This is a genomic window from Streptomyces sp. BK340, from assembly GCF_007827595.1.
GTDB lineage: Bacteria > Actinomycetota > Actinomycetes > Streptomycetales > Streptomycetaceae > Streptomyces.
In genome coordinates, this window is the sequence record NZ_VISR01000045.1 from 1 (window position 1) to 55,594 (window position 55,594).

At 69.9% G+C, this 55,594-nt stretch carries 42 protein-coding genes and 8 pseudogenes; 21 read left to right on the top strand and 29 right to left on the bottom strand.

Going from position 1 to position 55,594, the window contains the following annotated elements; translation table 11 throughout:
- Positions 1-416 precede the first annotated feature (416 nt).
- Positions 417-1,172, top strand: coding sequence for an AAA family ATPase (locus FB157_RS44520; RefSeq protein ID WP_145887181.1), 756 nt, complete (start codon positions 417-419; stop codon positions 1,170-1,172).
- Positions 1,173-1,428: 256 nt separating this feature from the next.
- Here FB157_RS44520 and FB157_RS44525 read toward each other — a convergent pair whose 3' ends face one another.
- Positions 1,429-4,119: a BTAD domain-containing putative transcriptional regulator gene (locus FB157_RS44525; protein WP_222441034.1), complete on the bottom strand. Its 2,691-nt coding sequence runs from the start codon at positions 4,117-4,119 to the stop codon at positions 1,429-1,431.
- A 650-nt stretch (positions 4,120-4,769) separates the two neighbouring features.
- Between FB157_RS44525 and FB157_RS44530 the strand changes: the two genes are divergently transcribed.
- Together FB157_RS44530 and FB157_RS44535 are read left to right on the top strand one after the other, a co-directional pair.
- Positions 4,770-5,285 carry a hypothetical protein gene (locus FB157_RS44530; protein ID WP_145887185.1) on the top strand — a complete coding sequence of 172 codons (516 nt, stop codon included), beginning with the start codon at positions 4,770-4,772 and terminating at the stop codon, positions 5,283-5,285.
- Between the two features lie 523 nt (positions 5,286-5,808).
- A complete protein-coding gene (locus tag FB157_RS44535) occupies positions 5,809-6,087 on the top strand; it encodes a hypothetical protein (RefSeq protein ID WP_145887187.1) in 279 nt (92 codons plus the stop codon).
- A gap of 120 nt (positions 6,088-6,207) precedes the next feature.
- Here FB157_RS44535 and FB157_RS49165 read toward each other — a convergent pair.
- Positions 6,208-6,492: pseudogene (locus FB157_RS49165) on the bottom strand (GNAT family N-acetyltransferase); the annotation flags it as partial.
- 233 nt (positions 6,493-6,725) lie between these two features.
- Between FB157_RS49165 and FB157_RS48115 the strand changes: the two are divergent.
- The 3 genes from FB157_RS48115 to FB157_RS44550 all read left to right on the top strand — a co-directional run bounded on the left by FB157_RS48115 (position 6,726) and on the right by FB157_RS44550 (position 8,822).
- Positions 6,726-7,553, top strand: a complete 828-nt coding sequence (locus FB157_RS48115) for an ISL3 family transposase (RefSeq protein ID WP_261386979.1) — start codon at positions 6,726-6,728, stop codon at positions 7,551-7,553.
- Between the two features lie 319 nt (positions 7,554-7,872).
- Positions 7,873-8,235 (top strand): hypothetical protein, encoded by a 363-nt coding sequence (locus tag FB157_RS48120; RefSeq protein ID WP_222441036.1) that lies wholly within the window; start codon positions 7,873-7,875, stop codon positions 8,233-8,235.
- 23 nt (positions 8,236-8,258) lie between these two features.
- A complete protein-coding gene (locus FB157_RS44550; RefSeq protein WP_261386971.1) occupies positions 8,259-8,822 on the top strand; it encodes a hypothetical protein in 564 nt (187 codons plus the stop codon).
- A 300-nt stretch (positions 8,823-9,122) separates the two neighbouring features.
- On the opposite strand, the gene FB157_RS44555 is transcribed toward FB157_RS44550, so the two are convergent.
- The gene (locus tag FB157_RS44555; RefSeq protein WP_145887189.1) at positions 9,123-9,641 is read right to left on the bottom strand and encodes a HEAT repeat domain-containing protein; all 519 of its coding nucleotides are present in this window, start codon (positions 9,639-9,641) and stop codon (positions 9,123-9,125) included.
- Between the two features lie 283 nt (positions 9,642-9,924).
- Between FB157_RS44555 and FB157_RS44560 the strand changes: the two genes are divergently transcribed.
- The 3 genes from FB157_RS44560 to FB157_RS49175 all read left to right on the top strand — a co-directional run bounded on the left by FB157_RS44560 (position 9,925) and on the right by FB157_RS49175 (position 11,398).
- Entirely contained in the window at positions 9,925-10,272 is a 348-nt protein-coding gene (locus FB157_RS44560; protein ID WP_145887191.1) for a helix-turn-helix transcriptional regulator, read from the top strand.
- A complete protein-coding gene (locus FB157_RS49170; protein WP_261386972.1) occupies positions 10,269-10,796 on the top strand; it encodes a hypothetical protein in 528 nt (175 codons plus the stop codon). Before FB157_RS44560 ends, FB157_RS49170 begins: the two co-directional genes overlap by 4 nt.
- 179 nt (positions 10,797-10,975) lie before the next feature.
- Positions 10,976-11,398: a hypothetical protein gene (locus FB157_RS49175; protein ID WP_261386974.1), complete on the top strand. Its 423-nt coding sequence runs from the start codon at positions 10,976-10,978 to the stop codon at positions 11,396-11,398.
- On the opposite strand, the gene FB157_RS44570 is transcribed toward FB157_RS49175, so the two are convergent.
- Complete coding sequence (locus FB157_RS44570) at positions 11,395-12,240, bottom strand: NAD(P)H-binding protein (protein WP_145887193.1); 846 nt, start codon at positions 12,238-12,240, stop codon at positions 11,395-11,397. The genes FB157_RS49175 and FB157_RS44570 overlap by 4 nt on opposite strands.
- Positions 12,241-12,321: 81 nt before the next feature.
- Here FB157_RS44570 and FB157_RS44575 point away from each other — a divergent pair, with 81 nt between their 5' ends.
- Positions 12,322-13,239, top strand: a complete 918-nt coding sequence (locus FB157_RS44575) for an AraC family transcriptional regulator (protein ID WP_145887195.1) — start codon at positions 12,322-12,324, stop codon at positions 13,237-13,239.
- 307 nt (positions 13,240-13,546) lie between these two features.
- On the opposite strand, the pseudogene FB157_RS47820 reads toward FB157_RS44575, so the two are convergent.
- Positions 13,547-13,855 (bottom strand): annotated as a pseudogene (locus tag FB157_RS47820) (transposase); the annotation flags it as partial.
- A gap of 216 nt (positions 13,856-14,071) precedes the next feature.
- On the opposite strand from FB157_RS47820, the gene FB157_RS44585 reads away from it, so the two are divergent.
- Positions 14,072-14,713 (top strand): GNAT family N-acetyltransferase, encoded by a 642-nt coding sequence (locus FB157_RS44585; RefSeq protein WP_145887199.1) that lies wholly within the window; start codon positions 14,072-14,074, stop codon positions 14,711-14,713.
- A 594-nt stretch (positions 14,714-15,307) separates the two neighbouring features.
- Here FB157_RS44585 and FB157_RS44595 read toward each other — a convergent pair.
- Positions 15,308-15,565 (bottom strand): hypothetical protein, encoded by a 258-nt coding sequence (locus FB157_RS44595; RefSeq protein WP_145887202.1) that lies wholly within the window; start codon positions 15,563-15,565, stop codon positions 15,308-15,310.
- A 277-nt stretch (positions 15,566-15,842) separates the two neighbouring features.
- Here FB157_RS44595 and FB157_RS44600 point away from each other — a divergent pair, with 277 nt between their 5' ends.
- A complete protein-coding gene (locus FB157_RS44600; protein WP_145887204.1) occupies positions 15,843-16,124 on the top strand; it encodes a hypothetical protein in 282 nt (93 codons plus the stop codon).
- Here the strand turns inward: FB157_RS44600 and FB157_RS44605 are convergent.
- From FB157_RS44605 to FB157_RS44625, 6 genes and pseudogenes are all read right to left on the bottom strand, one after another.
- Positions 16,104-16,859 (bottom strand): hypothetical protein, encoded by a 756-nt coding sequence (locus tag FB157_RS44605; protein ID WP_186581960.1) that lies wholly within the window; start codon positions 16,857-16,859, stop codon positions 16,104-16,106. The genes FB157_RS44600 and FB157_RS44605 overlap by 21 nt on opposite strands.
- Positions 16,856-17,008 (bottom strand): annotated as a pseudogene (locus tag FB157_RS44610) (ABC transporter ATP-binding protein); the annotation flags it as partial. The gene FB157_RS44605 and the pseudogene FB157_RS44610, both read right to left, overlap by 4 nt.
- Positions 17,009-17,221: 213 nt before the next feature.
- Complete coding sequence (locus tag FB157_RS44615) at positions 17,222-18,226, bottom strand: helix-turn-helix domain-containing protein (RefSeq protein WP_145887206.1); 1,005 nt, start codon at positions 18,224-18,226, stop codon at positions 17,222-17,224.
- A gap of 642 nt (positions 18,227-18,868) precedes the next feature.
- Positions 18,869-19,156 (bottom strand): hypothetical protein, encoded by a 288-nt coding sequence (locus tag FB157_RS49180; protein WP_261386975.1) that lies wholly within the window; start codon positions 19,154-19,156, stop codon positions 18,869-18,871.
- Positions 19,108-19,527: a hypothetical protein gene (locus tag FB157_RS49185; RefSeq protein WP_261386976.1), complete on the bottom strand. Its 420-nt coding sequence runs from the start codon at positions 19,525-19,527 to the stop codon at positions 19,108-19,110. The genes FB157_RS49180 and FB157_RS49185 overlap by 49 nt, the downstream gene beginning before the upstream one ends.
- Positions 19,528-19,640: 113 nt before the next feature.
- Positions 19,641-23,477: a S8 family peptidase gene (locus FB157_RS44625; protein WP_145887208.1), complete on the bottom strand. Its 3,837-nt coding sequence runs from the start codon at positions 23,475-23,477 to the stop codon at positions 19,641-19,643.
- Positions 23,478-24,157: 680 nt separating this feature from the next.
- Here FB157_RS44625 and FB157_RS49190 point away from each other — a divergent pair.
- Positions 24,158-24,486, top strand: a pseudogene (locus FB157_RS49190) (transposase); the annotation flags it as partial.
- A 554-nt stretch (positions 24,487-25,040) separates the two neighbouring features.
- Here FB157_RS49190 and FB157_RS44640 read toward each other — a convergent pair.
- From FB157_RS44640 to FB157_RS44655, 4 genes are all read right to left on the bottom strand, one after another.
- Positions 25,041-28,577: a tetratricopeptide repeat-containing serine protease family protein gene (locus FB157_RS44640; protein ID WP_186581961.1), complete on the bottom strand. Its 3,537-nt coding sequence runs from the start codon at positions 28,575-28,577 to the stop codon at positions 25,041-25,043.
- Entirely contained in the window at positions 28,574-28,771 is a 198-nt protein-coding gene (locus FB157_RS44645) for a hypothetical protein (protein ID WP_145887212.1), read from the bottom strand. Before FB157_RS44645 ends, FB157_RS44640 begins: the two co-directional genes overlap by 4 nt.
- Positions 28,772-28,943: 172 nt before the next feature.
- Positions 28,944-32,186 (bottom strand): tetratricopeptide repeat protein, encoded by a 3,243-nt coding sequence (locus FB157_RS44650; RefSeq protein ID WP_145887214.1) that lies wholly within the window; start codon positions 32,184-32,186, stop codon positions 28,944-28,946.
- The gene (locus tag FB157_RS44655; RefSeq protein ID WP_145887216.1) at positions 32,183-32,509 is read right to left on the bottom strand and encodes a trypco2 family protein; all 327 of its coding nucleotides are present in this window, start codon (positions 32,507-32,509) and stop codon (positions 32,183-32,185) included. The genes FB157_RS44650 and FB157_RS44655 overlap by 4 nt, the downstream gene beginning before the upstream one ends.
- 130 nt (positions 32,510-32,639) lie before the next feature.
- Between FB157_RS44655 and FB157_RS44660 the strand changes: the two genes are divergently transcribed.
- The 3 genes and pseudogenes from FB157_RS44660 to FB157_RS44670 all read left to right on the top strand — a co-directional run bounded on the left by FB157_RS44660 (position 32,640) and on the right by FB157_RS44670 (position 38,189).
- Positions 32,640-37,268 carry a tetratricopeptide repeat protein gene (locus FB157_RS44660; RefSeq protein WP_145887217.1) on the top strand — a complete coding sequence of 1,543 codons (4,629 nt, stop codon included), beginning with the start codon at positions 32,640-32,642 and terminating at the stop codon, positions 37,266-37,268.
- Positions 37,269-37,423: 155 nt separating this feature from the next.
- Positions 37,424-37,676: pseudogene (locus FB157_RS49195) on the top strand (hypothetical protein); the annotation flags it as partial.
- A 186-nt stretch (positions 37,677-37,862) separates the two neighbouring features.
- Positions 37,863-38,189 (top strand): ankyrin repeat domain-containing protein, encoded by a 327-nt coding sequence (locus tag FB157_RS44670; RefSeq protein WP_186581962.1) that lies wholly within the window; start codon positions 37,863-37,865, stop codon positions 38,187-38,189.
- Here the strand turns inward: FB157_RS44670 and FB157_RS44675 are convergent.
- Both FB157_RS44675 and FB157_RS44680 read right to left on the bottom strand, forming a co-directional pair.
- Positions 38,148-39,407: an IS110 family transposase gene (locus tag FB157_RS44675; RefSeq protein WP_145887221.1), complete on the bottom strand. Its 1,260-nt coding sequence runs from the start codon at positions 39,405-39,407 to the stop codon at positions 38,148-38,150. The genes FB157_RS44670 and FB157_RS44675 overlap by 42 nt on opposite strands.
- 324 nt (positions 39,408-39,731) lie before the next feature.
- A pseudogene (locus FB157_RS44680) lies at positions 39,732-39,956 on the bottom strand (IS3 family transposase); the annotation flags it as partial.
- Between the two features lie 120 nt (positions 39,957-40,076).
- On the opposite strand from FB157_RS44680, the gene FB157_RS44685 reads away from it, so the two are divergent.
- Complete coding sequence (locus FB157_RS44685) at positions 40,077-40,730, top strand: diguanylate cyclase (RefSeq protein ID WP_145887223.1); 654 nt, start codon at positions 40,077-40,079, stop codon at positions 40,728-40,730.
- Between the two features lie 123 nt (positions 40,731-40,853).
- Here the strand turns inward: FB157_RS44685 and FB157_RS44690 are convergent.
- The 3 genes and pseudogenes from FB157_RS44690 to FB157_RS44700 all read right to left on the bottom strand — a co-directional run.
- Positions 40,854-41,345, bottom strand: a pseudogene (locus FB157_RS44690) (iron-containing redox enzyme family protein); the annotation flags it as partial.
- A complete protein-coding gene (locus FB157_RS44695) occupies positions 41,297-41,947 on the bottom strand; it encodes a response regulator transcription factor (protein ID WP_145887225.1) in 651 nt (216 codons plus the stop codon). The pseudogene FB157_RS44690 and the gene FB157_RS44695, both read right to left, overlap by 49 nt.
- Positions 41,935-43,206, bottom strand: coding sequence for a histidine kinase (locus FB157_RS44700; protein WP_145887227.1), 1,272 nt, complete (start codon positions 43,204-43,206; stop codon positions 41,935-41,937). Before FB157_RS44700 ends, FB157_RS44695 begins: the two co-directional genes overlap by 13 nt.
- A gap of 201 nt (positions 43,207-43,407) precedes the next feature.
- On the opposite strand from FB157_RS44700, the gene FB157_RS44705 reads away from it, so the two are divergent.
- From FB157_RS44705 to FB157_RS49200, 3 genes are all read left to right on the top strand, one after another.
- Positions 43,408-43,857 carry a hypothetical protein gene (locus FB157_RS44705; protein WP_398948067.1) on the top strand — a complete coding sequence of 150 codons (450 nt, stop codon included), beginning with the start codon at positions 43,408-43,410 and terminating at the stop codon, positions 43,855-43,857.
- A gap of 53 nt (positions 43,858-43,910) precedes the next feature.
- The gene (locus FB157_RS44710; protein WP_145887231.1) at positions 43,911-44,627 is read left to right on the top strand and encodes a class I SAM-dependent methyltransferase; all 717 of its coding nucleotides are present in this window, start codon (positions 43,911-43,913) and stop codon (positions 44,625-44,627) included.
- Between the two features lie 407 nt (positions 44,628-45,034).
- Positions 45,035-45,160: a hypothetical protein gene (locus tag FB157_RS49200; RefSeq protein WP_261386980.1), complete on the top strand. Its 126-nt coding sequence runs from the start codon at positions 45,035-45,037 to the stop codon at positions 45,158-45,160.
- A gap of 97 nt (positions 45,161-45,257) precedes the next feature.
- On the opposite strand, the pseudogene FB157_RS44720 reads toward FB157_RS49200, so the two are convergent.
- The 5 genes and pseudogenes from FB157_RS44720 to FB157_RS44740 form a co-directional block, all read right to left on the bottom strand.
- Positions 45,258-46,109, bottom strand: a pseudogene (locus FB157_RS44720) (IS630 family transposase); the annotation flags it as partial.
- A 132-nt stretch (positions 46,110-46,241) separates the two neighbouring features.
- Positions 46,242-46,715 (bottom strand): nuclear transport factor 2 family protein, encoded by a 474-nt coding sequence (locus FB157_RS44725; protein ID WP_145887233.1) that lies wholly within the window; start codon positions 46,713-46,715, stop codon positions 46,242-46,244.
- 113 nt (positions 46,716-46,828) lie between these two features.
- Positions 46,829-47,593, bottom strand: coding sequence for an SDR family NAD(P)-dependent oxidoreductase (locus FB157_RS44730; RefSeq protein WP_145887235.1), 765 nt, complete (start codon positions 47,591-47,593; stop codon positions 46,829-46,831).
- A gap of 51 nt (positions 47,594-47,644) precedes the next feature.
- Entirely contained in the window at positions 47,645-48,541 is an 897-nt protein-coding gene (locus tag FB157_RS44735) for an aldo/keto reductase (protein ID WP_145887237.1), read from the bottom strand.
- A 32-nt stretch (positions 48,542-48,573) separates the two neighbouring features.
- Positions 48,574-49,599 (bottom strand): aldo/keto reductase, encoded by a 1,026-nt coding sequence (locus FB157_RS44740; RefSeq protein WP_145887239.1) that lies wholly within the window; start codon positions 49,597-49,599, stop codon positions 48,574-48,576.
- Between the two features lie 234 nt (positions 49,600-49,833).
- Here FB157_RS44740 and FB157_RS44745 point away from each other — a divergent pair, with 234 nt between their 5' ends.
- Entirely contained in the window at positions 49,834-52,611 is a 2,778-nt protein-coding gene (locus FB157_RS44745) for a LuxR family transcriptional regulator (RefSeq protein ID WP_261386978.1), read from the top strand.
- A 33-nt stretch (positions 52,612-52,644) separates the two neighbouring features.
- On the opposite strand, the gene FB157_RS44750 is transcribed toward FB157_RS44745, so the two are convergent.
- The 3 genes from FB157_RS44750 to FB157_RS49800 form a co-directional block, all read right to left on the bottom strand.
- On the bottom strand, positions 52,645-53,406 hold the full coding sequence (locus FB157_RS44750; RefSeq protein WP_186581963.1) for an SDR family NAD(P)-dependent oxidoreductase: 762 nt from the start codon (positions 53,404-53,406) through the stop codon (positions 52,645-52,647).
- Positions 53,407-53,650: 244 nt separating this feature from the next.
- Entirely contained in the window at positions 53,651-54,061 is a 411-nt protein-coding gene (locus FB157_RS44755; RefSeq protein WP_145887241.1) for a hypothetical protein, read from the bottom strand.
- Positions 54,058-54,867 (bottom strand): Mu transposase C-terminal domain-containing protein, encoded by an 810-nt coding sequence (locus tag FB157_RS49800; RefSeq protein ID WP_398948068.1) that lies wholly within the window; start codon positions 54,865-54,867, stop codon positions 54,058-54,060. The genes FB157_RS44755 and FB157_RS49800 overlap by 4 nt, the downstream gene beginning before the upstream one ends.
- Positions 54,868-55,594 lie beyond the last annotated feature (727 nt).

Here is a 55,594-nt window from a genome sequence, read left to right on the forward strand (position 1 = left end):
TCAGTCCGCCCCCTTGCGCATACCTCATGCCACCGGCGTACCGCAGGGATCATGAACCGTCAGCCCTGCCGACACCACGCTTTGAAGGTCAGTAGGCCGCCTGGGCGACTCTGACATAGTCGGCGCCGCACACACGAAATTGCGGAAACGCCGTGGCTACGTTCGAATTCTCGGTGCGCTCTGGTGCCGCCCGAAGTGCTGGACATCTGCTGTCCGACGGCACTTCATCGATGGGTTTGGGAGGCACCCCGATCCATGGTCGGGTGACGTTGGTGAATTTGGAAGGCACCAGCTCTCTTGCCGAGGCGGCATCGGGATGCTCCCCGTAGTCGGCAGGCTGTCAGCGCCGGGAGCTATGGTCAGGGCATGACTCCGAGAGACCCTGCTGCATCGGACTGGATGAGAACGGGCAGCCGATGACCCGCCACGGCCAGGGCTTTGTCCGCTATATCGCGCTCGATTCGCGCGTGGGCACCGATCGATACCCTTTCAGCCTGCCGGTGGTCGCCCGCCTCGCCGGCATGGGCAGACTCGATCTGGACCCCACGGTGACGTTCCTGGTCGGCGACAACGGCTCGGGCAAGTCCACCTTGATCGAGGCTCTGGCCACGGCCGCCGGGTTCAACGCCGAGGGCGGTTCCCGGTCCTTCCGGTTCGCCAGCCGGGCCACCGAGTCCGATCTGGGCGATCACCTGACTGTGTGCTGGAATCGTAGACCTCGCACGGGTTTCTTTCTTCGCGCGGAGAGTTTCTACAACGTGGCCACTGAGATCGAGCGGCTGGACGAAGGCTCGGGGGAACTGCTGCACGCCTACGGCGGCCGGTCCCTGCACGAACGCTCCCACGGACAGTCGTTCCTCGACCTGCTGCACCATCGTTTCGGCCCGAACGGTCTCTACGTGCTGGATGAACCGGAGGCAGCCTTGTCGGTCCAGGGATGCCTGGCGATGATGGTCCGAATCCGAGACCTTGTTCAACAAGGGTGCCAGTTCGTGGTGGCCACGCATTCGCCGATCCTGCTAGCCATGCCCGGCGCACGAATCCTGCAGATCGAAAGCGACGGCACCATTGAGCAGGTGGAATATGAGCAGGCCGAGCCCGTCGCTTTGACCCGCGCGTTCATCAATCACCCTGTCCGCTTCCTGGACCAGATGTTCGCCGAGGAGGCATAGACCAGCCCGTTCGACGGCGCTCTCTGCCCGGACATGCCGCCCGTTTTCGACATGTCCAACGGCTTGCCTTACGTGCCTGGCACCCGGATCACCGTTCTGACCTGCGCGCACAGCTCTGCGCCCCTTGATGACGGTGGCGGTGACCGGTTCGCGTCATGCGACGTCACGGTGGGCTTCGGCGGCTGCATGCCGGCTCGACGGTGCCTTCGAAGCTCTCGGGCAGCGTACGCGGCATGGTACGGCGTACCCGGCTGGGTTACGGCGATGAGGGTGGCGCTGCTGCTTTGGTCTGGTGCATGTTACCGATGGTCTGCCATAACCGCTGTGCCCGCTGGTGGTGTTGGCGTGCTAGGTGGTGGAGGCCGGCGGCGGCGTCCAGGTCGCCGATGAGTTGCCAGCATGCGGCTTCGTCTTGGCGGTCGCCGTGTCGGTGGAACAGGTCCGCGGCGCGTTCCAACGCTGGGCTTGCCTGGTCCCGGTCGTGCCGGCCGGCGTGTACGCGGCCGACTTCCAGCAGCGTGTACGCGGCGCACCGCTCGTCGGCCAGTTCCTCGAAGGTGGCCAACGCCTGCCGCAGGCAGCGCAGCGCCTCGTCCGGATTGCCTCGCCGGTCGTGTAGGCGGCTGAACCGGCGTAGCACGACTGCTACTCGATGCCCGTCGTCGAGCGCCTTGGCTTGGCGTAGGGCCTGGCCGAACCAGGATTCCGCCTCGTCGAGTTCGCCGTGCATGAGCCGCATCACGGCCATCGAGCAGGACAGCTGCGCTTCGAGGTGCCGGTCGCCCTCACCGACTGCGAGGGCCAGGGCCTGCTCGACACGATCGGCGGCTTCGTCGTAGCGGCCTTGCACCCGGCTGACTGTGCCTAGCATCGCCACCGACAACGCCTGTCCGCGTTTGTCGTTGCTGCTCTGGCACAGTTCGACGGAGGACTGCAGGGCACGGGTTGCTCCGTCGAACTCGTCTCGGTAGATGTGTAGCTGGCCAAGTCCGCGCAGGAGTACTGATGCGCCGCGCCGGTTGCCGGCGGTCTCGGCTGCTTCCAATGCGAGTCGGTGTCCGTGCTCCCAGTCCTGATACAGGCACCGGTGGTCGTAGTAGGTGACCGTGCCGGCCGTCAGCTCCCAGGCCAGCTCGTGCAGTCCCCAGTCCACGGCCAGTTTCACAGCGCCGAGCAGGGTGTCGCGTTCCACGTCGAACCAGCCGACGGGGTCGGCCATCAGCCGGTCCACGACCGCGTCGGGCAGCGACAAGCGTGGCGCCGAACCGGGCTCGCCGACCAGCAGCCCGGCCGGCAGCCGATCGGTGCCGCGCGCGGCCAGATCGAGCCAGGCGGACAGCACCCGGACAATCGCGTCCCTCTTGTCCGCCGCCGGCAGCTGGGCGGCGATCTCCACGGCACAGGTCCTGATCAGGTCGTGCAGGCGGTACCGCGGCTGGCCGATGGCGTCGGTGGCGGTGAGCCGCACCAGACTGGCGTCAACGAGGGTGTCCAGCACCTCCTCGGCGTCCGAGCGGTCCAACAGCGGGCCGAACACCCAGCCGGGCAGGGTGTAGGGGCCGAGCAGACCCAGCAGGCTCAGCGCGCGCACCGCGTCGGCCGGCAGCAGCCGCAGGCTCAGCTCGATGCTGGCACGCACGCTGAGATCCCCGATCCTCAGCTCAGCCAGCCGCCGGGACTCGTCCTCGATCCGCTCCCGCAGCACCCGCAGGGTCCAGGCCGGACGGCCGGTGAGCTTGGCGCTGGCGATCCGGATGGCCAGCGGCAGGTTGCCGCAGCAGTCGAGGATCGCGTCGGCCTCCGCCGGTTCCCGCTCGACCCGCCGCCGCCCGACGATGCCGGTGAATAACTCCCGCGCCTCTGCCGGGCTCAGCACGTCCAGGTCGATGTGCCGGGCGCCGGGAAGGTGCGTCAGCAGAGTGCGGCTGGTGATCAACACGGCACAGCCGTCGGCTCCCGGTAGCAACGGCAGCACTTGATCGGCCTGACCGGCATCGTCCAGCACCACCAGCATCCGGCGGTCCGCCAGCAACGACCGGTAGAGCGCGGCCCGTTCGGACAGGCTGTTCGGGATCGCGCTGCCGGCGATCGAGAGTGCACGCAGCGCCTCGGCCAGCATCAGTGCCGGGTCCCGCGGCTCGTCCGACGTCCCGGCGAGGTTGAGGTAGAGCTGGCCGTCGGGGAAGGCGGCGCTCGCCAGCCGCGCGGCGTGCGTCACGAGACAGGACTTGCCGACACCGGGACCGCCCACGATGACGGCCACCGGGGCCGGGTTCGGCGCCGACGCGTCGAGTAATCGGGCGACCTCGGCCAGCGCGTCGGCGCGGCCCACGAAGTCAGGCACATCGAGGGGCAGTTGGCGCACCGGCATGGCCATATCCGGTTCGGTGGCCGCCGCGCCAGGACTTTCCGGTCGTGTGTCCGAGGGACCAGCCGCCGGGGCAGAGGCCGCCAGGTCGGGATCGGCGACCAGGATGCGCCGATGCAGCGCCTGGATCGGCGCGGTGGGGTCGACGCCGAGTTCGCCTGCCAGTGTCTGGCGCAGCCGCTCGTACACCTGCAGCGCCTCGCCTTGTCGCTGGCACCGGTAGAGAGCGACCATCAAGTGTTGGGCGACGTGCTCGTCGTAGGGGTGCTCGCGTCGCAGGATGGTCAGCTCCTCGATGACCTCACGATGACGCCCCAGGTCGAGTTCGATGCTCAGACACAGCTTGTGTGTGGCAGCGCGCTTCTCGTTCAGCCGTGCCGCATCGAACTCCAGGACCCGGCTGGAGATGTCGACCAGGGCGTTCCCGCGCCAGCAGGCCAGCGCGCGCCGCAGCGCGACAGCTGTCTCGAACGGCGCCTTGTGCCGTTCGGCGAGGGACCGCTCGTGGTCGAACTTCAGTAGGTCGAGCTGATCCGGGGCCAGATGAATCTGGTAGCCGCCGCGCCGCGTGCTGATCAAGGAGCCGGGTGCTCCGCACGCGGCAAGGTTGCGGCGCAGCCCGGAGAGCGCGTCCTGGACCTGACGGACCGCGGTGGCGGGTGCTTTCCCGTCCCACATCACGGCGACGAGCCGTTCCACGGCGACGACGTTGTTGGCGTCGACCAGAAGCGCGGCCAGCATTTTGGCCTGCCGCGGTCCGTCGAGCCGGACGTCGCGCCCGGTGATCTGGGCGCGTAACGGCCCCAGCACGCCAAATCTCATGTTCCCCCCCGGCACTTCACGCTCAGCGCCGACTCCCTGACTGACCTGGCACTAGGACGAACCTAGGACGGCCGACGGACCCGTGTCCATAGCGTCACCGTGGGTCACTCGGCCATCCCGCGCAACGAAAGGAACAGCAATGAAACGTTCGGTCAAGGCAGCAGTGGTGGCCGCGACAACGGCTGTCGCCACGGCCACCTCCACCACAGTGGCCCAGACCCATGGCTGACCGATGGGTCAGTAGGACCGCAGCTTCTCACCGGCCGAGCGGCCACGCCCAGCCGAGGCAGCACGGTCGATCTGAGCCGAAGATCCTCATCCGACGCAGGAATGCGCCGGATGAGGAACGAGGCTCACGCTCACTGGTCTCGCGAACTACGCGAAAGCGTCGACAATGGAAGGTACCTATGAGTTTCAAGAAGGCACTCACCGTCTCGGCAGCCGTTGCGGCCTCCCTGGCCGGCAGCCTCCTCACGGCGTCCGGCGCCCACGCCGCCACCCCGTCGTCCAGCACCCACGTCGTCTCCCCGGCGTACAGCGCATACGCGTGCCGGTCGTGGACCACGCACAACTACGCGTACATCACCAACAACATCTCGATCGACTCCTGCTACTGGGTCGAGAACAACGGCTACACCATCTCCGCCACGATCCCGTTCCAGAACTACTCCGGCACTGGCGTGGTGTACTGCGCGCACGCGATCAACGTCAACACCGGCGGCTGGGCTCACGACTTCGGCTGCGGGTCCGGGGTCTCCACCGGACAGGGCACCACCGTCGCGGGAACCGGTGGAGGAGCACCCGGGTACAGCGAATACTGGGATGCCCCGGCGGGCACCTACGTGGTCTCCACCGGGTTCTGGCTGAACGGCAGGTACTACGGCGACGTACAGAGCCCGAGGACCACCATCGGAGCGCACTAGCCCCACCAGGGCCGAGCGGCCGCCGCTTCGAGGCACAAGGCTGGTGGCCGCCCGCCCGTTCCAGGGCCATGGCCTGAAGACGCCGTCCTGGCGCCGCTGTCGAGGCGATCGGCGAGAACCTCCACAAGGGGCTGACTCCCCGCCCCTTACGCCCTGCCCCGTGACCACCGTGCCCTATCGCCACGGCCACCGAGTCGGCGAACAGACGGGGCCGTGCTTGAGTTCTCTATCGAGCCCCGTCTGTTGTGCTCGCGCCCCTCCATGCCCAGCGTATGCCGATCGCGGACAGCCGTTGTCCGGTGGCGGTCTTTCGGTACTGGATCTGTAGCAGGTGTCGACCCACCCGGCTTCGACGGCGCGCCCGGGGCCAGGCGTTCGAGGGCGCAAAATACGAGAGCATCACCCCATGCGGCAGACATATGATCGGGCCGGTTGTCGGGGCAGAAACTGAGCCGGGCTGTCGGATTCAATTCGAAGGCCCCGGCGTTCGCGCCTGACGTTGCGTCCGAGTTGAGGAGCACAGTTGGCTCTGCGGAAGAAGGGCACCCGCCTGATCACGGTCGATGGCGTGGCGTATCGGTGGCGTGTGTCCGGCGGGGCCGGTTGCTGCACGGGGTGCGCGTCGGGGCGGTTCGACTTCGTGGTTGAGCAGGCCGACCAGAAGGGCGCGGTGTTGATGGCGGCGACGTCGGCCTTTCCCGTGGTTCCCTCCATCGTCGAGGCGGGAGTTCGTACCGCGCTCGATCACGGATGGCAGCCGGCGCGAACGGGACTGGCTTTCCGACTGAACCGGCTGGTGTAGACCATCTTCCGGCCGACGGAGGCCCGCGGTCGGAGGGCACACGTGGTGTCACTCGATCCGGCAACCCGAACGAGGAATCACCGCCCTGATCCCGGACTTGAGTCCGGCAGGCCAATCACGTCACGGCGTTGGCCCCGGAACCGGTGAAACAGCCTTGGAAACAGCGCCACCTGGAACAACGCGGGCTTCGCTGAGGCCGTGGTAGCCAATCCGACTGTCACCCGCACCGGTCCCGGTGGACAGAGTGCAGTACAGCTCACCTACGAAGTCCCAGGTCACCAAGACAAGGCGGTGATGCTGCATGTCCCGGAACGCGTCATACCGCCCCGCCTCGAACATCGCACCCCGCAGCGTCCCCTCGTACCGGAACCCGCACCGCTCCGCGATCCGGCACGACGCCCCAAGCCTGGCCTCGTGCACGAGAACGGGTTCTGGCTCAACTTCTGTGACGCGTTCACGCTGAGTGATGGATGAGCCTGTCCGGGCAGGAGGTGAAGTCACCCGAAAATGGGCCATGGTCAAGGCGGTTGGGATGACAGTTCGGGGCCGTGGAAGAGATCGTGCTCCGGTTGAAGGAGCTGTTGTTCCCATCGATCACGGACGTCGCGGTGCTGTCGGTGGACGTGGGCATTGCGATAGTGCGCGTCGACGCCGAATGCACTGCGAACGGTGCCGTTTGCCCAGCGTGCGAGGTCTGGTCGAACCGGGTTCATAGTTCCCACCTGCGGTTTCCCGCTGACGTGCCCAGCGCCGGCCGAAGCATTGTTCTCCGACTGAGGGTCCGCCGGTTCACCTGCGGGAACTCTGGGTGCGGACGCCGCACCTTCGTCGAGCAGATACCCGGCCTGACCCGCAGGCACGGTCAACGGACCGAGCGGCTGCGCTCGACGCTGGCCTCGGTCGGTCTCGCCTTGGCGGGCCGGGCCGGCGCTCGCCTGAGCTCCGCGCTCGGGGTCTCCGTCAGCCGGAGCACCGTCCTGCGCCTGGTCGACGCCCTTCCCGACCCGGAGGTGCCCGCCCCGCGTGTGGTCGGCGTCGACGAGTACGCCACTCGCAAGGGCCGCCACTACGGCACCGTTCTCGTCGACGTCGAAACCCGCCGTCCTGTCGACCTGTTGCCCGACCGGGAGGCATCGAGCCTGGCGGCCTGGCTCGCCGACCGGCGCGGTGTCGAGGTCGTGTGCCGGGACCGGGCGCCGTTCTTCGCCGAGGGCGCCACCGCCGGTGCGCCGCAGGCCGTCCAGGTCGCGGACCGGTGGCATCTCTGGCACAACCTGAGCGAGGCCGCCGAGCGGAGCGTTGCCCGCACCGTCGCTGCCTCCGCGCCCTGGTGCCCACGGCCCCTGAACCCGGCCCCGAACCCGAGGCTGTTCCGGCCGCGGACTCGTCCGGTTCTCCTTGGCCGCGCGGGCACCGATTCGCCGATCGGACCCGGGCCCGGCATGCCGCCGTCCACGCACTGCTGACGGCGGGGCACAGCCGGCGCTCGGTCCAGCGGCAGCTCGGGATGACCTACCGCACCGTCAAGCAGTTTGCCGACGCCGCAACGCCGGAAGAGCTGTTCACCGGTCAGTGGCAGAACCGGCCCTCCGTCCTCAACGACTACAAGCCGTACCTGGACGACCGCTGGAGCGAGGGCTGCACCAACGCCTGGAAGCTGTGGGAGGAGATCGTGCCACTCGGCTACAAGGGCAGCTACCAGCGCGTTCGCGCCTACCTGCACGACAGGCGCACCTCACCGCGGCCGGCGAACGCCCGCCCGCCCTCGCCCCGGACCATCGCCGGATGGATCCTCCGCCGTCCTGTGAAACCCTCACCGAGACCGAGCAACTCCAGCTCAAAGCGGTCCGGACGCACTGCTCCGAACTCGACGCCCTCACCAGGCACGTCCGCTCCTTCGCGACCATGCTCACCGAGCGCCAGGGCGAGCTCCTGCCCGACTGGCTCGACGCCGTTCGGCAGGACGACCGGCCCAGCCTCCACACCCTCGCCGCAGGCATCGACCGCGACGCCGTCATCGCCGGCCTGAGTCTGCCCTGGAGCTCGGGCGTCGTGGAAGGGCACGTCAACCGGATCAAGATGCTCAAGCGGCAGATGTTCGGCCGCGCAGGCTTCACCCTCCCGCGGAAGCGCGTCCTCATGTCCTGATCACCGACGACGGGAGGAACTCGATGGCAGCGTCGGCGGATGTGCAAGCCTTCTCCTCCCAGATGCCGACCGAGAAGACTTGGATGACCCGCGACGACGCCCTCGATCGGCTCAGACGCATCGCGCGTGAGAGGGCATTTGGTAGGCACGTCGGGTCTGACCGGCTCATTCAGGCAGGGCTGGACGCGTTGATCGCTGGGGTTGAGAGCCCGTCCCTCGCCATGCTGGCTGGCCTCCTCCGGAGCGAGGAGCCCGAAGCGCCAGCGCTCTTCGACCAGGTGCTGGAGGAGCTGGGACTGCTCTTCCAGCCGCCCGCGGACTCCCGGGCCGCAAAGTGGGCGATGGCCTCCTGGATCGCCGGTCAGATCGCCGACGGATCCCTGGATCCCGCCGCCGGCACTCACCTCATCTGGGCAGACATCGCCTATGACCTCGGCTACCCCGAAGAGCTGGAATCACTTGTGCACTGTGCGCACAACCTAGACGGTTGGGAGCAGAGCTGGGGCGTCTCCTTCGAGGAACTCAGCAGAGAAGCGATCGAGGCGGCGAAACAGTTCTTGAACAAGCTGCCGACAGCGGAGAACTGACAGCTTGTTTTCGCCACCGAGTTTGGACATCTCCTATCTGAACCCCTCACGCAGCCCGCGTCACAGAAGTTGAGCCAGAACCCGAGAGCGGGAGTCGTTTGTCGACGGCTTCGGGAGTCACCGCGTGGGCCGGTCCCTTGGTCAATGTCGATGACTTGGGGAGTCACACACGGCCCGGCGGGTGGTTTACGGGTGTGAGTAGTTGAGGTAACGGAAACCCTGGTGAGATTGATCTTGGTCGGAACGCCCGGCCGAGGAAACTCAGCCGGGCGTTGCGGATGAAGGGCTACGACTCCGCGGTCAGAGCTCGCCGCGGCGTGCGAGCTGCTTCATCGCGTTCTCGCGGATGATCTCGTTCTCGGCGCCGCGCAGGCTCTTGAGGGCGTCCCGGGCTTCCTCGCCGGGAATGCCGCCGAGCGCCCAGATCGCCTTCACCGCGAGCGCCCGGAACTCGTCGAAGTCCAGGTGCTCGGGAACCCAGCGAGTCGCCTCGACCAGCGTCGGCACCGTCTTGGGGGAGTGGAGCTCGCCCAGCATGGACACGATGTCCTCGTGCTTCCTGTGCCATTCGGCAGGGAACAGCTCGATCAACGGCTCCAGGAACTCCTCGGCCGAGGCGTCGGCGGCGCTATGGACGATCAACGCCATCTCGACGTCGTCGGCGTCCCGGCGCTCCATGGCGTCCCGGAGCAGCCGGAGCGCCAGGGCCCCACCGTCGGACTCGCCGAAGTGGGCGAGCACCTCGTCGAGCGTGCGCGTCGGACCCTCACCCAGTCCGACCGCCAGGCCCATGACCAGATCCTGCTCCTCAGGCGTCATCGCCTGACCACCTCTCATGCGGTGATGTTGTCGTTGAAGAGCTTGGCGCGTCACCGGTAGCTAGGCCGATGTTCACATGTGAGGTTGTTCAACGCCCCAGGTCTTGAGTGAACCCTAGCAAGATCATTCTTGCCGGACATTCCCGTACTCAATGTCGGGGTCACTGGTCACGCGCTGGTGGAGGATGTTGTCCTCGGCCAGGAGGCGGCGACGACTTCATGAACACTGCCCTGAGCAAGGCACTGGCCCCGGCGTTCGCCGGCGTCTGACGAGGAAGGACCCGATGATGGCCGCCAAGCTCGACTACCACTGGCACCTGCGCAAGAGCATGGCGGACCGCGGGATGTTCTCCACCACCGATCTCATGGCGCCGTTGAAGGAACGCGGCATCACGCTGTCCAGCAGCCAGGTCTACCGCCTCGTCGTGGAGCGACCCGAGCGACTCAGTCTCAAGATCCTCATGGCTCTGCTCGACATCCTCGACTGCACCATGGACGACCTCATCGAACCGATCGCCACGGCCGCGGCGGCGAAGAAGCCCAAGAAGGCCGCCGCAGGCCGGGCCTCCGTCACCGAAGGCGTTGGCGGACTGCGGCCAAGGCGAGCGCAGATCAGTGGAGTTGACCGGTGACCGAGAACTCTGAAGAGGTCCTCGCCGATCCGGTCGGCATGATCGTGTGGCTGGTCAGTAACGTCGAGAAGCACCTGGACGCCGACCACGTCCGTGACATCGTCTGCAACCTCGTACGCTCACGGGCCGGCCGCCGCAACCTCGCCCAGGCGCTCCACGACAACCCCTCGCTGCTGCGGACCGGCAAGCCACCCGCTCCGTTCCGCGTCGCCAAGCTGCTGATGGCCCTCCGTGAAGCAGGTGCTCGGGACACCGCCCTGCCCCACTGCGGCGAATGCGGTCGCCCCCGCCCCTACGTCGGCAGCCGCTCGGGCGGACGTGTCGTCAAGCCGGCCTGCCCGCGCTGCCACGGGGTGAAGGCGCTGTCGAAGCTACTGGACGGCCAGCGGGTCTGCCGGGCCTGTTTCGCCAAGCATGCGGCCGTCCCCTGCGCACGCTGCGGCGCCGTGCGTGAGCCCGCCACCCGGGATGCCGCCGGTCAGCCGCTGTGTCCCAACTGTCTGATCGTGACCCGGTCAATCTAGAAGTCTGCGTCGGCTGCGGCCGCCGTCGGCCGGTCGCGGTCCGGCTCGCCGACGGTGTCCGCTGCCCCAGCTGCAGGCCGAAGGAGATCCAGGAGTGCGGGCATTGCGGCCGCACCGCCCCATGCGAGGTGTCCCGCGCCACCGGACAGCCCTGGTGCGAACGCTGCCAGCAGCGATGGGTGACCTGCAACGGCTGCGGCACCGTCGCCCAAGCCCGCGGCGGCAGCTTCGAGGAACCGTTGTGCGCGAAATGCACCAACCCCGACCCCGATTTCTGGGGACGCTGCCCGGTCTGCCAGGCCACCTGGCAGCTCAGCCCCCGAGCCTGTCAGGGATGCATCCTCGACCAGAGGATCCGCGGTCTACTCGGCAACGACACCGGCACCATCACCCCTGAACTTGTGTCGTTCCACGAGGCGTTGACGAGTGCCGAGCGCCCCGACGTCGCTCTGGGTTGGATCTCCCGGCCGAAGGTCCAGGACCTGCTGGAACGCATCGGCCGCGACGAACGCTGCGTCACCCACGACATCCTCGATGACCTTCCTTCGGGCAAGGTGCTCGCGCACCTTCGCCGTTTAGCGTCCGACTGCGGCGTGCTTTAGCCGGCTTGGTCGCCACCCCGCACAGCCATGGCCCAATCCGAGCCTGGCACCTCACGCGCCGCCCACTCCCGCAGCCCGATCGGGCTCCGGCCTAGAACGTGCTTCACGCCGTCGCTCAGGTAGGCGTCCTCGCCCCGGCGGATACCGCCGAGCATTGCCATGCGCCACTCGATGTAGCCCTCGGGTGTGCCCGCCGCGCGCAGCTGGGCCACGTGGTCGGCGTCGGACTGGTCTGCGAACCGGACCAGGGTGCCCGACGCTTCGGTGAGGATCTGCGCCGCCTGGACGAAGTCGGCTGCCTCGGGGCCGGACAGCGCCAGGGTCTCGCCCTCGAAGCCGCCCGGGAGGACAGCGGCCGCCACGTCCGCGATGTCGGCGACGTCGATGAACGGTTCGGCGCCCATGCCGACCGGCGCGCTGATCAGCCCGCGGCGCGGGGCGAACATCGCCTCGGTGAAGTTCTGGGCGAAGTGCGACGGTCGCAGGATCGTCCATGGCAGCGGCCCTTTGCGCAGGGCCTGCTCCGCCCTGGCGACGGCTCCGTCGGGCAGGAACTCCACGCCGCGCGCCGACAACAGGACCGCGCGCCGCACCCCGGCAGCGTGGGCCGCCTCCAGCAGGCCGGTCAGACGCGGACTCCAGTCCGTCGCCGATCCGGGGCCGATGACGAACACCCCCTCTGTGCCGGCCAACGCCGCCGGCCAGGTGGAGTCGTACTGCCAGTCGAAGCGGGTCGCCGAGTTCCGGCTGGCCGGACGCGGATCGTGCCCGGTGTGGGTGAGCGAGTGGGTTAGGCGGCGGCCGACCTTGCCGGTGCCGCCGAGGATCAGGAACGGTGCCATGTCCTCCACGATACGAACGTGACCGTGGACGGAAAATGTTCGATCAGCTGGCATTCATTCGTGTTCGTCTAGGATTCGGGTATGGACGTGCTGACCGACCAGCTCGCGCAGGCGCGCGCCCGCGGCGCGGTCTTCTCCGTACTGCGCCGGGTCCGGCCCTGGGGCGTGCGGTTCAGCGGGCGCCGGCCGCTCACCGCCCACGTGCTGATCGAGGGCACCGGCTGGCTCGAGGAGCCCGGCCAGGAACCGCTCCGGCTAGGGGAGGGGGACGTCGTGCTGATGTCTTCGGGCGCGCCGTACGCCCTGGTCAGCGACCCGGACGTCACCGCCGAGCCGATCGCCGACGCCCGGCTGCGCGGAACCGACACCAGGCAGGGCGACGCGGCACTCATCCTGTGCGGCGCCTACATCCTCGACGGCAGCTTCGCCGCATCCCTGCTCCGCGCCCTGCCGCGCGCCGTCGTCGTACCGGCGACCGACCAGGAAAGCGCCCATGCGGCGGCCGTGGCCCTGCTGGCCGACCTGATCAAACAGGACGCCCCTGGACAGCAGGTCCTGCTGGACCGCCTCCTCGACGTCAACCTGATCTTCGCCCTCCGCTCCTGGTGGGCACAGGCGGGGGAGGCAGCACCCGGCTGGTACCGGGCACTGTCCCAGCCGGGCCTGCGACGGGTCCTGGAGCACGTGCACGCCGAACCGGCCGGCGAGTGGACCGTCCCAGTCATGGCCGATCTGGCCGGGATGTCCCGCGCCGCCTTCTCTTTACGGTTCCGCGAGGTCACCGGAGACTCGCCCGGCAGCTACGTGACCGGCGTACGCATGCAGCGCGCCGAAGACGCCCTCGCACGCTCCGACGTGACGCTCGCCCAGATCGCCGCCAAGGTCGGCTATCGCAACGAGTACGCGTTCTCCACCGCGTTCCGCCGTCGGCACGGCGTGTCGCCGGGCAAGTGGCGGGCGGCGGCCCGGACCGTGCAGCCGGATTACGTGCCGCACTGATTCGTGCCCTGCGAAGGCCCTTTAGAGGGAAGTCCGCTTTTGTTACGAGTCCTTAGTCCGTCTTGTTCAGGTTTTGGGCTTCCCGGACCGCTAGTTGCTTGATCGTCGGCATGCCGACGAATACCGGCGAGCTCTTCCGCCTCTCGCTGGCGTCAATCTGGCTGATCTTGTCGTGGGTTGCGGTGAGGCTGACGGTCAGTTGCTCGACGTCGCCCAGCCATCCTTCTCGTTCGGCTTCGGTGATCCTGGCGTGGAGGTTCTCGCGGATCTCTTCCAGGCGGGGCCGTTCGTCCGGCCTCACGATCAGTACCGGGCATCGCCAGTCCAGCTCGCCCCGAGAGCCGAGCTCGTCAAGGACCAGGCGGTGAAGCTTCGCCCACACTCGAGCCTTCGACCACTCCGCGAAGCGCCGGTGAGCCGTTGCGCCCGACGGCCCAAAAGAGGTGGACGGCAGCTGCTGCCACGTGCAACCCATCACCGCCACGATCGCGGCGAGCACTTCCCGGTCTCCGTACCGCCGCCGGCCTCCACCTTGCGGCCGCGTCGGCGCCTCGGGCACCACTCGCTTGAACAACTCCCAGAGCTCATCCGGCACCAGCCGCTCAACTATCCCCACCGAGGCAGGCTATCGAGGCGCGGAATGAGGTAACTCGTGAACCGACGACGCGGCTCGGGCACGCGACTGACCTGCAAAACCACAGCCCGGCTCCGGTCAAGGCCACAGTCGAGGCCCGTTCCCGTCAACGGCCGGGCAACTGAGCCGACACCCTGGACGTAATAGGTATGGTTGCTATTCGTCTATTACTTGCATCCAGGGGGTGTTCAACCTCTCATGAACACGGCCGAGGCCATTCAAGCGTGGGTGTCTGGCTGGTCCGCTTCGCGCGGCACAGCCGACCCGGCCGCTACTGCGTGGGGGTTCACCATTGACGTTGGCCTGCCCGGGCATGTCGTACGCCACGTGCTAACAACCGCCGACGATGCGGCTATCCGCAAGATCACTGAAGACACCACTGCGCCCGGCGTATGGCTGAAGGCACCCGCATCCCCAGAGGCACTCGAGCCCTGGCTCGGGCTTGGATGGTCCCTCGCCGGCGGACCCGGCTTCCTGATGTCCGCCCCGCTGAGCGCCGCCTGTCCCGACGCCCCACCCAAGACGGCCGACGGCTACCGGTTGCGCAGCTGGACCCGAGCCGGCGTCACCCATGTCCTGGTGCGCACCACCGACGGTGCCTTCGCCGCACGCGGACAGATCGCCGTCGTCGGCCCCACCGCAGTCGTCGACCAGGTCGAGACCGACCCAGCTCATCAACGCCGTGGTCTGGGTCGCCTCGTGATGCACACGCTCGCCAACGCTGCCGCCGGACAGGGTGCGACAGAGGGCGTGCTCGTCGCGACGTCGGAAGGCCGGGCTCTGTACGAAACGGAGGGATGGCATGCGCTAGCTCCACTGACCGGCGCCATGCGGAACTGAAGCCCGCTCCATCGTGGTTCCGAACACTCCAGCGAGGAGCCAAATGGGATGGCCTGTAAGGGCGTGGGCCGCGCGCTCGCACCATCGCGTCGGCGAAGCTGACACGCTCTCAGGTCGCCGCGGCCCTCGCCCGTGCTCGGCGTCGTGGCCGGGACGCGAAGACCCGTGCGATCCAGGCCGCGCTGCGCGAGAAGTACTTCGAGCTGCCGGAGCCGGTCACAGCCGCCAAGGGACAGATGATCAGCCCCTTGAACGCGCGGATACGCGGTCCTCTCGATCGAGGTCAAAGCCCACCCCGCCCCACACGAAATTCAACATCACCATCAACGGCACTGAGCCGAACGGTGATGGGGTGGGGTGGGCGGTGTCGAGCCCCTCCAGGGCCATGACCCAGATCGCCAGAAACGCGCCACGGGATGATCTTTGAGCGTCGAGCGCCCGCAAGGGCAAGCCGGCGGCCGGCCCCGGTCACCACGGATGACATGCTGCTCCACACCATGCTCCGACGCCGGGCGAACGGCGAGTCCGTCGAGCAGATCCAGCCCGACCTGATCATCCCCACCAGTGAGCGCAAGGCGAGTACGTCAGGCGGTGCTACTCACCCGGCCGGCACGGTCGGCAGATCCCGGGCGGGTCTTCGTAGACTCCGCACCCGGCTTCATCCTCGATTACCACTCGGATGTTGTCGAAGACGAACCGCGCTTGCTTCGGTCGGTACTTGCCCTCCTCGCCGCGCACATGCCCCATGGTGATCTCGTGGATCTGCCGAAGCTTGGCGTCGATCTCCCGCGTCAACGCGCGCACGTGTTCGAGTTCCTTGTCTCTGAGCTGAACCGACTCCTGAGCTGCCATTCCCAAGTCCTCTCTCCGAAGAGATCGATTGCGTTGCCGTCGGTGCGGGTGGTTCCACCCGGTTCCGACTTGACTTCCAGGCTCGGGCCGCTGGTTACTGATGTCCAGCTCAGCTGCTCCGAACGATTTGCTCTCTGAACACGACCTGGTCCGCCTGTTGTTGTGGACGATCGCGTAATTCCCCAGGGCTGCGGTCACATAATTCCCCAGGTGCTGCCATCTTCTATCTGTCGACCAACCATGTTGTGGCACTCGGGGGGGTGCCTGCCGTGAGGATGTGGCCCACGATCCGCAGTGCTTCGGGCAGCGGCACTGTGTCCCCGTCGAGGTACTCGTCGTGCCGGCCGTTGGCCAGCACGCCATGGTCTGGCTGACCAAGCCGAAGGTCCGCGCTCTGTTGACGGCCCTGGGTAAGGACCCCCGCCCGGTGACCCACGCGCTACTCGACGAGCTGCCGGCGGGCAAGACCCTGAACTACCTGCGCGACCTCCTGATGGCCACCGGTTCGCCCCCGGCCCGCGATCAGCGCCTCGCCAACCTAGAACGCTGGACGAAGTAGAAGCTGGCCGGGCGCGGCGCGCTTGGTGTCTAGCCAGGACTGGGTACCCAGCAGCGCCCCGGACCCCACGGAGGCGGCGAGCTTCTTCCGGTCGGCGAGGATCTGCTTCTCCGCGCTCGCGGAGTCGAAGCGGTAGAGCATCTGACTCGTGAGCGGGTTGCCCTCCGACGCCAGCGTGTCGACCTGCGCGGAGGTCGCCCAGGCATCGGCGGTCTTGCTGGCCGACACGGCGAAGCCGACGATTGACAGCGTCGGGGCGTTCGCGGTGTCCGAAGTCTTCAGGGTGGAGCCGACCTCGATGGCGGGCCCCTCGAACGACGCGGCGAGCACGATCTCGCCCGGCTTCTGCACCCACCGGCCGGACTTCAGGTCCACGCGGTCCACGTCGCCGTCCGCACCGGACCGCCCGACCAGGGTCAGCGTCGGCATGCGGGAGCCCGTCTGATCCGCCGGGCGGAACGCCGTGGACGGGTACGGCCCCGCGCTCGAGGTGACGCCGGCCAGCTTCGCCGCACTCGCCTTGGCAGGATCGTACTGTGCGGTGATGTGGGCGCCCTGCTGCTTCCCGAATGCGTGGTCGAAGGGTGCGGCCGCGGCGATCATCAGCGACCCGACGACCACAGCCGAGGCCACGGCCATCATCGTGGCCACGGCGATCACCACCGTCTGCACCCGCCGCCGGCTCACCCCGGAGCGTACGACCCGGCCGAGCGCGCCGATACCGAACAGGCTCATCGGACGGCCTGCGCGTACGTGTCGAGGGCGACCTGACCGTCGACCAGGTGGAAGGTGCGGGTCGCGCACTCCTCCGCCAGCGTCAGGTCATGCGTCACCAGCACGAGGGTCTGTCCGCCGCGGTGCAGATCCATCAGCAGATTGCGGACGCAGCCGGGGACGCGGGCGCCGTCACCGGAGTTGCGCGTCAGTGGCCGGCGCGCCTGGCCGCCGGCAGGGCGGCGTCCCAGGCGTCTGCGGTGCCGCCGGGTAGGGCGGTTGTCGTGTTCCTGGAAGGCGCTGCGGTTGGCGATCTGATGGCGGCGGACTGGTCGTGTGCGAGGGGCGCCGGCTGGGGGTGCGGCCTTCGGGACCGCGCCGGTTCACAGCCATCCACGGCGTGCCGCCTGCCAGGCGAGTTGCATTCGGGTCGTCGCGCCTGCGTCCTCCATCATGCCCTGGATGCGGCGTTGGACGGTCCGTCGACTCAGCCCCATCTGCGAGGCGATCGCCTTGTCGGCGACTCCCGCCACCAGCAGGGACAGCAGCTTGTGGTTGGTGGGGGAGAGGGCGTTGGGTCCCGCGGCGCCGTCGGTGCCCGAGACCGCGCCGGCGTCGTCGACGTGCAGGGGGACGGCTACCTCCCAGTAGCGCTCGAACAGGGCGATCAGAGCGGCGAGCAGATTGCTGTCCCTGACCAGCGCGGTGGTGGGCTCCTCGGGGCTGCCGTGGGGTCCGCCGGCCACGAGAGGGAAGACGGCGACGGAACGGTCCGCGATCGCCAGGCGCAACGGCAGGTTCGGTACGGCGCGGGCGGCCTCGCCGGCCCGTACTCCCGCGACGACGTTGTCCACGGCGCCTTCGTCGTCGAAGAACGCCTTCTCGTAGAGCACCCGGTAACGGACGCCCCGGGTCAGTGCCTGGAACTCCTCGGCGTTGCTGCCCGACGGCATGGCCACGTACTGGGCCTTGCAGAACCAGAGCATCTCGTCCTGCGCGTCGCTCTGGATCTGCCTGAGGTGCTGCCGCAGGGCTTCGGCCCCGGTGATGACCTCCAGCAACTGGCCGGCGTCGTGCCTGCGCATCGTGTCCCGGTAGGACTCGACCAGCCGGGCGGCCTCGACCCGGGCCAGGTCCAGTGCGTCGGCGCTGCGCTTCAGCCTGGGCAGCAGCGCCACGTCCGGGGGAACCGCCCGGAACATCCGGGGGGTCGCGTCCGTATGGGTGGCGAGGCCCTTGGACGTCAGTGACGTCAGGATCCGTTCGGTCTCCGGCTCCGTCAGACCAGCCCGCTGGACGAGGTCCGCCGTCGTAGCGCGGCCGGACGTCACCAGCAGCCCATAGACGGTCTCCTCCTCAGGAGAGACTCCCACGGCCTCAAATACCACGAATGTCCCTCCTCGACCCACGGGATTCAATGATTGAACTCGATGATTGAATACCGTACTACATCACAGGGAAGAGCGGGGGGCGCTACCGGTGCAGGGCGTAGGCGCGCTGAACGGTCTGCTCGACCGAGTTGTCGGCGGCGTCGCGCGCCGTGATGCGGAGGATCACCCAGGAACCGGGAGCGATCCGCAACGGCCCCTCGATCCGACCCGGAAGGCGTTGTGACCGCGGTCGGTCACCTTCGCCCGGCGCCAGCATTGCCCGTCGTCGTAGAAGATCTCGACACGGACCGTCGCCAGGTGTGGAACGGACAGCCCGGCCCGCGGCGGACCGGCCGGGCGCAGATGGTGTGTGTACGCCCGGCGGGTACCGCGTTGCGAGCGTTGACCGACACGTCGTGTGACGGCGTCACCGGCGTCGAACGCCGACAGGGTGGGTCCTCGACGTGCCGCCGGGCCGGACCGCCGACCGCGGCCCCGCCCGGTTCGTGCTCCGTCGGTGACGTCAGCGCAGGCCGGACGCCCCTGTGATCGTCTGGGACACGGCGTTGCCGGCGTCGTCCCGGGCGGTCACCCGGAGGGTGGCGAAGCCCGCCGACTTCGGTGCGCGCAGGCTCGTCCGCCAGCCGTCGCCGGTGCGGGTCAGGTCGCACCGCTTCCAGGTCCCGCCGTCGTCGTAGGAGATATCTCGAGGGACGGCTTGCCGATGACGGCGGTGGCGCCGGGCAGGTGCGAGGCGGTCACCGTCAGGTCGGCATGCCGATCGGCCCGGCCGGTTTCGTCGGTGTCGATGCCGTAGTCGAGTTGGATCAGCGGGAGGGACTCCGTCGACTCGGTCCCGGTGGCCGCAGACGTGAAGTTCCACTCGGTCAGCGCCAGCGTCAGCGTCGAGTACGGGTCGGCCCAGGCCCCCCGGTCGCTGTCGACCACCAGCCGTACGGCAGCCGCTCCGCGGCGAGCGCCGGAACCTGCAGCCACTCGGCATTGCCCCAGTCGAGCTGCTGGGCGCCCTGGTCGAGCGACATCCAGTCCTTGACGTCGAAGTTGGCGCAGGCCTCATCGACGTGACCGGCTCCGGAGTCGCCCCGGCCGGGTGCGGTGATGTACATGGTGTCGGTGTAGCGGGTCGGCGCGGTACAGACGTCGCCCTTCGTCGTGAGGACCTCCCCGTGGGCGGTGGCTGGAGATGCCGACCGCGCGCGGCAACGGACGAGGTCGGGCACCTGGTCCGCGCCGAGGACCGAGAGGATGACGACGTGCCGCACCCCGCCCTGCTGGGCGGCGGTCAAGGTGTTGTCCATCGAGGTACGCAGGAACGTCCACACCGCGGCGGGGGGGGGGGGGGCCCCCCCGCCCCCCCCCCCCCCCCCGCCGCGGTTCGGTCTGGATCATCCGCGTCAGCGTTGCCGACGGCTCACTCGGTGCCGCGGTGCAGGTACGCGCGGTTCACGGTCTGCTGGACGCTGTTGCCGGCGGAGTCCGTCGCGGTCACCCGCAGCGTCACGTACGCGTCGCCGTGCACGTTCGACGGCCGCTCCACAGTGGCGGTGAACGGTCCGTCGCCGTCCTGCTGTGAGGTGCGCGTCGTGGTCCAGGTCTTCCCGTCGTCGTAGGACGCCTCGACCTTCAGCTTCACGCCGCGTGGGGCGGCCATGCCGTCCTGCATGCGGACGGTCAGGCCGAGGGTGTGCTCCCGCGCCCGTCCCACCGCGTTCTGTGCGTCGACCGGTACGTCGTAGTCGAGCTGGAGCAGCGGCAGCAGGGTCGCTTCGGCCGCGGTGCCCGAGCGGAAGGTCCAGGCCGTGTGCGTGTCGGTGGCGTAGCGCCAGTCGTCCGAGGCGCGGGCGGTGGTCAGGTCGAGCCGGTATTCGGCGTTGCCCGCGGGCACCTCGAAGTTGCCCCACGCGCCGTCGTCGGACGTGGCGATCTGCTCACCGTTCCGGTACAGCACCGCCTTGGACGTGTCGGCCGCGGAAGACACTCCGGGGCCGCCGCCGATTCCGCCGAAGGGGTCGGCCTCCGCGAACGACCAGTGACCGGCGCCGGAGTCGTTGAACTCCGGGACGTACACCGACAGGGTGTCGCCATTGCGCACCGATGACAGGCCCTTGCCACGCGGGATCGACGGGCGGACCACTGCTCCGAACCACCGCTCCGTGGCGCGTTGGCCGGGCTGGTAGGTGTGCGTGAGGTCGTGCATGCCGGCCGACAGCGGGAAGTCGACATCGAGGACGATGTTGTGGTGCACGACGTGCTGCCACAGCGTGTCTCCGGCGCTCACGTATTCGACGCGTTCCTGTCCCACCGGAACGTAGCGGCTGTACTGGTTCCACGCGGTGTCCTGGAACGGCCGCCATGCGAAACGCTGTTCGCTCGCCCAGGACGAGGCACCGGTGCGGGTGTACGTGCTGCGGACCTCCGCGGTGTTGCGATCCGAGACGGTGTAGACCACCTGCTTGGGGATGGAGCCCTTCGCGACCTGCATCACGTCATACAGATACGGGCTGCGCACCGTACCGGAGAGCTCTACCTTCGTGGTGCCCTGCTTGATGCGCTCCAGCAGGGCCGACCCGTTCTTCCAGGAGGTCTGCATGGTGGGCAGGGCCATCCGGTCACCGTCAGGCTGCCACCGGGTCCAGTCGGAGAAACCCTTGGGCTGGACCACCAGCAGCGCCTTGGCCCCGGCGTCCGCGGCGGCCTGCGCGAGAGCCGGTCGGTCGTACCACGCGGAGTTGTCGTCCCGTACGACGGCCAGCTTGCCGCGCGCCCCGCGGAAGTCGGGCGCCGCCGCCAGGCCGGCGGCCACGGCGGTCAGCCGCGCGCCCTGGTCTCCGAAGACCGGGGAGGTCACCTGGTAGTACGGCGCGAACTGCTGCGAACTGCCCGAGACCTTGGCCCGCAGTTGCGGGGCCGTCATCTGCCAGCGCGAGGAGTACTCGAAGACACCGTCGGTGACCTGGGGGGTGGGGCTGACATAGAGCCGCTTGACGGTGTCGAAGAACAGGGCGCCCTGCATCAGGCCCTGACCGTCGATCTTGCGGTAGAACGTGGTGCTGAGGACGCCGTGCTGCTCGGCGGGGCGAGGCGTGCGGATCTTCACCTCGGTGACCTTCGAGGCGTCCAGGGTCACCGTCATGTCCTTGGTGACCTTCACCTCGGGGTCGACGATCTGGCCGGCTTCTTCGCCGTCATCGGTCCGGTCGTAGAAGCCGGCGCTGAGGTAGTACGTGCCCTCTTCCACGACGGCGACTCCCGCGTCGCGGTCCGTGTAGCCCACGAACCCGTCGGGGCCCCAGATGTTCGGCAGCCAGCCGGGCACGACCTGGCCATTGCGGTCGCGGTAGACCACGGTCAGCCGGTGCTGGGGGGCGTGCACCACGAGGGAGACGGTGGTGTGGGCGAGCAGGGCGCCGTCGGCGGACTTGGCGATGACGTATCCGTAGAACTTCCCGCGGACCGCGTGTGTCGAGTCGGTGCGCAGCGGCACGTCGGCGGTGGCACCGGGGGCCACTTGCACGGTGCTGGAGTCGGGGCTGACCACTCCGTCGGGCATGACCCGCCCGTTATCGGTGGCCAGGTTCACGGACAGGGAGAGGGTGAGCGGGTGATCGCCGGTGTTGGTGTAGTGGAGGGTGGCCGCCTTTTGCTGCACCGGCGTGCCGCCAGTTGTCAGGGGGGCGAGGGTGACAGAGCCGGTGGCCGTGATCGGGCCCATGGCCGCGGCAAGGTCGACGCGGCCGCCGCCCTGCTCGGTCACCTTGGTGCCGGGCACCGTGTGCGCGGTGCTGATCAGGGCGTCCTTGAGCTGCTGGGCGCTCCAGTCCGGGTGCTGCTGGGCCAGCAGCGCGGCGGCGCCGGCGACGTGCGGGGTGGCCATGGAGGTCCCGGACAGCGCCACGTAGTTGGCGTCGACCGGGTCGCCCAGGGTGGTGCCGGCCGCGCGGGCGGCGACGATGCCCACGCCGGGGGCGGTCACGTCGGGTTTGACCGCTTCGTCACCGAAGCGCGGGCCGCGGCTGGAGAAGGGGGCCAGGGAGTCGTCGCGGTCGACGGCACCCACGGTCAGCGCGGAGTCGGCCGCGCCCGGCGTGCCAACGGTGTACGGATCCGGACCCGAGTTGCCGGCTGCGACGACGAAGAGCGTGCCGGTGGAGGCGGTCAGGTTGTCGACGGCCTGGCTGAGCGGGTCGGTGCCGTCGGTCTGCTCGGGCGCCCCGAGGCTCATGTTGACGACCTTGGCGTGCTCGGCGGTCGCCCACTCCATGCCGGAGATGATGCCTGACTCGTTGCCGTAGCCGTTGTCGTCCAGGACCTTGCCGATCAGCAGGTCGGCCTTGGGCGCGACACCGCGCCGGGTGCCGTCCGAGGCGGCGCCGGTGCCGCCGACGATGGAGGCGACGTGGGTGCCGTGGCCGAAGTGGTCGGCGGTGTTCCCGCTGCCGGAGAAGTCCTCGGCCTCCGCGATGCGGCCGGCCAGGTCGGGGTGGGCGGCGTCGACACCGGTGTCGAGCACGGCCACCTTGACGCCCTGGCCCTCGTAGCCGGCCTTCCAGGCGGTGGGGGCGTTGATCTGCGCCGTGCTGCGGTCCAGCATGGCCTTGACCTTGCCGTCCAGCGAGATCCGCGGGGTGACCGCGGCCCGGGCGGCGTCCGACTTCTCACCGGGGTTCAGCGTCTTCCAGAATGTCCCCAGGTCCTTGCCTGAGACCCGCACGGACCGCGCGTTGATGCTCGCCAGGGTGCGGGAGTGCGTCGACTTGAGCGCCACCAGCCGGTCGGCAAGGTCCGCGGCGGCCTTCGAGGCCCGTGCGCCGGCCCTGGCTCCCTGCCGGGACGGCGCGGAGGAGACGATCAGCGGAAGCGCGGACGTGTGAGCTTCGTCGTAGCCCTGGGAGATCAGGGCGGTCACGTTGAAGAGCCGACGGTCCAGCGTCCCGGCGGACACCAGCCCCTGGGCGTCGAACGGCATCACGGTCAGCGACTTGTCGTCGCCCTCGAACGTCTCGAAGGGCACGTGCTCGCGCCCGGGGCCGGGCTGCACCGACGCGGTTCGCCGTCCGCCGGGCAGCGACGTCACGGTCACCTGGTCGCCGGTCACCAGCCGTACGGTCGCGGAGCGGGCCTTCTGCCCGGAGACGGAACGAGTGACAAGGTCGGTGGCCGGCGCCCGTGCTGCGGCGACGGCCGGCGCGACACCGGCCACCACCAGCAATCCAGTCGATATCGCCGCCTTGAGGCGGATTCTTGCCATCAGGGGAACACCTTTCGTACAGCTGCACGCCACAACTTGGCCGAAATCATTCGTTGGTGCAGTCGGGCCTGTCACTAGTCACAGCTGTCACATGTGCGACGTGACCTAAAAGCGACACGCGGCGCCTGAAGGTCGCGTCCTCGCTCGTCAGTGCCGCGATGTAGGGATGTCAGTCCGGGCCTGCTGACGAAGTGCGCGCGGCGCACGGGGCGTTGGATGAGGCGTTGGACAGGCTCTGGCTAGAGCGTGTCTCTTTGATGGGCTGGTCAGTTGATCGGATGTGTCTGTCCGTTTAGTGATCACTCGTTCAAGCACCACGAAGGCGCATGTCGCCCGTCACCTAACTCCCCGGACCGCACACCTAGTGCAAGCGTCGCATCGGCAAGTCTGGTACTTTCTGCCCTCACACGACCGGGGGCGGGGATAGGGCTGACGACGCGGCACGATGGCTTCTCAAGTGCAACAGAGCGCTCGGCTACCGGCGGTACGTTGACCTTCTGGACCAGATCACGGCTGATGTCGCCCATGGAGAGATCTGCACGGAGCGCAACGATGTCGACGCAGCAACAAGATAGTTCACACAGCGGCTCAAGACGCTGCGTGAGAACATTCCAGGCTTTCCGATCTAACAGCCCATCTCTTGCCTGTCGAAACGGGGATCCTTGAGTGGCTGGTGCCGGATGAGCTGGGGGGAGCTGTTCCAGCGGGTGGTGCCGGGGGCGCCAACACGTTCGCAGGGGCAGTGGCGGGCGCCGACACGGAGAGGTGCTGGCGGCGATCGTGTTCGTCGCAACTTCGCGGTGCACGTGGCTGCCGTCCGCTTCGTCCGGACCTTCTGGTGCGACAGTCCATCGGCGGCGTGAACTGGTCGAAGGCCAGGGTGTGGGCGAAGCTTCACCGCCTGGCCTCCACGAGCTCGGCGCCCGCGGTTGGTCTCGCTGCGCGATCGACTCCGTGAACATGCGGGCCCTGAAAAGGGGGACCGGCAGGGCCGAATCCTCTCGGGCGCCAACGCTCACGACTCTGCTACGAGTGCGACGGCCTCGGCTGGTGTCCCGGATGCGGTGGCTGCGGGTGGGTGCTTGGCCAGCCCCACCGGAGGAGCCGATGCAGGGAATGCGGCACAACGAAGGTCTGCCCTGTGTGCCGGGGTGAGGGTCAGTTGAACGCCTCCCGTTTGTCGCCGTACCAACGCGGCTACTACCCGGGACTGGACCGACGCTGACCTGCAGCCCCACCGGTCCACCACCCTCCGCCGACTCTCATCACATGCGCGAAAACCGCATGTGATGAGAGTCGGCGGACAAACACCGTCGAGAGTTCGCATCGGATGCAACGGGCGGCGCTTGGAACAGCGGTACAGCCGTAGGCGCTGAGATTGATCTCGATGTCGGATCGCACCTACAGCGGCGCCCATCTGTGCGGCCGCCCGAAGATAGCTCACAAATCCCCGACCTATGTCGCCGCCCACCGGAAACACGGCTGGGAACTCGCCTCCTTCCAGAACACCCGAATCCAGGGCCTCCTCCCGCCGCCCCGCCCCGCCCTTGACCGGCGCCCGGGTCAGGCGCGTAGCCAGTCGGGTACGGCGCCGGTGAGTTCGTGGACCAGATCGGCCACGGTGGGGTCCGCCCGGTAGGCGTCGACCAGCACCGCCGCCAACTGCGCACCCGTCTCCTGGTCATCGGCCTCCTGGGCTCGGCCGAGTCCCTCCAGCAGCGGCCGTACGCTCTCGCGTGGCCGGAGCGTGGCCAGCACCATGCCCTGGACCAGCAGGGACAGCACCGTCTCGTAGGCGAAGGCCCCGTCGTCGTGGGCGGCTATCTCCCGGCAGAGCGCGAGGGCCCGGGCTGCGAAGGGCTCCGCGTCGGCCGCCCGCCCCTGCTCCAAGAGGATCTCCGCGTGGTTGCGCGACGCGTCGGCCAGCGCGCTCTGCGTCCCGGGGTCGCCGCCGGCGTGCAGTTCTTCCAGCGCGTCGACGGCGCCGCGGCTCACCTCCACGGCCTGCCGGTCGCGACCGGACTCCGACAGGGCGATGGCCCAGCCGTCGGCTGCCCGGGCCCAGGCGAAGGTGTGTGTCCGTGGCGCGGTCCGCCGTAGCTCGTCGTAGAGTTCGACGGCCTCTCGGGACCGTCGTTCCGCTTCCTCCCAGCGGCCGAGGGGTCCCAGGCAGCGGGCGACGCAGTGCAGCGCGGCGGCACGTTCACCGGTGTACAGGTCGACCGGTCCCGCGGCGAGACTTTCGTATGTCTTCAGCGCCGACCTGGCATTGTCGAGGGCGCGTTCGTAGGATCCGGTGTCCACCAGGAGGTCGGCCCGAGTCGCCAACGCGGCAGCGAGAGGGCGTAGATGGGCATCGGGGTAACGGCGGGAGAGTCGGCGGTAGTGGACGATCGCCTGGTCCACGGCGTCGATGGCGTCGTCGTACTCGGCCAGCTCCGCGAGGCAGACGGCATGGGCCAGCAGTGCGGCGGCGTACTCGTCCTCATGGGCCGACAGTGTCTTGGGGGGAAGTCCGGAGTACAGGCACACGGACTCGCCGCTCGCCCCGGCGGCCTCCACGACCTGTCCGAGGCTGGACAGATGGTGGGCGTACCCGGTGAGCGCCACCGCGAGCGCCGCGCGGGCGACGGGCCCGTCGGCCAGCTCGCGCCGCAGGTCGACCGCGCGCTCGGCGGATGCCAGCGCGTCCTCCCGCCTGCCCTGTAGATGGAGCTGGTGGGCGTAGCCCTCGTGCGCGGTGGCCATGTCGTGGGCGTAGCGGCCGGGTTCCCGGCCGGCGACGCCCTCGTAGAGCCGGACCGCCATCGCGCCGCGTTCCAGTGCCTCGTCGTGCATGCCGACGGCGGTCAGCCAGTGGGCGTGGTCGTTGAAGGCGGCCGCCAGTCGTGCCCAGCCGGAGTCGTCCGGCTGATCGCCGAGTGCTCCTGCGGCCAGGGTGACGAGGGCCCCGGCGAGGTCAGCTCCCCACACGGACAGGTTGCGGGAGTGCGCGGGCAGCCGGGTGAACATGCTCCGCAGGAGCGTCTGATCGTCGGGGTGATCGCGTACGACCTCGGCGAGGGCGGTGTGCAGGGGGCCCGGTTCCGATCCGCTGGTGGTCGCCGCGGTCACGGCCGGTCCGGCCAGCCGCCGGGGGTGGCGGACCACGACGGCGTGTAGGGGCGGGCCGAGCCCACAGTGCCGGGGTGCCGCTCGGGCGGCCACCCTCAGTGCGTCGGTGGCCTGGGCGGTCGGAGCCGTGGCGAGCAGTTCGTCCAGCAGTGCCGGGCGTCGGTCGACGGCGAGCCCGACGAGGTACTCCCCGATCCGGTCAGGGCGCAACGGCCCCCAGAAGGTGTGCGGGTCGGGATAGAGGGTGGCGAGCCATTCCGCGGCGGCGCCGACCACGTCGTGGGTGGCATCGGAGTCCGCGACGTCCGGTGCGTCGGTCGTGAGCGTGGACAGCCGCGCGAGGACGTCCCGGGCCTGGTCCCGGTCGGCGGGTGAGCCGCACAGCGTGGCCGAGGCAACCAGTTCCCGCCGGGCACTCAGGGTCAGGGCGCCCAGTCCCCGGTCGTGTGCGGTGTGCCGCCAGATCTTCTGCTCATGCCTCAGCAGTACGCCCTCGTACGGCTCGTCCGCCGGGCCGTCCTCGGGGTCGAGGGCCTGGAGCAGGGCGACCAGGGCCGCCATCTGGAGGTCCAGGGCGCGGTGGTGACGGGGGTCGTCCAGGTCGGGCACGGGCAGGGTGCGCAGGACGGCGGGGTCCCAGGGTGTGGTAACGGTGGGTAGTGCGGCCAGTGCCTCGGCGAGGTTCTCACCGATCATACGGAAGGTGTTGTCGTCCGGTGGATCTTCATCCTCGCCGTAGAGGTCGGGCAGCGGGAGCACCGTCCCTGGTGGCGGGTCGCGCAGTGGCAGGGCTTCGCTGCACAGGTTCTCCCACCAGTCGCCCGATTCCTTGTCCCGGGCGAGCAGCAGCAGTCGCAGCGCCATGGTGTCGGTGTGCTCGTGTCGGTCGACGAGATCGAGGAGGGTCTGGAGTTGCTCGACCCTCGTCTCGGCGTAGTCGACGACGAGCAGCAACGGGGTGCGGGTCTCAGTGACCAGGGGCAGGAGAGCGGGGGAGGCTCCCGCGGCCAGGAATCCGGCACTCCAGTTCCGCAGCCGCAGACGGCGAACGAGTTCTGCGGCGAGTCGGGTCTTGCCCTGGCCGCCGGGTCCGGTGACGAGCCGTACGGAGAACCGGCCGGGCTGCTCGCACCATGCGCCGAGGCGGGCCAGGACGTCCCGGCGTCCGGTGAACGGCACGGCCGTGGCGTCTGGCCTGAGCAGCGACACGGGGGTGTTGACCGGCCGGGCCGACTCCCGTTCCAGCAGCGGCTGCAGTTCGGCCGGTTCGGTGACGGCATTCGGAAACAGGGCGCGGAAGCCGGGGTCGGCCAGGAGTTCCTCGGCCGGGATCGCGCGGGCCCTGCCGTGCCCCGGCTCGTCCTTGGCCGTGACGACGACACCGCACAGCAGATCATGGCTGAGCAGCGCCGCGCCGGAGGCACCCTCCCAACGGGACACGGCGGCGGCCGGCGAGTAGGGGATCGGCTGCCCCAGAACGATGTGGTAGCGCCTGGCCTTGACGGCTGTGCCGGTGTTGACGGTTCCCCGCACCCTGACGGTATCCCGCAGGACCAGCCTTCCCATGTCGTCGTCGCGCCGTACGCCCATGCCGGACGGGTAGCCGACGAGGTCGACCGGAACCTCCGGCAGCCCGGTGACCAGGCGGCCCCAGCGCAGCGGGGGCGAACCGTCGTCCGGTGGCACCGGAAGCGGCGACGAGATCCGCAGGACGGCGGCGTCCATCCGTGTGTCGGCGGGCTCATGGGCTTCGTAGCCGTACCACTCCACGTCGCACGGCAGGTAGTCCTTCGAACCCGGCAACCTCACCGTCACCTCGGCCTGGCGCCAGTCGCCACGGCTGACGACGTGGCCGGCGGTCAGGACGAGGCCGTCGTCGAGGAGGTAGCCGGTGCCGCCGCCCCGGCCGTCCGGCCTGCGGCTGTAGACCTCGACGACACGGGGGTCCGTGCGGTGGTCGACGGCTGCCGGACCGGGTGGTGTCACCGCTCGGGCAGCCCGTCGAGTTCGTCGTCCACCTCGGAGAAGTTGGACCATGTCTCGCTGTTCAGGTCGAGATCCGCGTTCTGCGGGGTGAGACCGGCAGCATCCTGCGCGGAAGGGGCAGGCGGAGCCGTCGACGGTTCCGGTGCGGGTGCGGCCTTGCCGTCCTGCTCCGACGTCTTGGGCTTCTTGGGCATGTCTGAACTCCCTTGCAGGGACGACCGTTCACAGGAGATGCGCTGGCCTCAGCCTAGGCGACGGTATGCCGGAATGGTCCCCGCCCGGAAGGTGCGGTGATCGCCTCTTTCCCGGAGTGATCCGACAGTGATGGTTTGAGTCTCCTCTCGGTCCACCAACGTCAGTTGACGGTCAGGAACGGGCGCGCAGCCGCTCAATTTCGGTCAGGCATCGCCGGAGCAACACGGTGTGTCGCCCCGCTCGGGCCACTTCCGCGGCCTCCTCCAGAACCTTCAGGGCCCGCTCCGGATCGCGGGAGCCGAGTACGAGACCATGGACGCAGAGAATGCGGGCGCTTTCCCCGCCCGCCGGAGCCCCACCGCCTCCGGTCGCCTCGTGCAGGGCCACGGCCGATTCCTCCGAGGCCACCACCGCCCTTTCGTCGTCACCCACGCGACGCAGCGACAGCGCCAGATCCGCAAGTACGCAGGCCAGTTCACCCACGGCCCGGGGATCTCGGTCGGTGGCGAGCGCACGTCGCAGGCGCACCGCCTCCGTCGCGGCCTCCAGAGCATCGGGCAGACGGCGCATCGCGGTCAGCCGGCTGACCAGTCCACTCAACAGCCTCGCCAGGAGCCCTAATTGGGAGGGGGCGGGGTCGTCGTCCAGCAGACCCCGCTGGATGGCGACGGCCTCCTCGGCCAGGCCCAGCGCCGTCCCGTGCTCGCTCAGTGCCGCACGTGTCCGGGCCTCGTTGTGCAGCGCTTCCGCCAGCCGCACCAGGTAGGCGTCCGGGTGCTCCTGTGCCAGCACTCGCAGGATCGCCACGGCACGCGCGGTCTCCTCGGCCGCCTCTGCGACACGACCGTCCTGGTGGAGGTAGAGGGCGTGGTGCAGGCGTGCGTCGGCCATCTCCACCGCGGGCCACCCCGGTTCCCGGCGCAGGAGCCGTTCGCGCAGCCGTACGCATGCGGCCCCCAGCGCCAGGGCCTCGTCGTGGCGGCCCGCGCGGTACAGCCACAGGGCCTGCTGGTGCAGTACGGTCGCCCGGCGGCCCTGATCCTCGGGGGTGTCCGAACGGTGGCCCGGGCCGAGCGCGGCCAGCAGACGCTCGCCGACTGCGACCGCGTCGTGCGGACGGCCGACCTCGTCCAGCCGAGCGCCGTACCCCAGCAGGACGTCCATGAACTCCGCATCCACCGTGGCGTCGAGGCTGTCGTCTCCCCGGAGGCGGACAGCCTCCTCGCACGCCTCCAGTGCCTCGGGATACCGGCTTGCCCGGGCGAGCCGGTAGGCCAGGGCGTGGAGTGCGGAGGCCAGTTCCCGCGGTGCGCCCGCCGTACCCCGGGCGTGCGCCACGGTCTCTTCGGCCATCCGGACCGCGCGACCCGCGAGCACCACCGTGTGACGGGGCACCGCGGCGAGCAGTTCGGCGGAGAGCGGACCCCGCCCGTCCGGCCCATCCAGCACCGCGTCCACCGCTCGGCCCAGGACGCCGTACCCCTCCCGGGCCAGCAGTTCGACGGCGACGGGCGCCAGCGGCCGGGGGCGTCCGGCGATCAGGCCGACGATCCGCTCGTCGAGTTCCGGGAAGCTCTGTCCGGCCCGGCACAGCACGCGCAGCAGATGACCGGACCGCTCGGCGTCGGGCAGTTCGGTGAGCGCGGACAGCAGCTCGGGGAAGGCCCGCGCGGTCGTACCGACCAGGTGCTCGCCCAGCAGGTCGGGCACCAGTCCCACCCAGTAGCCGTCACGACCGCCGTACAGCTCGTTGAGCCACATCGCCGCGCCGAGGACCGTGTTGGCGGTCTCCCCGCGCAGGATCCCGCTTCCCTCCAACAGATTTCTGGCCTCGTCGGGGGTACGGGCCCGGCAGAGCGTCGCGGTGACGACCAGCTGCCGCAGGGTCTCCGTGTGCAAGTGACCGATTCGGTGGGCGGACACGGTCCGCGTCCAATACGCCTCCTCGTGCCGCATCAGAAGTTCCATGCCCTGCCCCCGGGAAGCGGCCGGGACCGGGAACAGGTGCTGCAACAGCGAGGCCAGCGCCGTACTGTGCAGTTCCAGGGCCCTGGCGAACCGCTCGTCCGACAGCCGCGGCGGTGTCACCGACTCCGGTCGAAAACCGGGCGGCGCCGGGTGAAGCTCCGGCAACCGGGCCAGAGCGTGGGCCAGGCCCACGACCGCGTGGCGAAAGGCCTCGGACCGGGTCGCGGGATCGTCGGCGAGCGGCCCCAGCTCCTCCACGGTGCCGGGCGGCGGCTCCCGCAGTGCCCGGCTCTTCCGGCACACGTGTTGCCACCACTCCCCGTCGCTTCTGGCGAGCATCAGCAGACGGACCGGCGGTCCCACCCCCGTCCCGGCCATCGTCCCGAACAGCCGCAGCAGTTCCAGCAGTTGATCGAGACGGGTCTCCGCGTAGTCCACGACGAGCAGGAGGGGAGCGGACAGTTCACCGAGTGCACTCAGGTCGGCATCGGGGTCGTCGTCCAGGAACCCGGTGTTCCAGTTCCGGCGGGCCATCCGATCCACCAGCTCGGCCGCCACCCGTGTCTTGCCCTGACCTCCCGGCGCGGTCAGCAGCTTCAGCGACCACAGACCCGGAGCCTGACACCACTCGACGAGCCCGTCCATCAACGACTCCCGGCCATGGAAACCGACCGGGCTGACCTCGGCCCGTAGGAGACCCGCCGGTGACCGGGCGGGCGACGGCGGGGGCTGAAGGACGCCCGCGAGCGCGACGTCATTCATGCGGGGCCTCCCCAGCAGCGCGGCCGCCTGCTCGTCCTCCAGCAGCGAGGTCGACGGAACGGCGGTCAGCGCCCCGCCGGCCGCGCCCGGGTCGGGGTCGACCACCACCAACCCCACCAGCAGGCCCCCGGACGTCACCCCCGCCCCGGACATCCCGCCCCAACGGGACACGTTCCCGGCGCCCTCCCCGGGGACGACGGCAGGCACCGGGTTGTCCACCTTGATCTCATGACGGCCGGCCTTGAGCCTGCTACCCGGCGCGATGTGGCCGGTAATGTGCGCGGTGTCCCTGAAGGCCGGCGCGCCCTCCTCACACACCCGCATACCCGCCGGGAACCCGACCGCCTCGACGGGACGGCGGGCGCCCGTACCCAGCCGTCCCCACACCAGAGGTGGAAGCCCCACCGGTTCCCGGAACGAGCCATCGTCGATCCGGAGCAACGCCGCGTCGACCCCGGTCCCCGCCGCGCTGTCGTAGCGACGCCAAACCACCGAGCAGTCCCAGACCGAACCGCCGTCGAGCAACCGGATACGGGCCCTGGTCGCACCACGGACGGCATGACCGGCCGTCAACACCAGCCGGTCATCCAACAGATGGCCCGTGGCGATCCGATACCGACCGCCGTCCGAGGTCCGGTAGACCTCTACCACCCGCCGGGCGACGGGTGGGATCGTCCAGCTCACCTCTGCGGCAACGTCTCCGCGGTGTCCGACACTTCGAGCGGTCCACCGTCCGGTCCCCGGGGTGTCAGGGTGAGCCGGATGGTGTGCGTGGACGTCCGCTCCCGCCGCTTGCCCCCACCGCCCGACAGAACGTAGAACCGGGCACCCCCGGTGATCTCGCTGCCGCTCAACAGAGCCACCTGGAACTCCAGTTCCACCGGCCCGACTTCGAAGGAAAGGCCCCCTTCGGGCGCCAGCCGCCGGGCCGTGTCGAGTTGATTGCGCAACGACCCGATGGCCTGCGCGAGTTCGACGAAATTCTCGGCGGAGTCTCGGTCGGACATCTCATCCCCCTGTCGCACTGCGTCGGTCAACCCCATCGCTACCCACCGGAAGCGCCCCGTCACACAGTCCCACACAGTCTGTCAGGATGTGCCGCCGGAGCGTGCGTGGAGCCGACGGGTGGGAGAGCGGATGAGTGAACGTGCCGTGGCGGCGGACCCGCGTGTGGTCGAACTCGCGTCGCTGCGGCCCGGCGCGCGAACCCACACCGCCGGATCCGGATATCTGCTGCACGACGGACTGGTGATCACGGCCGCGCACACCGTGCCCGCACCCGGTACCGGCGAGGTGTGGATCCGCCCCGGCGGGATGGGTCCGTGGCTGCGCTGCCGAGTACTGCTGCGCCGCTATTCGGACCCGGACGCGCCCGAGGGTCAAGGAGACCGCAGACCCAGGGACCTTGCCGTGCTGCGCGTCGAGGACAACGCCGGGGGGCCCGGCCTGTCCGCCCTCCCACCCGTGCGCTGGGGACGGCTGGCCACCCGGCCCTGCTCGGCACGCATCGAGGCCACCGGCTTCCCCGCGGGCCTCAGGGTGTACGAGGACCGGGGCGGCCCACAACTGGCCACCGTGATGCGGGACACCGCCCACATCAGCGGCACCCTGGTCTCCTCGGATGCCCTCGGATCACGGCACGTTGTCCACGTCGCCCAACCCGTGCCGCCACTGCCAGACGGAGCCGCAGGCACGAACGAGAAGAAGAGGACACGCTGGGACGGCATGTCGGGTGCAGCCGTCATGTGCGACGGCCTGCTCGTGGGGGTCGTGGTGCGCGCCGACGCACTCGACGGCGTGGAGATCGAGGAGACGGCACCGCTGTGGGAGGATCCCGAGGCCCGCGAACTGCTCGGTCTCAAGGCGGTTCGCCCTCAGCCGGCCGAACTCGCAAGGGTGCTGCACCGATCCACCGGGCGTCCAACGCTCACCCCCATCTCACTCCTCAGGCCGGAAGCGGCCACGGTCCGATTCCACGGCCGCGAGCAAACCCTCCGCGACCTCGCGAACTGGCGACACTCCGATGCCGGCGACTCGGTGCTCCTGTTCACCGGCCCAGGTGGCCAGGGCAAGACGAGGGTGGCCCTCGAAGCAGTCCGCGCCGCCGAAGAAGACGGCTGGACGGCCGGATTCCTCGCCGAACGCGCCGACATCCGGGCACTGTCCCGGCTGGCCACGCTCGACACTCCCTTGCTGCTGGTAGTGGACTACGCCGAGACCCGCCAGTCACAGATGAACGACCTTCTCGACGCGTTCGGTCCGTCCGTCCCAGCCCGCTGCCATCCGGTGCGGCTCCTGATCCTGGCGCGCAAGGCCGGCCAGTGGTGGAGCCAACTCCGGGAGCACGCGCATTTCCCGCGCGACACCGCCGTACGCCCGCTGCCTCCCCTGGAGCCCACCGCCGCACTCCGTGCCACCGCCGTTCGCGACGCCATGGCCGACCTCGAAGACGGACTGACCACCCTGTACCCAGGGCCGAAGGCACGGCAGGCGATACGCGCGGCAGTGCCGCCGTCCGTCAGAGAGGACCGTTACTCCGGCGCTCTCAACCTCCAAATGGCCGCCCTGGTAGCCCTGCTGCAGGCTGTGGACCCGGTACGCGTCACGAACGGCGATCGCCATGAGGCGGTCCTCCTCCGTCACGAGCAGAAGGTCTGGAGGCGCACCGCGCACAGCCACGGTATCGGCGACCTACCGCTCTTCGAGTACCGCCGTATGGTCGCTGCCGCCACACTCTGCCCCGCGGAGGACGAACGGCAGGCCCTGGCCGTCCTCAGCAGGCTCCGGCCGACCGGCCACATCGAGGAACCCCGGACGCCGCTGCCGGACCCAGCGCGCTGCGGACGTTGGCTGTCCAGCCTCTATCCATCCGACGACGACCACTGGGGTCCGCTCCAGCCCGACCGGCTGGGCGAACATCTCCTGGGCGGCGTCCTCGCGGAGGATCCCGAGTTGCTGGGTCGCCTGCTGCCCGACACGACCGACCGCCAGACCTCGGCCGCCTTCCACCTGCTGTCCCGGGCCCAGCTCCACCAGCCGCACATCACCGAACCACTCCGGATCGTCGTCACCGCCCATCCCGATCCACTCGCCCTGCGGGCCGTCAACGCCGTGGTCGCGGTGGAGAACCCGGCCCCACTCCGGCAGGCCCTGGCCGCCGTACTGGAGGAGATCAGGGGCGCTGTGGACCGGCGCGGATCACTGGCACAGCGGCTGTACAACGCGGTTCCGCTGCCCACGCTGGCCCTCGACGAATGGGCGGCGGACCTCTCGGGCCTGCTGGCCCGACAACCACCGGGACCCACGACGCTGGATCCTCACGAGGCGTCGGCCGAACAGGCTCGGCGGCTGCACCGTTACGCCGTCCGGCTGGTCGAGATCGGGCGGATCTCGGCGGCTCGCACCGCTGCCGAGAAGTCCGTCGCCCTGTGGCACACACTCACCGCACACGGCTGGCCGGAAGCCGAGAGCGGCCTCGGCCTGGCCCTGAACACCCTGTCCCTGGTGACCGACCAGGATCGGTCCGGGGCAGAAGCGCTGTCGCTCTCCCAGGACGTGCTGCGGTACTACGAGGACCTGGCGTCGCGGGATCCCGAAACGTATAACGGCGATCTGGCGATGGCCTGGAACAACCACGCGAACCGACTCGCCGACGCGGACCGGCTCGACGAAGCGCTGGAAGGGGCACTCACCGCCCGCGACCTCCACCACGATCTCGCCTGCGCCGACCCGGCCCACCTCCCCGATGTCGCCCTGTCCGAGTACAACCTCATCCGGATCCACAGTGCGCTCGGGCAGCTCGGGGCGGCAACGGCCAACGCCCGCAGAGCAAGGGACCTCTACCGTGACCTCGCCGCTCGGTGGCCTGACCAATACCGTCCACGCATACCGGAGGTCCTCGGCAACCTCGCCGAACTCCTCCGTACAGCCGGCCTGCTCACCGAGGCGGTGGACACGGTCGAGGAGTGCCTGACCGAATCCCGGCGCCTGGCCGCACATGACCCGGACCGTTTCACGCAGGACCTGGCCGAGCGGCTGTCCGACGCCACGGGCGTCTTCGACGACCACGGGGACGCAGACAGGGCGCAGGCATCGGCGGAGGAAGCCGTGGAACTGCTGCGACCCCTGGTCGAACACGACCCGACCGCGGCACCGTCGTTCGCCAACGCCCTGATTGCACTTTCCCACCATGTTCCGGAGCAGGCGGTCGACCTGCTGAGCGATGCCGTCGCGATCTACGAAAAGACCGAGGCGTCGATCCCTGGTGCCCACGGATCCGCCCCGGCCCTCGCTCGCGCCGCACTCGCCAACGCCCTCGCCGACACCGGGCAGTACTCCAAAGCGCTGCGCGCCTTCGGCGAATCGGTCGCCGTCCTGCGCCCCCTCGCCGACCGGCTGCCCGCCGCACACGGACCGGAGTTGGCCCGTGTGCTCGATCTCCAGGCCTACGCGTTGTTCGACTCAGGAGACACTGAGGCCGCCCTGGCCACGGCAACGGAGGCGTACGACAGGTTCGCGGCCGCGGTGGCCGAGGAACCCGGAGCCTTCGTCGACGAGTTCGTCCGCGTCACGGGAAACCTGGTGTTCTACATGCACCGGTTGACCCGCTGGTCGGAGATCCTGACACGGACCGAGCAGGCGTTGACCCTGTGCCGCCTGCCATCGGCCGAGGAACGTCCCCAGAGGTTCGAGGCCCTACTCGAACTCCTGGGGCACCGGATATCGGCGTTCGAGGAACTTGGCCGTCACGAGGAGGCGACGGACTGCGCACGGGAAATGGTCGACCTGCGCCGCCGGCTCTTGGACTCCGACCCCGAAGAAGCCGACCACCGCCTCTCCCTGGCCGGGGATCTGTCGCGTCTCGCCGACGCGCTGTGCAACGCGGGGCGACCGTCCGAGGCCGTCGATCCCGTGCGTGAGGCCCTCGCCCTGCGACGGGGCGTGAGCGAGAGCGTGGTCGAGGGCGAGAACGACGACGACTCGGCCGAGGAGGACGACGACGAGGCGAGCGAGGCCGAGGAGGACGAGACGGTGAACGAGGGCGCACTCCTCGTACAACTGGCCGCAGTGCTGCAACAGGCGGGCGACACCGAGGCGCTGGCCGCCGCCGAGGAGGCTGTCCGACACCACGAGGACCAGCCAGGCCTCCCCGCCGAGGGTCGCAGGGACGGGTACTGCCAGGCGCTGCACCTGTACGCCGCCGCACAGTCGGCCGCCGGGCGCCCCGAAGCGGCAGTGGACGCCTGCCAGCACCTGGTACTGCTGTACGCGAAGGAAGCAGCAGGTGAGGCAATGTCCGCTCGGGACGGCGATCGCCTCGATCTGGACGAAGCCCTGACCTCACTCGCCTGGGCGTTGCTGGAAACCGGCTCATGGCCGCGGGCGCTCGGACTGGCCCGCGGCGCGCTCAGATCACTCACCGCACCCCTGGCGCCCCCGCAGGACAACGCGTCGCAGCACCGCATCGCACTCGGAGCCGCCCTGCACGTACTGGCCCTGGCCCTCACGGCAGCGGGCCGCCACCAGGAGGCCCTGCGCATGGCACGCCGAGCGTTCGCCGTACGCCGCCACCTGGCCGCCCGTGCCCCCGGAACACACATGACCGAGCTGGCGGAGACTATGGGGGTGCTGGCGCTCGCTCTCGACGCCACGGGGCACACCGCGGAAGCCAGGACCACGACCCGACGATCCCACGCGCTGCTCAGCTGCCTCGCCACGCCCGCTCCCACCGCCCACCGGGACGCACACCTGCATCCGCCAGCGTGACCTTCGCTGCCGCGAGGTCGAATAGAGCAGCACCAACCCGCTAGAGGTCGTTCTCTTTCCGAACCTCGTGTGCGGATTCCGCTGGCCAGACATGAGATCGCAGCTGTCGCGGAAGTCTCGGCTCGTTGTCGGCCGCGATGCTGTGGGGGTGGCGGATGCCGTCGATGCGGGCAGTTCTGGACGCGACGCAAAGCCGCGGCGGGGCGGGTGGAGGAGCTCGAAGCCGAACTGGAACGGGTGCGAACAGACTTGGCGGACGCGGAAGAGGTACTCAGGCGCCGAGTGATCGGCCTTGGACAGTATCTGGAGGCGTTGGCTGAGGAGGAAGCGCCTGCCGTGATGGTCAGCGGGGCGTCGCAGAGGAAGCCGGTCGGACCGCGCCGAGCGGTGCCTCACCGGGAGAACGCGCAATGCGTCGTCGGGGTATGGCTCCCCGTCCCGCGGTAGCGGCTCACCCGGCGCCAGCCGGTGCAGTTGCAGCGCGTGTTCGAACAGGATGAAGTAGACGCGGACATCGGAGAGGTCGGTGTACGGGGGCCATGCGCCGGGGGGTGCCCCTATGTCCTTCGTCAAGCTGTCGTGATGATGGCTGGCATGACGGATGAGGTCCAGGGCTCAGGTCGTGAGAGCCGCCGGGGGTGGACGCCGCTGCACTTCGCGGCGGATGAGCAGGATGCCGCGGCTGTCGGCTCTCTCCTGGCGGCGGGTGCGGAAGTGGATGCACCCGACGAGCAGGGCAATACGCCTTTGTGGCAGGCGGTGTTCACGTATCGAGGTGATGGCGGGGTGCTGTCGCTGCTGGTCAATGCCGGTGCCGATCCGGACATGGACAACCTTCACGGTGTGAGCCCGCGGCGCCTTGCCGACTGGCGTATTGGTTCAGATGCCGCGGTGCATCTCGGGGATCGTCCTGCCTCGTAGTGCAGTCTCTGCGGGCCACGCGGCTTTGGCGGGCTGCGGCTCATAGAAGGTGCCGTCGCGGAGCATGGCGAAGAGGACGTCGGCTCGGCGTCTGGCGAGGCAGAGCAGGGCTTGGGTGTGGTGCTTGCCCTGGCTGATCTTCCTGTCGTAGTAGGCCCGGGATGCGGGGTCGCCCAGAGCGGCGAACGCGGAAAGGAAGAAAGCCCGTTTGAGCTGCTTGTTTCCTCTCCGGGAAGGTTGTTCGCCGCGGATCGAGGAGCCCGAGCTCCGGGTCGCCGGGGCAAGGCCTGCGTAGGCGGCGAGGTGGCCGGCGGTTGGGAAGGTGCTGCCGTCGCCGACCTCGATGAGGATCCTGGCTCCGGTCCTGACGCCGACTCCCGGCATCGATGTCAGGACCTTCGAAAGAGGGTGGGACTCCAGGAGTTCCTCGATCCGCGCGGCCAGCAGCTTGCGCTGGTCGAGGACGGCGTTGAGCGAGGCGGCGAGGCTCGGGACGATCAGCGCGGCCGCGTCAGTGCCGGGGACGGTGACAGTCTGTTCGTCCAGAGCAGTGAAGATGTCCTCGACGAGTCGCTCGGCCATCCTCGGGGCCTTCGGCCGTAACAGGGTGACCAGTCGGCGTCGGCCGGCTTTGCGGATCTGGGTCGGGGACCCGAACTGTTCCAGCAGCGTGAGGACGGCCGGGTGCTGGAGCCGAGGCCCCAGCACCCGTTCCAAGGAGGGGTGGATCTGGGTCAGCAGGCCGTGGAGCCGGTTGGTGACCCTGGTGGCTTCGCCGGCCAGGTCGTCGTCGAAGCCCACGATCATCTCCAGCTCGGCGATCGTCTCGTCCTCGCCGTCGAGGGCTCGCAGGGTATGGGACATCGCGCGGGCCGCGTCAGCGATGATGAACGCGTCCCTCGCGTCCGTCTTGGCCTCACCTGGATAGAGGTCGGCGATCCGCCGCATCGTCAGTCCGGGCAGGTAGGCGACCGGGCAGCCCATGTCCCTTGCGACCGCCAGCGGCAGTGCCCCGATCGAGGCCGGCTGGTCGACCACGACCAGCACCGTTCCGTGCTTGGCCTGGAGCTTGGCGAACAGCTCGCGGAGCTTGGGCTCGGTGTTGGGCAGGCGCCTGTCGAACGCCTTCTTCCCGGCCGGGGTGACGGCGGTGGCGTGGTGTTCGCCCTTGCCGACGTCCAGGCCGAGGAAGACGTCGATGTCGCCGGTGTCGATCACGTGCAGGCCCCTCCGTCACGCTTTCGGCCGGCCTTGCCAGGGCATCGAGCTGCCACATCCACGTTACGGAGAGCTCTTCCGGCTTGGGTGAAGCCGGTGCTCAAGCCCCTCATCAGCGGTCCGTCGATGCCTCCGGACCCGGTGACACCACCCCCCGGATCATCAACAACAGGAGGGGAAGTCATGCCGGACCCGAAGGCCGGAGGCCCCATTGCGGAGCCAATGAAGACGGTAACGGGGGGGGCCGTCGGTGGGCAGTTGGGTCTGCTGCACGATCGGGTGACATCTTGACCCGTCCCACGGTTTGGGTTCCAGCTGCGGTGGCTAACCGGCGGCGGGGATGGTGTCTTGTGAGAGTAGTTCGTACTCGATCGGGGTGCGGTAGCCCAGTGCTGAGTGGCGCCGCTGCCGGTTGTGGAAGATCTCGATGTACTCGAAGATCGCGTTCGCCCACTCGACCCGGGTCTTCCACCGTTTGCGGTTCAACAGCTCGATCTGCATCGAAGACCAGAACGACTCCATCGTCGCGTTGTCCAGGCCGTCTCCGAGTACCCGACGGTTGGGAGGTCGTGCGTGGTGTTGCCGGCATGAGGAGGGGTACCGGAGGCGGGTACTCGATGGTTCGTAGACCCTGGGCCAAAGGCCCTTGTCACTGTCTTGGAGGTGTCCATGGTATTGCGCGTACTGCCCCGGAAGGCCTGGCGGACCTGGCGGGACTGGCGGCGGGCCGACGATCTGCAGGTCCCGGTGTCGTCCACCGCGGTGGAGGACGCGAGCCGCCGGTTTTTGCTGTATGGGGTTCTTCCCCTGTGGGTGGTGCCTGGACTTGCGGACTGGTGGATGCACCGGCGCACTCGGATCGAGCACACCAGCGGCACCAAGGAGTCGGCCGTCCACGCGTTGATGATGACCGAGGCCGGCATACCGGTGGTGATGGGGCTGCTCGCCCGTGTCAATCCGCTGGTGCTTACCGTGATGGGCGGGGCCGCCCTGGCCCATGGGGCGACGGCCGTCTACGACGTGTCGCTGGCCGTCGGCGAACGAGAGGTCCGGCCCATCGAGCAGCACGTCCACAGCTTCCTGGAAGTCCTGCCGCTCACGGCGCTCGCCTTCACCGCCTGCCTGCACGCGGACCAGGTCCGCTCGACACTGCGGGGCGGCCCTGGTGCCCAGGACTGGCGACTTTTACCCAAGGATCATCCGCTGCCCGCCGCCTATCTGGCCGGGCTCGCCGGGGTCATCGTCGCGGGCGTCGTCGTGCCCTACACCGAAGAGCTGCTTCGCTGCCTGCGGGCTTCCGCGCGGGAAGCAGGCCCCCGCTGAGAAACGGCCGGGACGCGGCGCGGGCGCCCGATCTGCATGGGGCTGGCGAGGACCTTTCGCCGGCGCCGCAGGAGCGGCGGCTCCGCCCGACCGCAGGCAGACCATAGAGTCTTGATCTTGCTCTCATGCGCCCTGCCTGCTCGCAACGGCCGGGGCGATGCGGCCCGTGCGCGGGGCTGTCGCCCCGTCCCGCCAGGTGCCAAGCAGCCGGGCCGCCAGCCGCTCTTCCTGATGGCCGGTCGCGCGGATCCCGAACACCACGTCGGCGTCGAGCCACGGCTCGTCGGTCGGCAGACCGGCGACGACCTCGTGCCAAACGACCTGTTCGTGCACCGGGTCCGCCTCCACGTGTTCTGTGTAGAACCGGACGGCCGCCGGGCCGGCGCCCATACGGTCAAGTGCCTCGGCCAGGCGGCGTGAGGCAGGAGATGAGGTGACCTTGACGGCGGCGAAGTGTCCGACGAGCGCCCCGCGCAGGGACCGGTGCAGACCGAGCAGGGACATCAGGTTCACGGTGGCCAGCGCCTCGGCCGGTGCAGCGTCGAGGTAATGGCCGTACGAGGTGTTCAGCCAGTCGCAACGCCCAGGAAGCGCAGTACCGCTAGGACGCGGCGGTGGTCGGCGTCGGCCTTGGGCAGGTCGAGCTTGGTGAAGATGCTGTTGATGTGCTTGGCGACCGCGCTCTCGCTGACGACCAGCTCGGCGGCGATGCCGGAGTTGGACCGGCCGCCCGCCATCAGCTCCAGCACCTCCCGCTCGCGCGGTGTCAGCCGGTCGAGTGGATCGCTGTGCCGGCGCACCAGCAGCTGCGCGACGACCTGCGGGTCGAGCGCGGTGCCGCCGGCCGCCACCCGGCGTACCGCCTCGGCGAACTCCTCGACGTCGGCGACCCGTTGCTTGAGCAGATAGCCGACGCCCGAGGTGTTGGCGGCGAGCAGATCGGCGGCGTACCGCTCCTCCACGTACTGCGACAGCAGGAGCACGGCGGTACGCGGGTACTGGCGGCGGATCACCAGCGCGGCGCGTACTCCCTCGTCGGTGAAGCCGGGCGGCATGCGCACGTCGACCACGGCGACGTCGGGCCGGTGCTCCTCGACGGCCGCCAGCAGCCCTTCTGCGTCGGCGACTTGCGCGCACATCTCGAAGCCGGCCGCCTCCAGCACCTTGACCACGCCGATGCGCAGCAAGAGGGAATCCTCGGCGATCACGGCGCGCACGGCAGCTCCACGGTGATGACGGTCGGGCCCCCGGCGGGGCTGCGGCAGGAGAACGTGCCGTCCACGGACGCGACGCGCTTGGCGAGCCCGGCGAGCCCGGTGCCGTCGGCCGCCGCGAGATCCGCGCCGCCCGCGCCGTCGTCCGCGACGACCACCAGCAGTGTCTCCCCGATCCGCTCCACGGTCACGTCCGCCCGGGTCGCCTGGGCGTGTTTGACCACGTTCGTCAGGGCTTCGGAGACCACGAAGTACGCGACGGCCTCGACCGTGGGTGAGGGGCGCTGCGGCAGGGCCACCGCCACGCGCACCGGGATCGGGAGGCGGGCGGCGACCCCGGACAGCGCGGCGTCGAGGCCGCGGTCCTCAAGGACGGCCGGATGCAGGCCGCGCACCAGGTTGTTCAGCTCGGCGATCGCCTCCTTCGCCTCGCGGTGCGCCTCGTCGATCACCTTGCGGGCGTCCTCCGGCAGGTCGCCGAGGGTGGACCTGGCCAGGCCCAGGTTGACGGCGAGTGAGACGAGGCGCTGCTGTGCGCCGTCGTGCAGGTCGCGCTCGATCCGCCGCCGCTCGGCGTCGGCGGCGTCGAGCACGCCGGCCCGGCTCTCGGCGAGGTCGGCTACCCGGCGGGCGAGCTTCTCCGTGCGGCTGGGGCCGAGCAGGACCTCGGCCGCCCGGGTCTCCAGCCGCACCAGAGCGCCGGTCAGCCGGGGCCCGAGGAACAGCAGGGCGAGGCCGCCGACGGTGATGTACGCGGCCTGCGTGGTGTACCCGAGGTCGGTGACCCGCCACTGCGGGGGCAGCGCCCAGATCCACACGTAGATGGAGGCGGCCACGAGAGCGACGGCCCAGACGGCGAGGACGGCGAGGTCCAGGACGGCGAGCAGCGGACCCGACACGGCGTGGTAGCAGACCTGCCGCCACAAGGCCCGGCCGGTCAGCCGGCGCACCGCCGACTTCCAGTTGCGTCCCGGCCCGGGTACGGCGGGGCGCGGGAGGTCCTTGCCGACGAGCGCCCGGTAGCGCCGCCGCTGCCCGACGGTCAGCAGGGGTGTCACCACGAGCGTGAGCAGCACGGGCAGCGGAGTCACGGCTACCGCGCCGGGCGCGCGCACCAACGCCGCCATCGTGCCGAGCAGCCAGAGCCACAGTGGCACCACGGCGAGGTGGAGCGGCAGGCCGGCGGCGACGAGCGCGGTCCGGTGTCCCGCCCTGCGGAACGTCCGGCCCAGTACCAGCCGCAGCCACGTCGTGAGTTGCATGCGTCAAACGGTAAAGCCGCAGGCCATCACCGTGCCATGACGCTCCCGCCCGGTTCGGGGGTGCACTTTTCTCCACCCCGGGTCGGAACCCTGCGTGACTGACGGCGCCCTGGTGTGTGGCGGAGGGTGGAGCACGTGAAGGGGAGAGCCGGCGGAGAGCGGGGGAAGACGATGCGTCAACTGGTGTTGTGCAATGAAGAATTGGCCGGTTCCGAGGGCTTCGACCGCGCCGAGGTCATCCCGCTCCACGAAGAGGCGGAGGAGCCGCGCCCGGCGCGGGGCATGCGGCGGGCGGGGTGGCTGTTGGTCGCCTGCGGGCTCGCCCTGCTGCCGTGGCTGTACGTGCTGGCCACCGGCCTGCCGGCCACCGCGACCGCGGCGCACTGGCCGGTCGCCTGGGTCGGGCTCGACGCGCTGGAGGCGCTCGGCCTGATCGCCACCGGCCTCCTCGCCGCCCGCGGCGACCGGCGGCACGCCCTGGCAGCTGCCGCGACCGCGGCGCTGCTTGTGGTGGACGCCTGGTTCGACACCACGACCGCGGCCCCGGGCGGCGACTTCGCCACCGCGGTCGCCATGGCGCTCGGCGCCGAGCTGCCGCTCGCCGCGCTGTGCGGCCGGCTGGCGCTGCGGGCGCTGAGCCGACCCGCGTGACGCCGACCGCCCAGCCACATGCCACGGACCGAATCGATCCACCGGAGAACACCATGCACCGCATCACCACCGCCCCCGTCGCCCCGATCCCGGCCCGGACCCGCTGGGCGGTCGCCGCCGGCGTCGGCGCCGCGTTGGCCGCCGCCTGGTGGCTGGGCGACACGGCGCCCTATCCGTACGCCCAACGCGGCCTGCTCGACGTGCCGTTGCCGTTCCTGACCGCCGACCGGATGGACGCCGTACTGCGGCCGCGGCCGGGGGAGCGAATCCTGGAGATCGGCCCGGGGACCGGACTGCAGTCGCTGCACGTCGCCCCGCAGCTCGGGCCGGAGGGACGGCTCGATGTGCTCGACATCCAGCAGGAGATGCTCGACCACGTAATGTGCCGCGCAGAGCGCGACGGCGTGGCGACGATCACGGCCACCCGCTCGGACGCACGTGAACTGCCCTACGCCGACGGGACATTCGACGCCATATACGCCGTGACCGCGCTCGGCGAGATCCCCGAGCCGGATCGGGTACTGCGCGAGGCGGCACGGGTGCTGGCACCAGGCGGGCGACTGGTGATCGGCGAGTTCTTCGACCGGCACTGGATCCCCTTTGGCCGGCTGCACCGGCTCGCCGACGCCGCCGGCCTCCACCTGACCGAGCGCCGCGGCCCAAGCCCGGCATACCTCGCCCGCTTCCGACCCTGCGGAGCCCACGCGCCCGTTCGCCAGGGCGAGCACCTCGCCGACGGCGACCGGGAAAGCGACGACGGGAAAGCGTGAGCACCACACGCAGGGACCGCGATCACCGAGCTGAACAACCTGGTGCGCGGTAGGCCGCTCCAGGAGGCGAGGGGGCTCCGCCCCAACCGCGGCCGGCCACGAAAACTGCGGCGCCCCCGCAAGGTGAGAGGGGAGTCCTGCGGCTTCTGCTGCTTGATTCCGGTCTCCGATCGTGCTGGGTCCTCTCCGGCAGCAAGCCCGGGCGGCGGCGATAAGGCGGGTGCGTCCAGCAGCCCCGCGGAGTTCTGCGAGCGGGCCTGTGGTGGTGCAGTGCCCGGCTGGCCCATTCCGCGCGGTTTTCGGCGGTGCTACCCAGCCACAGGTGAGCGGGGCTGGTGTAGGCGGTTTCTTCTGGATCAAGGTGGGGGTGAGTGATGACGGCGGTTCTGGGGTGGCACCCTGGAGCGATGCGACCTGGGACCGACGTAGGTCGCACCTGGCGCGGCTGGCACCACCACGTCACCCTCGTCACCGCCGCGCAGGCCTTCCTCACCCTGCGGCGGCTCGACCCAAAAGCCCAGACGCCGGCCTGAGCCTCTACCAGGTCCTGGACGTCCTCCAGGACCTGCTGAGGTGCTGGACCGGCACTTGCACCACCCGCGGCCGGCCCCTGCCGGCCAGCAGAAACAGATGTGCGCCGCGGCGGATCATCCGGTGGGCGAGATAGCCGAACCATCGCTCGACCTGGTTGATCCAGGAGGAGCCGGTGGGGGTGAAGTGCAGCTCGAACCGCGGGTGTTTGGCCAGCCAGGCTTTGATCGCTGGAGTCTTGTGGGTGCCGTAATTGTCCACGATCAGGTGGACCTGCAGGTGCGCGGGCACCTCCTTGTCGATCCGGGCCAGGAACTTCTTGAATTCCATGGCCCGGTGCCGGCGGTGCAAGGCTGTGATGACTTCACTCGTGGCGACATCGAACGCGGCGAACAAGGTGGTCAGGCCGTTGCGCACGTAGTCGTGGGTGCGCCGCTCGGGGATGCCCGGAGTTATCGGCAGCACCGGCTGGGACCGATCCAGAGCCTGGATCTGCGACTTCTCGTCCACCGAGAGCACCACCGCTCCCTCGGGCGGGTTGAAGTACAGGCCCACGACGTCGTAGACCTTCTCCACGAACAACGGGTCGGTCGACAGCTTGAAGGTGTCCGCCAGATGCGGCTTGAGCTGGAACCGCCGCCAGATCCGGCCCACGGTCGACTTCGACAGTCCACTGTGCTGGGCCATCGATGTCCGCGACCAGTGGGTGGCGTTCTTCGGCAACTGTTCCAGCGTGGTGACCACCACCGCTTCCACTTGATCGACGCTGATGGTCGGCGGCACCTCCGGCCCCGCACACGCCAGCACAATCCGCGCCCGCAGGGCCAGCGCCTGGGCCGATGTCGCCCGACGCGTCCACCGCTCCAACACCGCCCGTTCGTCATCAGACAACAGCAACCGTTCCAGCTTCGGGCCACGACGAGGAACTGACCCACCAACAGCAGAAGTCACACAACTACCAACGGTCACAGCCCTTCCTGCGGAGCCCCGCAGCTTGCATGACCGGCGTCACGTACCGCCGCACGTAGCAACCACGGGCGTGGCCATCTCGACTCGCCCACGCCAGCGGCGACGCCTCCAGGGCTACGGCACCGACGGCCGGGTGTCCGTCCAGTCGATGATGAGCTTGCGCTCAGCGAAGAGCCACTCGCCGTCCTGCTTGGCGAAGGTGTCCTCGTAGCGGATCGACATGAGGATGAGCTTGCGGCCGTCGTCGCCTTCGCGCAGGTGGTGGGCGAGGCAGTAGGTCTCGCCGGTGGCCCGGCTTGCCTCAAAGGCGACGTCAATCGTGCTCTGGCCGTTGAAGTGCGTCGTCGCAACGTACTGGTTCAGCGACATGAAGCCCTCGACGTGGGCGTCACGGCCGACCAGTACCTGCGCCGGCTCAGAGGTGGACGGGTCGGCGGTGTAGACCAAGGTCCTGGCTTCCGGGGCGTACAGCGCTGCCTGGCTGCCTGGCTGCCGACGGTCGGCGAAGTGGGCGTAGGCGTCGATCAGTTCGCGGATGGCGAGCCGGTCCGCCGCTTCTTCCGGGGTGATCGTGGTGTGGGAACTCATGATGGTCTCCTCCTCATGGTGTGCTGTATCAAGTGGTGTCAAGCAGAACGAAGCGGCAATGCGACGACCTGCCGGCGCGTGCGCCGGTCGGCAGGGCGTCGTCGCGCTGCACGTCATGCGGCGCTGAGGCCACCGTCGACGGGCAGCGCCACGCCGGTGACGAAGCTGGACTTGTCCGAGGCCAGCCACACCACGGCGTCGGCGATTTCGCTGGGCTGCGCGATACGGCGGATGGGGTGGTTGGCGATCAGCGGCAGGATGCAGTCGTAGAACTCCCCGGACGGGGCGTGCAGCAGCCCCGTGTCGACCAGGCCGGGGGCGACCGCGTTGACCCGGATGCCCTTGGCCGCATAGTCGAGGGCGGCGCTGCGGGTCAGACCGATGCCCGCGTGCTTGGAGGCGACGTACCCGGCGTGGCCGGGGACACCGAGCAGTCCCGCGCCCGAGCCGATGTTGACGATGGAGCCGGAGCCCTGGCGGTTCATGAGCTCGAGCTCGTACTTCATGGCCAGGAACGTGCCGCGCACGTTGGCAGCGAGCATGTCTTCCACCATCTCGCTCGTCCACTCGTGGGTCGGCAGGGACGCCGAGCCGTCGTAGCCCGCGCTGTTGACGGCGACGTCGAGCTGTCCCTCGGCGCCCGCCGCGGCCTCCACCGCGGATCGCACCATCGACTCGACGGTCACGTCGCACTTGACTGACTGCGCCGACCCGCCGATCTCGGTGATCGCGCGCACGGTGCTCTCCAGCGACTCCTCGGTCCGCCCGGCGACGGTGACGAAGCACCCTTCGGCCGCCAGGGCTATGGCGCTCGCCCGGCCGATCCCGGAGCCTCCGCCGGTGACGAACGCCCGTTTCCCTTCGAACAGGTTGTTCATTTAGGGAACCTCTTCCCGTACGTCTGCTTGTGGTGTGAACGGGGACCGGGGTCAGCTGTTGGGCTGGACCTCGGAGGTGAGCTCGGTGAGCCGCTGGACCTCGTCGTCGGACAGGCGGAGCTTGGCGGCCGCCATGTTCTCGGCGAAGTGACCGGGCGTCGTCGTGCCCGGGATCGGCAGGCTGTTCGGCGACTGGTGCAGATGCCAGGCGAGCGCCACCTGCTGCCGTGTCGCGCCGTGGCACTGGGCGATGGCCTGCACCTCGTCCCTGATATGCCCCGCGTCGGGGCCGTCGATCCGGGTCGGTCCCCAGGGGGAGAACACGACGTCGGCACGCTCGGCGGCGGCCAGCTGGGCGGCGCCGGCCCGGCTGGCGAGGTTGTACTCGGCGGTGATGGCGGCGATGTCCACGATGCGGCGGGCCGCCTCGAACTGGTCGACGGTGACGTTCGACAGGCCGATGTGGCGGATCAGGCCCTGCTCCTTGAACTCGGCCAAAACGCTGACCTGGTCCTCGAACGGTGCGTCGGTCGCCCTTCCGCTGTGGAGGTAGTACAGGTCGATGCGGTCCAGGCCGAGGCGTCGCAGGCTCATGTGCACGCACTGCCGCAGGTAGTTCGGATTGCCGACCGCGCCGAGGGTGTCATACGGGTATCCGCCGCGGACAAAGCCGCCCTTGGTCGCGATCACGAGGTCGTCGGGGTACGGATGGAGCGCCTCGCGAATCAGCAGCTCGTTGGAGTGCGGCCCGTAGACGTCGGCGGTGTCGATGAACGTGACGCCCGAGTCGACAACCTGGCGCAGCAGGGCAATTCCGCCGTCGTGGTCCGGGTACTCGCCCCACACCTGATCGCCGGTCAGCCGCATGGCGCCGAAGCCCATCCGGCCGACGGTCAGCTCTCCGCCGATCGTGATCGTCTCGGTGGTCGGTTCTGTCGTTGTGGACATGGGTCTCCTTGTTCGAGTGGTGGCGGGTTTGGTCAGTGCTGCCGGGGCTCTGCGTCGGTGTCGAGGGTCGCGAGCATCCCGGCGGGGTAGCGGTCGCCGACGGCTGTGCCAATGGGGGCGGCGTCCTCGAGCGCGGCGCGGTCGGCGTCGGTGAGGACAATGTCGGCGGAGGCCGCGTTGTCCTCCAGGTACTGGATCCGGCGGGTACCCGGGATGGGCACGTGGCTCTGGTCGAGGAGCCAGGCGAGGGCGAGTTGCGAGGGCAGCACGCCCTTGCCGGCGGCCACTTGGCCGATCGCGGCCACCAGCCGCAGGTTGGCGTCGAGGTTCTCGCCCTGGAAGCGCGGGTCGTGGCGCCGGAAGTCGCTGTCGTCGAGGCCTTCGAGGCTGGTCAGCGCGCCGGTGAGCATGCCGCGGCCGAGCGGCGAGTACGGGACGAATCCGATGCCGAGTTCCCGGACGGCTTCGAGGACCCCGTTGTGCTCCACGCCGCGCTCGAAGAGCGAGTACTCGCTCTGCACGGCGGTGAGGGGATGCGTCGCGTGGGCGCGTCGGATGGTGGCGGCGGATGCCTCGGACAGGCCGATGTGGCCGACTTTGCCGGCGGCGACCAGCTCCGCCATGGCGCCGACGGAGTCCTCGATCGGGATCTTCGGGTCGATGCGGTGCAGGTAGAGCAGATCGATCCGTTCCACGCCGAGGCGGCCCAGCGAACCGTCGACGGCGGTGCGCAGGTGCTCCGGGCTGCAGTCGACGGCGGGCCGGCCCCCGTCGTGGGTCACCACGTTTCCGTCGTCGTCGAAGACGAACCCCACCTTGGTCGCGATGCGTACCCGGTCGCGGACGGGGGCCAGGGCGCAGCCCACGAGGCGCTCGTTGTGGAACGGCCCGTACGTCTCGGCCGTGTCGAACAGCGTCACCCCGAGGTCGACTGCCCGCGCGAGGGTGGCACGGCTGGCCTCGTCATCGCTGGGCCCGTACGTGGTGCTCATGCCCATGCAGCCGAAGCCGAGGGCGCTGACCGTCATTCCCTGACGGCCGAGTTTCACGCTCTTCATCGTTGTCACCTGTCCCATCCGGTGTGCTGGTGGCGGCCCCGCATGCGGTTCAGGGCCGGTAGCTCCAGAGTGGTTTCCAGGAGGTCCCTTGCCCCCAGGCAAGTCCCTGGGAGGACCCCCGGGTCCCGGCAGGCAGGAAGCCCCGGGCAGGCACGCGACCCCCGGCGAGACCCGGGGAGCGACGGGGGTGCGATGCGAGTGCCGGACCTCAGCCCGCGCCCGTACCCTGTGTGCATGTCCAGATCGCGGAGTGCTGCCTTCATGGGGCGCGCCCGTGAGCGGATCGAACTCGACGCCCTGCTCGCCGACGCCCGTCACGGGGCCGGCTCGGTCCTGGTCATCCGCGGCGAAGCCGGCATCGGCAAGACAGCCCTGATGCAGTACTGCGCACGTCAGGCGTTCGGGTTCCAGGTCCGGGAGGTCTGCGGCGTCGAGTCGGAGATGGAGCTGCCGTTCGCCGCGCTCCACCAGCTGTGCGCGCCGATGCTCGACCGGCTCGACGTCCTGCCGGCTCCCCAGCAGCAGGCGATCCGGGTGGCCTTCGGGCTGGCTGGCGGAAGTCCTCCGGATCCGTTCATCGTCGGCCTGGCGACGCTCGGCCTGCTGTCCGAGGTCGCGGCCGAGCAGCCGCTGGTCTGCCTGGTCGACGACGCCCAGTGGCTGGACAGCGTGTCCAAGCAGGTGCTCGGGTTCGTCGGCCGGAGGCTGAACGCCGAGTCCGTGCTGCTGTTGTTCGCCGTGCGGTCAGACGCCGGGGACGCCGATGACCCGGGGTTCGCCGCGTTGCCGGGCCTGACGCTCGGCGGGCTGACCGACGAGGACGCGCGCGAGCTGCTGACCGCGACCGTTCCCGGGCGTCTGGAGGGACGGGTCCGCGACCGGCTGATCGCCGAGACCCGCGGGAACCCGCTGGCCCTGGTGGAGCTGGCCGGCGGGATGAGCCCGGAGGAGCTGGCTGGCGGCTTCGCCAGCCGGCCGTCCATGACCGGCATGCTGCACGACCTCTACCTGCAGCGGATCGCGGGCCTGCCCGAGGCAGCGCGGCTGTTCCTGGTGCTGGCCGCGGCCGACCCGACCGCCGACCCCGTACTCGTGTGGCGTGCGGCGCGCGCCCTGGGCCTGGGACGCGAGGAGGCCGCGGCCGCCGAGGCGGAGCAGTTGCTCGTCATCGATTCGTTGGTGCGCTTCCGGCATCCGCTGGTGCGGTCGGCGGCGTATGCGGCAGGTAGCCCGGAGCAGCGCCGAACCGCGCACCTGGCGCTCGCCGAGGCGACGGATCCGCAGGCCGATCCCGAACGCCGGCTGTCGCACCGGGCCGCAGCCGCCACCGCGCCGGACGAGGACATCGCCGTAGAGCTCGAGCGGGCGGCGGGACGGGCCGAGGCCCGCGGCGGCTTGTCGGCCGCCGCCGGGTTCCTGCAGCGGGCGGCGACGCTCACCGAGCGTCCCGGTACGCGGGCGGACCGTACGCTGGCGGCCGCGTCGGCACACCTGCAGGCGGGCTCGCTGCAGACCGCCGCAGGGCTGGCGGCCGAAGCCGAGGCGGACGCGGACACCGACCTGCAGCGGGCCCTGGTGGCGCGGCTGCGGGGCCAGATCGACTGGGCCACGGCCCCCGGGCGGTCAGCCCCGGTGCAGCTCCTGCGGGTCGCGACGCAGCTCGACGGGCTCGACGCGGGTCTGGCGCGGGAGACCTACCTCGACGCTTGGGCCGCTTCCCTGGTCGCCGGCCGGTTCACCGAATCCGGCGGGCATCTTCCGGGGGTGTCACGGGCGACCCTGCAGTCGCGGGCCCTGGCGGAGCCGTCGCCCGGCCCGGCCCACCTGTTGCTGCGCGGCCTGGCGACCCTGATCGACGAAGGGCCGTCCGCCGCGGCTACGAGCCTGCGTCAGGCCGTCGACGCGTTCGTGCACGACCCCGATCCCGGCTGGTTCCAGAAAGGCGCCAACCTCGTCGCGACGGCCGCCGTCCTGCTGTGGGACTTCGACACCTTCGCCCTGCTGAGCGGCCGATGGACGGAGCACGCCCGCGCATCGGGCGCCCTGGGCCCGCTGGTCGGTTCCCTTGGCGTGCAGGAGCTGGTCACCACGTGGAGCGGGGACCTGAAGGCGGCAGCGGCGCTACGGAACGAGGGCGAGACGATCGCCGAGGCGACCGGGACGAGGATGTTCCCGTTGGGAGCAGCGCTGCTCGCCGCATACCGGGGCCGCGTGGACGAGGCCGTCCCGCTGATCGAGGCGACGGCCGCCGCCGCGGTCGAGCGCGGCGAGGGCATCTCCTTGCAGGCCGCGCACTGGACGCAAGCGGTGCTGCGCAACGGACTCGGCCAGTACGCCGAAGCGGTGGCAGCCGCGGAGCGGGCCGTCGACGAGACGTACCTGCCGCAAATCACCTGGTGGGTGCTCCCCGAACTGATCGAGGCGGCCGTCCGCGCCGGAAAGCGGGACGTCGCCGAGCAGGCGCTGCGACGACTGACCGGACACGCGGGCGACTCGGACTGGCCGGTAGGTATCGAGAGCCGATGCCGAGCCCTGCTCACCGACGGCACCGAAGCAGAGCCGCTGTACGCCGCGGCCATCGCGCTGCTCGACCGCACGCTGCTGCGCCCCGAAGCCGCACGGGCACGGCTGCTGTACGGCGAGTGGCTGCGCCGCGAGCAACGGCCCACTGACGCTCGTGACCAGCTCAGGGCCGCCCACGAACGGTTCTCCGCCATGGGCGCGGAGGCGTTCGCCGAGCGGGCCCGCCGCGAGCTGGCCGCGGCCGGCGAGAAGATCCGCAGACCGGAGTCCCAGGCCGCCACCGGGCTCACGTCGCAAGAGGAGCACATTGCGCGCCTGGCCCGGGACGGACGCACCAACCCGGAGATCGGTGCCGAGCTGTTCATCAGCGCGCGGACCGTCGAATGGCACCTGCGGAAGATCTACATCAAGCTCGGCATCACGTCACGCAGAGCCTTGCGGGAGGCGCTGCCAGCCCTGGGCGACGGATCCTCAGCCGGGCCGCGCTAGGTCTGGCCAGCTCCGGGGTAGAGGTCCGCCGCCTCACCAGGCCTGATCCGCCGCCCGGACGAGGATTTCGTTCACCGCGACGCGGTGCGGGCTGGCAACGATGAACGCCACGCTGCGCGCCACGTCCTCCGGCGCCAGACGCTCGATCTGCCGGACCTGCGCCTCGCCGCCGGCGCGTTGCTCCTGCGGCGCCTGCGGGGTATGTCCGATGCCCACGGTACCGGGCACGACCACGCTCACCCGGATCCGCTGCGGCTGCAGCTCCTGCCGCAGAGACTCGGAGAAGGCCACCACGCCAGCCATGGTCATGGAGTAGACGGCCGTCCCGGGGCGAGCCACCCGCCCTGCGGTCGAGCCGATGTTGACGACATCGGCCACGTGCCGCGGGTCCGAGGCAGCGGCTTTCGCCAGGTGCGGTTGCGCGGCCTGGGTGACGTAGAGCAGCCCCAACTGGTTGACCGCCACCATCCGCTCCCACTCGCCCGGCGGGGCGTCCTCGACGGGGCCGACGAGCATGGCGCCAGCGTTGTTGACCACGGTGTCCAACCGACCGAAGCGGGCCACGGTCTTCTCCACCGCCCGGCCCACCTGCCCTCGGTCGGTCACATCCGCCTCGACACACAGCGCGGGAGGGCCCACGTCGAGCACCTGCCGTGCCACGGCCTCCAGACGGTCGCGCCGCCGCGCCACCAGGGCGACCGCGGCTCCCTGCTGCGCGAGCGCGACGGCAGTCGCCGCGCCAATGCCGCTACTGGCCCCGGTGACCAGGACCACGGTGCCATCCAGTCGCTCCATGATCGCCTCTTCCCACTTCTGCTCCGCCCGTGCTCCAGCGCGGCCGGTGTCCTCTGCCGAGCATGCTCCCGGCCCGGCGGTGTGGGACCCGGGACGTCCCTGGTCCCACACCCGGGTGGCCATCGGTGCGCGGTGCGACGGTGGGCGGCGCGACGGCCCTGCCCTGCCAGCAGCAGGGTGGCTCAGCCCATTGGGTGATCACTTTCAAGGGCTGGCCACCGCTGGTGCTGCATCGACGTGCCCACTAGATTCCTCGGGCATCCAGCTTGCGTCTCAGGACCAGCAGCTCGCCGTGGGCAGCTTCGAGAGCGGCCCGCAACTGAGTAACCTCCTCACGGTGTTTTCGACGGTCGGTTGCCAGTTGCTGGGTGAGCCGACGGACCAGGACGCTGGCAGCAGCTTGGGAGCCAGGATCGTGAGCCGCATCAGTGGGAGTGGCGTTGCGGCGCGATCGACGAAGGTATTCAACTTGGGGACGCAGGGTGGGATGTCGGTAGATGAAGTCGATGGATCCACCTGCCGCCCGGGCGATGGAGGCGACGCTCACGGTTTGCTGCGACGCGCGGGCCTGTCGCAGCGCTTTCTCGACGGCACTCTCGGCTTGCTTCCGACGCTGCTCGGTGGCCTTCGCAAGAGCCTCAAGGCTGCGGCTCATGGCGCCTCCAGGGTGTCGTGGTCAGGGTCCTGTGGGAGCAGTCGTTGCGGAGCGCCGGCACCGCGCACGGCTGTGGTCGTGCCATCGCAGACTGTGGTGGGGGGTGTTTTCAGGGGTGTGGTGCGGGTGATCAGGCGCTGCTCGCCGGGGGTGGCGGTGCCGGTGTGGGCGCGGCGCATGAGCTGGTCGAGGGCGTCGGCGAGGTCGGCTTCGTGGGTGTCGCGGTCGCCGTGGCGGGCGGTGATGGTCTTGATGTGCTGCCAGGTGGCGCTGTTGAACGGCTGGTGGATGTGGTCGCGGTGGATCCACGGGATCTCTGCCAGAAGCCCGTCGGGCAGGCGGATCCAGACCTGGCGGGCGTCGTGGGGGTTGATGTGGATCTCCCACTTGCCGCCGCGGGAGGTGACGGGTGAGGGCTGGCCGCGGTAGGGGGCCAGGATGTCCGCGTCGTAGGTGCGGTGATCGATGCGGATGCCGCGTTCGGTGATGGCCTGCCAGCGCACCGGCAGCAGTTCGAGGTAGTCGTCGCCGTTCAGGGGAAGGGCTACGTGGCCGGCCACGGCGATGAGGGCGGCCCACATCTGGTTCGGGGTGAGCGCCTTCTTGGGCAGGGTGGGGTGGCGCAGGCCCTCGTGGGGGCGGTGGTGGTAGTGGACGAGCCATTCGTCGAGCAGGTCCTGCAGTTGGGCGACGCTGAAGCAGGCCTCGGTTTCGGCGGCCGGCCCGCGGCGGGTGACGTCGGAGCCGGTGTAGCCGGGCAGGTGCTGGCACAGCAGCGCGTTGATGGTGCCGAAGGTGCGTTCCACGATGCCTTGGCGGCCGGGGCGTGGGGCGGGGTGGGCTGAATGCTGATGCCGAGGGTTTCGCAGGCGGCGGTGAACGCCGCGGACAGGTAGATCTTGCCCCGGTCGACGACGATCGTCTCGGGTACTGCCACCGGCCGGGCTGCCGCGCCCTCGAGCCGTTCGTTCAGGGTCAGGAGCCGTTGGAGCTGGGGGAGTTGGGCGTGGGCCAGGTGTAGGGCCTGGGGCCAGGTGGGGCGGGCCGGGTGGGGGACGGCCATCTCCGCCAGCAGCAGGGCCGCGTCCACGGCCTTGGTGCCGGCCGGGCGCAGGACGGCGGCGAGGATGGCGCGGGTGGCGACGTCGACGGCGATGGTGAGTTCGGGGCGGCCGGTGGTGCCGTCGTCGAAGACGGCTAGGACGTCCAGGCGGGTGGTGTCGATCTGCACCTGCTCGCCCGGGCGCAGCGCCGCGGTCGGAGTGAACGCCTGCCCGCCGGTGGGGGAGGGCAGAGTGCGGGCGGGGCGGTGGGGGTGTTCGGCGGGGCCGGCGAGCTGGTGGACGAGCCGGTAGAAGGTGGCCTGGGACGGTACCGGCACCGCGCCGCGCCCGTACCGGTCGTCCAGGATCTGCGTGACCAGAGGCGGGCGGGGTGTGCTGCGCGAGCGGCCGCGCGGGGAGGGCTGGAAGCCCGGGCAGCCGTGGCGGGCCCTTGCCCGGCCGACCTGGCGGCCGGACATCCGTGCCGCGG

Coding starts and splice junctions, on each gene's coding strand:
- FB157_RS44685 (WP_145887223.1), top strand. CDS start 40,077: ATGGTATTGCGCGTACTGCCCCGGAAGGCCTGGCGGACCTGGCGGGAC.
- FB157_RS44745 (WP_261386978.1), top strand. CDS start 49,834: ATGTCCAGATCGCGGAGTGCTGCCTTCATGGGGCGCGCCCGTGAGCGG.
- FB157_RS44730 (WP_145887235.1), bottom strand. CDS start 47,593: ATGAACAACCTGTTCGAAGGGAAACGGGCGTTCGTCACCGGCGGAGGC.
- FB157_RS44645 (WP_145887212.1), bottom strand. CDS start 28,771: ATGCCCAAGAAGCCCAAGACGTCGGAGCAGGACGGCAAGGCCGCACCC.
- FB157_RS44530 (WP_145887185.1), top strand. CDS start 4,770: ATGAGTTTCAAGAAGGCACTCACCGTCTCGGCAGCCGTTGCGGCCTCC.
- FB157_RS44670 (WP_186581962.1), top strand. CDS start 37,863: ATGACGGATGAGGTCCAGGGCTCAGGTCGTGAGAGCCGCCGGGGGTGG.
- FB157_RS44605 (WP_186581960.1), bottom strand. CDS start 16,859: ATGAGCCTGTTCGGTATCGGCGCGCTCGGCCGGGTCGTACGCTCCGGG.
- FB157_RS44660 (WP_145887217.1), top strand. CDS start 32,640: ATGAGTGAACGTGCCGTGGCGGCGGACCCGCGTGTGGTCGAACTCGCG.
- FB157_RS44625 (WP_145887208.1), bottom strand. CDS start 23,477: ATGGCAAGAATCCGCCTCAAGGCGGCGATATCGACTGGATTGCTGGTG.
- FB157_RS44735 (WP_145887237.1), bottom strand. CDS start 48,541: ATGTCCACAACGACAGAACCGACCACCGAGACGATCACGATCGGCGGA.
- FB157_RS44585 (WP_145887199.1), top strand. CDS start 14,072: ATGAACACGGCCGAGGCCATTCAAGCGTGGGTGTCTGGCTGGTCCGCT.
- FB157_RS44700 (WP_145887227.1), bottom strand. CDS start 43,206: ATGCAACTCACGACGTGGCTGCGGCTGGTACTGGGCCGGACGTTCCGC.
- FB157_RS44575 (WP_145887195.1), top strand. CDS start 12,322: ATGGACGTGCTGACCGACCAGCTCGCGCAGGCGCGCGCCCGCGGCGCG.
- FB157_RS44740 (WP_145887239.1), bottom strand. CDS start 49,599: ATGAAGAGCGTGAAACTCGGCCGTCAGGGAATGACGGTCAGCGCCCTC.
- FB157_RS44570 (WP_145887193.1), bottom strand. CDS start 12,240: ATGGCACCGTTCCTGATCCTCGGCGGCACCGGCAAGGTCGGCCGCCGC.
- FB157_RS44560 (WP_145887191.1), top strand. CDS start 9,925: ATGATGGCCGCCAAGCTCGACTACCACTGGCACCTGCGCAAGAGCATG.
- FB157_RS48120 (WP_222441036.1), top strand. CDS start 7,873: ATGGATCCTCCGCCGTCCTGTGAAACCCTCACCGAGACCGAGCAACTC.
- FB157_RS44750 (WP_186581963.1), bottom strand. CDS start 53,406: ATGGAGCGACTGGATGGCACCGTGGTCCTGGTCACCGGGGCCAGTAGC.
- FB157_RS44595 (WP_145887202.1), bottom strand. CDS start 15,565: ATGGCAGCTCAGGAGTCGGTTCAGCTCAGAGACAAGGAACTCGAACAC.
- FB157_RS44725 (WP_145887233.1), bottom strand. CDS start 46,715: ATGAGTTCCCACACCACGATCACCCCGGAAGAAGCGGCGGACCGGCTC.
- FB157_RS44710 (WP_145887231.1), top strand. CDS start 43,911: ATGCACCGCATCACCACCGCCCCCGTCGCCCCGATCCCGGCCCGGACC.
- FB157_RS49185 (WP_261386976.1), bottom strand. CDS start 19,527: ATGGACAACACCTTGACCGCCGCCCAGCAGGGCGGGGTGCGGCACGTC.
- FB157_RS44550 (WP_261386971.1), top strand. CDS start 8,259: ATGGCAGCGTCGGCGGATGTGCAAGCCTTCTCCTCCCAGATGCCGACC.
- FB157_RS44655 (WP_145887216.1), bottom strand. CDS start 32,509: ATGTCCGACCGAGACTCCGCCGAGAATTTCGTCGAACTCGCGCAGGCC.
- FB157_RS49200 (WP_261386980.1), top strand. CDS start 45,035: ATGCGACCTGGGACCGACGTAGGTCGCACCTGGCGCGGCTGGCACCAC.
- FB157_RS44755 (WP_145887241.1), bottom strand. CDS start 54,061: ATGAGCCGCAGCCTTGAGGCTCTTGCGAAGGCCACCGAGCAGCGTCGG.
- FB157_RS44555 (WP_145887189.1), bottom strand. CDS start 9,641: ATGACGCCTGAGGAGCAGGATCTGGTCATGGGCCTGGCGGTCGGACTG.
- FB157_RS44520 (WP_145887181.1), top strand. CDS start 417: ATGACCCGCCACGGCCAGGGCTTTGTCCGCTATATCGCGCTCGATTCG.